The sequence below is a fragment of the Psychrobacillus lasiicapitis genome (assembly GCF_006861795.1).
GTDB lineage: Bacteria > Bacillota > Bacilli > Bacillales_A > Planococcaceae > Psychrobacillus > Psychrobacillus lasiicapitis.
Genome location: NZ_VDGH01000013.1, coordinates 57,672 through 115,342, shown reverse-complemented (window position 1 = coordinate 115,342; position 57,671 = coordinate 57,672). Strand labels below are relative to the sequence as shown.

General features: G+C 36.3%; 58 protein-coding genes and 1 pseudogene (2 of these 59 cut by a window edge). 8 read left to right on the top strand and 51 right to left on the bottom strand.

What is annotated here, in order from left to right; translation table 11 throughout:
* Positions 1–231 carry the beginning of a M20 family metallopeptidase gene (locus tag FG382_RS19605; RefSeq protein ID WP_142540564.1) on the bottom strand. Its footprint begins 1,215 nt before the window's first position, so only the first 231 of its 1,446 coding nucleotides appear in the window; the start codon lies at positions 229–231; its stop codon lies beyond the left edge, outside the window.
* 12 nt (positions 232–243) lie between these two features.
* A complete protein-coding gene (locus tag FG382_RS19600; RefSeq protein ID WP_142540563.1) occupies positions 244–1,473 on the bottom strand; it encodes an MFS transporter in 1,230 nt (409 codons plus the stop codon).
* Positions 1,474–1,607: 134 nt separating this feature from the next.
* On the opposite strand from FG382_RS19600, the gene FG382_RS19595 reads away from it, so the two are divergent.
* Positions 1,608–3,659, top strand: coding sequence for a helix-turn-helix domain-containing protein (locus FG382_RS19595; RefSeq protein WP_142540562.1), 2,052 nt, complete (start codon positions 1,608–1,610; stop codon positions 3,657–3,659).
* A 742-nt stretch (positions 3,660–4,401) separates the two neighbouring features.
* Here FG382_RS19595 and FG382_RS19590 read toward each other — a convergent pair.
* The 6 genes from FG382_RS19590 to pdxR form a co-directional block, all read right to left on the bottom strand.
* Positions 4,402–4,899 (bottom strand): DinB family protein, encoded by a 498-nt coding sequence (locus tag FG382_RS19590; protein WP_142540561.1) that lies wholly within the window; start codon positions 4,897–4,899, stop codon positions 4,402–4,404.
* Between the two features lie 133 nt (positions 4,900–5,032).
* Positions 5,033–5,488, bottom strand: coding sequence for a GNAT family N-acetyltransferase (locus tag FG382_RS19585; RefSeq protein ID WP_373287591.1), 456 nt, complete (start codon positions 5,486–5,488; stop codon positions 5,033–5,035).
* Positions 5,489–6,269: 781 nt separating this feature from the next.
* Positions 6,270–6,710 carry a YybH family protein gene (locus FG382_RS19575; RefSeq protein ID WP_142540558.1) on the bottom strand — a complete coding sequence of 147 codons (441 nt, stop codon included), beginning with the start codon at positions 6,708–6,710 and terminating at the stop codon, positions 6,270–6,272.
* A 199-nt stretch (positions 6,711–6,909) separates the two neighbouring features.
* Positions 6,910–7,347 carry a hypothetical protein gene (locus FG382_RS19570; RefSeq protein ID WP_142540557.1) on the bottom strand — a complete coding sequence of 146 codons (438 nt, stop codon included), beginning with the start codon at positions 7,345–7,347 and terminating at the stop codon, positions 6,910–6,912.
* A 725-nt stretch (positions 7,348–8,072) separates the two neighbouring features.
* Entirely contained in the window at positions 8,073–8,516 is a 444-nt protein-coding gene (locus FG382_RS19565; protein ID WP_142540556.1) for a YfmQ family protein, read from the bottom strand.
* Positions 8,517–8,866: 350 nt separating this feature from the next.
* On the bottom strand, positions 8,867–10,297 hold the full coding sequence (pdxR, locus tag FG382_RS19560) for a MocR-like pyridoxine biosynthesis transcription factor PdxR (RefSeq protein ID WP_142540555.1): 1,431 nt from the start codon (positions 10,295–10,297) through the stop codon (positions 8,867–8,869).
* Between the two features lie 379 nt (positions 10,298–10,676).
* Between pdxR and FG382_RS23065 the strand changes: the two genes are divergently transcribed.
* Together FG382_RS23065 and FG382_RS19555 are read left to right on the top strand one after the other, a co-directional pair.
* Positions 10,677–10,826 carry a hypothetical protein gene (locus FG382_RS23065; RefSeq protein WP_211356430.1) on the top strand — a complete coding sequence of 50 codons (150 nt, stop codon included), beginning with the start codon at positions 10,677–10,679 and terminating at the stop codon, positions 10,824–10,826.
* A gap of 125 nt (positions 10,827–10,951) precedes the next feature.
* Positions 10,952–11,623: an SOS response-associated peptidase gene (locus FG382_RS19555; RefSeq protein WP_142540554.1), complete on the top strand. Its 672-nt coding sequence runs from the start codon at positions 10,952–10,954 to the stop codon at positions 11,621–11,623.
* A 372-nt stretch (positions 11,624–11,995) separates the two neighbouring features.
* On the opposite strand, the gene FG382_RS19550 is transcribed toward FG382_RS19555, so the two are convergent.
* Positions 11,996–12,865, bottom strand: a complete 870-nt coding sequence (locus FG382_RS19550; protein ID WP_142540553.1) for a PhzF family phenazine biosynthesis protein — start codon at positions 12,863–12,865, stop codon at positions 11,996–11,998.
* A 276-nt stretch (positions 12,866–13,141) separates the two neighbouring features.
* Positions 13,142–13,348, bottom strand: coding sequence for a hypothetical protein (locus tag FG382_RS19540; RefSeq protein ID WP_142540552.1), 207 nt, complete (start codon positions 13,346–13,348; stop codon positions 13,142–13,144).
* Between the two features lie 150 nt (positions 13,349–13,498).
* Here FG382_RS19540 and FG382_RS22805 point away from each other — a divergent pair, with 150 nt between their 5' ends.
* On the top strand, positions 13,499–13,807 hold the full coding sequence (locus FG382_RS22805; RefSeq protein ID WP_211356429.1) for a hypothetical protein: 309 nt from the start codon (positions 13,499–13,501) through the stop codon (positions 13,805–13,807).
* Positions 13,808–14,432: 625 nt separating this feature from the next.
* Here FG382_RS22805 and FG382_RS19535 read toward each other — a convergent pair.
* The 6 genes from FG382_RS19535 to FG382_RS19515 form a co-directional block, all read right to left on the bottom strand.
* On the bottom strand, positions 14,433–15,248 hold the full coding sequence (locus tag FG382_RS19535; protein WP_142540551.1) for an undecaprenyl-diphosphate phosphatase: 816 nt from the start codon (positions 15,246–15,248) through the stop codon (positions 14,433–14,435).
* Positions 15,249–15,925: 677 nt separating this feature from the next.
* Positions 15,926–17,092: an MFS transporter gene (locus FG382_RS19530; RefSeq protein WP_142540550.1), complete on the bottom strand. Its 1,167-nt coding sequence runs from the start codon at positions 17,090–17,092 to the stop codon at positions 15,926–15,928.
* Positions 17,093–17,420: 328 nt separating this feature from the next.
* Positions 17,421–17,567, bottom strand: coding sequence for a hypothetical protein (locus FG382_RS22800; RefSeq protein WP_170206586.1), 147 nt, complete (start codon positions 17,565–17,567; stop codon positions 17,421–17,423).
* 184 nt (positions 17,568–17,751) lie between these two features.
* Positions 17,752–18,207: a GNAT family N-acetyltransferase gene (locus tag FG382_RS19525; protein WP_142540549.1), complete on the bottom strand. Its 456-nt coding sequence runs from the start codon at positions 18,205–18,207 to the stop codon at positions 17,752–17,754.
* A 144-nt stretch (positions 18,208–18,351) separates the two neighbouring features.
* Positions 18,352–19,044, bottom strand: coding sequence for an aspartate/glutamate racemase family protein (locus tag FG382_RS19520; protein ID WP_142540548.1), 693 nt, complete (start codon positions 19,042–19,044; stop codon positions 18,352–18,354).
* A gap of 206 nt (positions 19,045–19,250) precedes the next feature.
* Positions 19,251–20,120: a methyltransferase domain-containing protein gene (locus tag FG382_RS19515; protein WP_142540547.1), complete on the bottom strand. Its 870-nt coding sequence runs from the start codon at positions 20,118–20,120 to the stop codon at positions 19,251–19,253.
* A 1,073-nt stretch (positions 20,121–21,193) separates the two neighbouring features.
* Between FG382_RS19515 and rsgA the strand changes: the two genes are divergently transcribed.
* Both rsgA and FG382_RS19505 read left to right on the top strand, forming a co-directional pair.
* Complete coding sequence (rsgA, locus tag FG382_RS23310) at positions 21,194–21,733, top strand: GTPase RsgA (RefSeq protein WP_229677343.1); 540 nt, start codon at positions 21,194–21,196, stop codon at positions 21,731–21,733.
* A gap of 64 nt (positions 21,734–21,797) precedes the next feature.
* On the top strand, positions 21,798–22,811 hold the full coding sequence (locus FG382_RS19505) for an aminoglycoside phosphotransferase family protein (RefSeq protein WP_142540546.1): 1,014 nt from the start codon (positions 21,798–21,800) through the stop codon (positions 22,809–22,811).
* A gap of 386 nt (positions 22,812–23,197) precedes the next feature.
* Here FG382_RS19505 and FG382_RS19500 read toward each other — a convergent pair whose 3' ends face one another.
* From FG382_RS19500 to FG382_RS19490, 3 genes are all read right to left on the bottom strand, one after another.
* Positions 23,198–23,932 (bottom strand): polysaccharide deacetylase family protein, encoded by a 735-nt coding sequence (locus FG382_RS19500; protein WP_142540545.1) that lies wholly within the window; start codon positions 23,930–23,932, stop codon positions 23,198–23,200.
* Between the two features lie 311 nt (positions 23,933–24,243).
* Positions 24,244–24,633, bottom strand: a complete 390-nt coding sequence (locus tag FG382_RS19495; protein ID WP_142540544.1) for a cupredoxin domain-containing protein — start codon at positions 24,631–24,633, stop codon at positions 24,244–24,246.
* A gap of 256 nt (positions 24,634–24,889) precedes the next feature.
* A complete protein-coding gene (locus FG382_RS19490; RefSeq protein WP_142540543.1) occupies positions 24,890–25,717 on the bottom strand; it encodes a GNAT family N-acetyltransferase in 828 nt (275 codons plus the stop codon).
* A 128-nt stretch (positions 25,718–25,845) separates the two neighbouring features.
* Between FG382_RS19490 and FG382_RS19485 the strand changes: the two genes are divergently transcribed.
* Positions 25,846–26,358 carry a site-specific integrase gene (locus FG382_RS19485; protein ID WP_142540542.1) on the top strand — a complete coding sequence of 171 codons (513 nt, stop codon included), beginning with the start codon at positions 25,846–25,848 and terminating at the stop codon, positions 26,356–26,358.
* Here the strand turns inward: FG382_RS19485 and FG382_RS19480 are convergent.
* The 19 genes from FG382_RS19480 to FG382_RS19390 all read right to left on the bottom strand — a co-directional run bounded on the left by FG382_RS19480 (position 26,316) and on the right by FG382_RS19390 (position 45,801).
* Positions 26,316–27,068: an SDR family NAD(P)-dependent oxidoreductase gene (locus tag FG382_RS19480; RefSeq protein WP_142540541.1), complete on the bottom strand. Its 753-nt coding sequence runs from the start codon at positions 27,066–27,068 to the stop codon at positions 26,316–26,318. The genes FG382_RS19485 and FG382_RS19480 overlap by 43 nt on opposite strands.
* Before the next feature lie 387 nt (positions 27,069–27,455).
* On the bottom strand, positions 27,456–28,439 hold the full coding sequence (hpaD, locus tag FG382_RS19475; protein ID WP_142540613.1) for a 3,4-dihydroxyphenylacetate 2,3-dioxygenase: 984 nt from the start codon (positions 28,437–28,439) through the stop codon (positions 27,456–27,458).
* Between the two features lie 20 nt (positions 28,440–28,459).
* Entirely contained in the window at positions 28,460–29,944 is a 1,485-nt protein-coding gene (hpaE, locus tag FG382_RS19470) for a 5-carboxymethyl-2-hydroxymuconate semialdehyde dehydrogenase (protein ID WP_373287592.1), read from the bottom strand.
* Positions 29,945–30,011: 67 nt separating this feature from the next.
* Entirely contained in the window at positions 30,012–30,935 is a 924-nt protein-coding gene (gene hpaI, locus FG382_RS19465) for a 2,4-dihydroxyhept-2-ene-1,7-dioic acid aldolase (RefSeq protein WP_142540539.1), read from the bottom strand.
* Between the two features lie 60 nt (positions 30,936–30,995).
* Positions 30,996–31,466 (bottom strand): flavin reductase family protein, encoded by a 471-nt coding sequence (locus FG382_RS19460; protein WP_142540612.1) that lies wholly within the window; start codon positions 31,464–31,466, stop codon positions 30,996–30,998.
* A gap of 62 nt (positions 31,467–31,528) precedes the next feature.
* The gene (gene hpaB / locus FG382_RS19455) at positions 31,529–33,010 is read right to left on the bottom strand and encodes a 4-hydroxyphenylacetate 3-monooxygenase, oxygenase component (RefSeq protein WP_142540538.1); all 1,482 of its coding nucleotides are present in this window, start codon (positions 33,008–33,010) and stop codon (positions 31,529–31,531) included.
* A gap of 86 nt (positions 33,011–33,096) precedes the next feature.
* Complete coding sequence (locus FG382_RS19450) at positions 33,097–33,486, bottom strand: 5-carboxymethyl-2-hydroxymuconate Delta-isomerase (RefSeq protein WP_142540537.1); 390 nt, start codon at positions 33,484–33,486, stop codon at positions 33,097–33,099.
* A gap of 19 nt (positions 33,487–33,505) precedes the next feature.
* Positions 33,506–34,264: a fumarylacetoacetate hydrolase family protein gene (locus tag FG382_RS19445; protein ID WP_142540536.1), complete on the bottom strand. Its 759-nt coding sequence runs from the start codon at positions 34,262–34,264 to the stop codon at positions 33,506–33,508.
* Entirely contained in the window at positions 34,261–35,052 is a 792-nt protein-coding gene (locus FG382_RS19440) for a fumarylacetoacetate hydrolase family protein (protein WP_142540535.1), read from the bottom strand. The genes FG382_RS19445 and FG382_RS19440 overlap by 4 nt, the downstream gene beginning before the upstream one ends.
* Before the next feature lie 205 nt (positions 35,053–35,257).
* Positions 35,258–36,055, bottom strand: coding sequence for an ABC transporter ATP-binding protein (locus FG382_RS19435; RefSeq protein WP_142540534.1), 798 nt, complete (start codon positions 36,053–36,055; stop codon positions 35,258–35,260).
* A complete protein-coding gene (locus tag FG382_RS19430; protein ID WP_142540533.1) occupies positions 36,033–37,082 on the bottom strand; it encodes an ABC transporter permease in 1,050 nt (349 codons plus the stop codon). Before FG382_RS19430 ends, FG382_RS19435 begins: the two co-directional genes overlap by 23 nt.
* 17 nt (positions 37,083–37,099) lie before the next feature.
* On the bottom strand, positions 37,100–38,074 hold the full coding sequence (locus FG382_RS19425) for an ABC transporter substrate-binding protein (RefSeq protein ID WP_142540532.1): 975 nt from the start codon (positions 38,072–38,074) through the stop codon (positions 37,100–37,102).
* A gap of 144 nt (positions 38,075–38,218) precedes the next feature.
* The gene (locus FG382_RS19420; RefSeq protein WP_142540531.1) at positions 38,219–39,661 is read right to left on the bottom strand and encodes a dihydrolipoyl dehydrogenase family protein; all 1,443 of its coding nucleotides are present in this window, start codon (positions 39,659–39,661) and stop codon (positions 38,219–38,221) included.
* 1 nt (position 39,662) lies between these two features.
* Entirely contained in the window at positions 39,663–40,883 is a 1,221-nt protein-coding gene (locus FG382_RS19415; RefSeq protein ID WP_142540530.1) for a dihydrolipoamide acetyltransferase family protein, read from the bottom strand.
* Positions 40,884–40,895: 12 nt separating this feature from the next.
* Positions 40,896–41,912 (bottom strand): alpha-ketoacid dehydrogenase subunit beta, encoded by a 1,017-nt coding sequence (locus tag FG382_RS19410; RefSeq protein WP_142540529.1) that lies wholly within the window; start codon positions 41,910–41,912, stop codon positions 40,896–40,898.
* A gap of 3 nt (positions 41,913–41,915) precedes the next feature.
* Positions 41,916–42,971 (bottom strand): pyruvate dehydrogenase (acetyl-transferring) E1 component subunit alpha, encoded by a 1,056-nt coding sequence (pdhA, locus tag FG382_RS19405; protein WP_142540528.1) that lies wholly within the window; start codon positions 42,969–42,971, stop codon positions 41,916–41,918.
* Between the two features lie 15 nt (positions 42,972–42,986).
* Positions 42,987–44,129 (bottom strand): Leu/Phe/Val dehydrogenase, encoded by a 1,143-nt coding sequence (locus FG382_RS19400; RefSeq protein WP_142540611.1) that lies wholly within the window; start codon positions 44,127–44,129, stop codon positions 42,987–42,989.
* 32 nt (positions 44,130–44,161) lie between these two features.
* The gene (locus FG382_RS19395; RefSeq protein WP_142540527.1) at positions 44,162–44,587 is read right to left on the bottom strand and encodes a thioesterase family protein; all 426 of its coding nucleotides are present in this window, start codon (positions 44,585–44,587) and stop codon (positions 44,162–44,164) included.
* A 248-nt stretch (positions 44,588–44,835) separates the two neighbouring features.
* Entirely contained in the window at positions 44,836–45,801 is a 966-nt protein-coding gene (locus FG382_RS19390) for an NAD(P)H-dependent flavin oxidoreductase (protein WP_142540526.1), read from the bottom strand.
* An 83-nt stretch (positions 45,802–45,884) separates the two neighbouring features.
* On the opposite strand from FG382_RS19390, the gene FG382_RS19385 reads away from it, so the two are divergent.
* Positions 45,885–46,406, top strand: a complete 522-nt coding sequence (locus tag FG382_RS19385; protein WP_142540525.1) for a gamma carbonic anhydrase family protein — start codon at positions 45,885–45,887, stop codon at positions 46,404–46,406.
* A 797-nt stretch (positions 46,407–47,203) separates the two neighbouring features.
* Here the strand turns inward: FG382_RS19385 and paaX are convergent.
* The 13 genes and pseudogenes from paaX to FG382_RS23305 form a co-directional block, all read right to left on the bottom strand.
* Positions 47,204–48,082, bottom strand: a complete 879-nt coding sequence (gene paaX / locus FG382_RS19380; protein ID WP_142540524.1) for a phenylacetic acid degradation operon negative regulatory protein PaaX — start codon at positions 48,080–48,082, stop codon at positions 47,204–47,206.
* A gap of 85 nt (positions 48,083–48,167) precedes the next feature.
* Positions 48,168–48,944, bottom strand: a pseudogene (locus FG382_RS19375) (enoyl-CoA hydratase-related protein).
* A gap of 159 nt (positions 48,945–49,103) precedes the next feature.
* Positions 49,104–50,309 carry an acetyl-CoA C-acyltransferase gene (locus FG382_RS19370; protein ID WP_142540523.1) on the bottom strand — a complete coding sequence of 402 codons (1,206 nt, stop codon included), beginning with the start codon at positions 50,307–50,309 and terminating at the stop codon, positions 49,104–49,106.
* Positions 50,306–51,178 carry a 3-hydroxyacyl-CoA dehydrogenase gene (locus FG382_RS19365; RefSeq protein ID WP_142540522.1) on the bottom strand — a complete coding sequence of 291 codons (873 nt, stop codon included), beginning with the start codon at positions 51,176–51,178 and terminating at the stop codon, positions 50,306–50,308. Before FG382_RS19365 ends, FG382_RS19370 begins: the two co-directional genes overlap by 4 nt.
* Positions 51,179–51,383: 205 nt before the next feature.
* Complete coding sequence (locus tag FG382_RS19360; RefSeq protein WP_142540521.1) at positions 51,384–52,901, bottom strand: aldehyde dehydrogenase family protein; 1,518 nt, start codon at positions 52,899–52,901, stop codon at positions 51,384–51,386.
* A 14-nt stretch (positions 52,902–52,915) separates the two neighbouring features.
* The gene (locus FG382_RS19355) at positions 52,916–53,689 is read right to left on the bottom strand and encodes an enoyl-CoA hydratase-related protein (RefSeq protein ID WP_142540520.1); all 774 of its coding nucleotides are present in this window, start codon (positions 53,687–53,689) and stop codon (positions 52,916–52,918) included.
* 12 nt (positions 53,690–53,701) lie between these two features.
* Positions 53,702–54,478, bottom strand: a complete 777-nt coding sequence (locus tag FG382_RS19350) for an enoyl-CoA hydratase/isomerase family protein (RefSeq protein WP_142540519.1) — start codon at positions 54,476–54,478, stop codon at positions 53,702–53,704.
* Positions 54,478–54,780, bottom strand: coding sequence for an EthD family reductase (locus FG382_RS19345; protein ID WP_142540518.1), 303 nt, complete (start codon positions 54,778–54,780; stop codon positions 54,478–54,480). The genes FG382_RS19350 and FG382_RS19345 overlap by 1 nt, the downstream gene beginning before the upstream one ends.
* Before the next feature lie 16 nt (positions 54,781–54,796).
* Entirely contained in the window at positions 54,797–55,297 is a 501-nt protein-coding gene (gene paaD, locus FG382_RS19340; RefSeq protein ID WP_142540517.1) for a 1,2-phenylacetyl-CoA epoxidase subunit PaaD, read from the bottom strand.
* Positions 55,298–55,323: 26 nt separating this feature from the next.
* A complete protein-coding gene (gene paaC, locus FG382_RS19335) occupies positions 55,324–56,136 on the bottom strand; it encodes a 1,2-phenylacetyl-CoA epoxidase subunit PaaC (RefSeq protein ID WP_142540516.1) in 813 nt (270 codons plus the stop codon).
* A complete protein-coding gene (paaB, locus tag FG382_RS19330; RefSeq protein ID WP_142540515.1) occupies positions 56,133–56,480 on the bottom strand; it encodes a 1,2-phenylacetyl-CoA epoxidase subunit PaaB in 348 nt (115 codons plus the stop codon). Before paaB ends, paaC begins: the two co-directional genes overlap by 4 nt.
* A gap of 18 nt (positions 56,481–56,498) precedes the next feature.
* A complete protein-coding gene (paaA, locus tag FG382_RS19325; RefSeq protein ID WP_142540514.1) occupies positions 56,499–57,452 on the bottom strand; it encodes a 1,2-phenylacetyl-CoA epoxidase subunit PaaA in 954 nt (317 codons plus the stop codon).
* A 121-nt stretch (positions 57,453–57,573) separates the two neighbouring features.
* Positions 57,574–57,671: the 3' portion of a ferredoxin gene (locus FG382_RS23305; protein WP_142540513.1), read on the bottom strand. 118 nt of this gene lie beyond the right edge of the window; only the last 98 of its 216 coding nucleotides appear in the window; the start codon falls outside the window, past its right edge — the gene reads right to left on this strand; it ends in the stop codon at positions 57,574–57,576.

The window sequence follows — 57,671 nt, the reverse complement described above, 5'->3', positions numbered from 1 at the left end:
AGCAATAATTGGATGACCAGATCCATAGGAGGCGATAAAGGCTGTTTCAAGACCTGCAACTCCCCTATTCACAGTAAATCCTTCCTCTTCCAATGCTTCGCAAAGCAAATCAGCTGATCGGAATTCCTCAAATCTGGTTTCTGCAAACTCCCATATTTGATCACTAAGCTGTGTAAATAAAGTACGCTTTTTGTCTATTAAATTTGAAACTTCTTCTGATAGATTAGTCACTTACAACATCTCCTAATTTACTAGATTTTCGAAAGAAGGAACCTCTTTCTTAGGGCGAATTAAAAATAATGATCCAGCACACAATAATGCAAACATAATGAGCATAATAAAAGCTACTGTATAAGAACCATCAAAAGCTTCTACTAAAAATCCTATTAACATCGGGGTAAGAACACCAGCGAACTGCGCACCGGTATTTATGAACCCATTTGCAGTTCCAACAACCTCTTCTGATAACATTTTTAATGGTGCAGAAATAATTAAAATTATATTAAACGACATGAATACGGTAACAAGACTTTGATACACAGCAAACATGATTATGTTTGGCGCATATGCCATTAAATATAGAAAAACAGCAATTAATACTGCAAATATGGCTGCAATCACCTTGTCTTTCCCTTTAGGTAATTTATCTAAAACATAGCCGCTTGCAAGCATTGCAATAATTCCTGCAATCGCTGGAATAGCTGAAATATACCCAACAGATGTTAAGTCAAGATGGCGCACCTCAACTAAATAGGTCGGCATCCATGCCATTAGCCCCCATTGCACTGCATAAATGGCGAAATAGGCAATAAACAGATTCCATATAATTGGAGTTTTTAAAACGTCTTTCAAAGATACTTTACCTTTGGAAGGGTTTTCAATTCTTGTTACAGCTGTAATTTTCCTATCTTTTAAGAAAAAGAAGTACAACAAGGTAAATATAATACCAATGGCACCAGCAATATAAAAAATCGTTCTCCAACCGATATCTTGCATAGACTGGGTACCAATTATTGGTGTTATTACCCCCATAATAGTTCCTGAAGTAAGCATAAATGACATAGCACGACTTCGCTCGTTTTGAGGAAACCAACTAGCTATACCTTTTGAAGCTGCTGGAAAAAAGCTGCCTTCTCCTAGTCCAAAAAGAAATCGAATAAGGATTAAGGACATGAAGGACCATGCCACACCTGACAAAATTGTGAAAACGGACCAAGCAAAAATGGCCATAATAATGATTTTTCGAAAACCAAAACGATCGGCCAGCCACCCACCTGGAATTTGCATTATGGCATAGCCGGCAAAAAAACTACTTAAAACAATCCCTGTCTGGGAAGTGCTCAATTGGAGATCCTTTGAAATATCTAAAATCGCATAGTTCATAAAAAAGCGATCAAAGTTTCCAATTGACCATCCTAAAAAAAGCAAGATGATAATGACATACTTCCAGTTCTTTAATAACTTGGACTCCATTAGGTCCCTCCTTACGAACTTTATTGAATTCTATTTGAGTATAAAAAATTTGTACTATTCAAACAATGTGTGTTCCTATATAATAATTACATAAATTATGTTGATTTCTACATAGTCCGCTGGGGGTGTAAAAAGTGGAAACCTTGCTGAAAATGGAACAATTTTTAATAGATGACTGTCGCCTTTCACATTTTCAAGTGTGGCAAGGTATAAAAGGATTGGATTTTTCTCTTGTTCTATCTCATCATTTTGACAAAGAGACTCCTACACCAAGGAGATTTTCCAATGAGAAAATACTTAGCTATGAAAATTTTACGGATATTTACTATCATTATCCTAATCATACATCTATTGTCATCAGACTTAGCGAGTCTTCGGTATTAAAGAAGGAGAGCAGGCGAAAACTTAAAATGATAATAGATTTATATTACTTACAAGTAATGCTCGATAGAGAGAAATATATTAGGAATAAAGTGATGGAAAGCATCCGTGATATATCCATACTGGAAGATTTAGATGATTTATTAAAAAAAATATTAGAAAATGCTTTGTCTGTTATTACTGCAGCGGATATGGGTGTACTTTGGATGTATGAACCAAACCTAGATGCCCTATTTCCTAAAGCATGGACAGGTGGTCCAAGTGAAGAAATCAAAAAAATGCGGATGAAGGTAGGAGAAGGAATCATTGGTAAAACCTTTAAGGATAACAAGTCCTTTATACTTACAAACATAGAGGACGTCCTTTCGGAATCATCTAATATTTCACCAGATAACCTTTTTTATCTGTATAATTCTATCCAATTTAAAGATTTACAGACGATTATTTCAGTTCCTATAAAGGTGGAGAATCATACTTTGTGTGTTTTAATTGTCTATCAGAGTGGTCCTTCTCCTCTTTTAACTAAAGATGATCAACAATTGTTGGAAAGTTTTTCTGATCAGGTTTCTATTGCATTAAGAAACTCGAGGCTCTATCAAACTCTAAAAAAACATAATGATCTTTTACTTCAACGAGATATAATACACAATAGCCTAATAAAAATGTCGCTTCAAAGTAAAGGTTTAAAGAAAATCGCACATGAAATAGGAAAGATGATAAACCGCCCATTAATGATATTAGACTTAACTGATAATCAAATTTATTCAAATCCGACAACGTGGAAATTGGAAACTCCTATTGAGTCGATAAAAATAAATGCAAAATTACAACCAGAACCTTCTTTTACCAAAATAGAGTCTTTAAACGACAAATCATTATATATCTATCCTATTATTGCTATTGATGTTCCTATTGGAATAATGATTGTAGAAATGGAGCAAGACGATCTTTTTCCTTTAAATAAGATGATTATAGAACAGGCAAGTTCAGTGATTGCATTAGAGATTATTAGAAGACAATCACTAGTAGATTCATATTATCAAAAAACTAATGATTTATTTAATGATTTTATTCAGTGCCGAGAATATAATCTGATACGTAGTAAGGCTAATGAGCTTGGAATTGCGCCTCATTCCTATTACATGTCCATAATTATTCATTTACATCCTCATTCGGATTTTCACTTTTTGAATATGCAAATGCACAATCTAATTACACAAATAACAAAACATTTAGGAATATACGTTTCAATCGTTTTTGGTTATGGAAACAAAGTGACAATAGTTAGCCAATTCAATAATATTGCAGATGAAGACTATGTAAAAAACAAACTAAAACTTATTCATTCCAACTGGTTTCAAGTGCATGATGAATTGCTTAAAATAGGAGTCGGTTCTTGCTATCCAAGTATGGATAATATAGCAAAAGGTTACTCGGAAGCGGAGAAAGCACTTTCCTTTCTTATTTCAAGACAACTTAAAACCATTATAAATTATCGGGATATCGGGATTAATCGTTTATTTATTCAACAACCGATCGATGACTTGAACTCTTTTATTAATGAAGTTTTTAATCCCCTTCAAACTGATAGGGATTATACTTTGGATTTGGAACAAACCTTGGTTACCTATATAGAAAATAATCGCCAAGCTACACAAACAGCCAAACTTTTGCATATCCATGTTAATACTTTATATCAAAGGCTAAAAAGAATTGAAGAAAAGCTTCAAGTTTCCTTCTCGAATTCAGAAGACATTTTAAAACTTCAGCTTGCATGTTATTTAAGATTTTCGATATCACGTTAAGTTAATGTTCTAAAATAGAGCCTTTCTATTAGAGAACAGAAACCAACAGATTTCAACTAACGAAGCGAGTAAGTAAACAATAGTTCGTTTACTTACTCGAAGTGAAATCTTTTTTTGATTTTTCTTTGCACATAACTATTAGAACGACTTTCTTTTGGACGTAGCCATACTCTTCACCCTTCACTATCCGAAAACTACGACCAACCTGCCCCACCGATACTAACTTCATTAACTAATGGGGTAACGTCATTTTAGTAAAGGACAACTTTTATCCGAACGTTCATCCATTCTTCTGCAAGCCAAGAAAAACACTAAGAACAAATGCTATTTTACTGCTTCCATATGTCATTAACGATTCCAATCACTGGCAAGCTGCTTCAATGATTTCATCTTACCTTCAGATTTTAATGAATAAATACCCTCTATATCTTTAAAATTCACATCCCAAAACCTTATTTTTATAAGTTACTTAATTCATGTAGAAAATCAAAGTTATCTTCTTTAAAATCAAAATCCCCGAAACCGAATACACCATCGTATTTACAATTCTCTTTTTATAGTATAACCTCTTCGATATTTTATACTAAACTGCCGCTTTAGTTTGATTGTATCATTTCACAAAGGATTTCCGAGATCTACTTGATATTTCGGATATAAAAATAGACCATCGAAATGATGGCCATATTTTTCTAAAGCACCCGTCAGTTAAAGAAGTGCATCCAATTTATGAAGTCACTTCCACCTATATTATATAACTTTCCAACTCATCTTTTTGACGCAAGTGATGTCGAAAATGCATTTCAACTAAATTATACCATTCCCTAGCATTCAGCCAGCCGAAACCCCCATGTTTAATTTTATTATTTGGGTTAATATAATCTACTTTCGATTCCCATTGGCTTAATCTTTGAATTAACAGATCCATCCTGCTAATTAGGTCTTCCTTGCTGTCTGAATTATTTGGTGGAGAATTTAGTTCATCTGGTAATCGTATTTTAATAGGTGGAAACCCTCCGTTCCTAAATAATAGCTCGCCAAACTGAGTCTTCCCAAGTGGTTGTTCCACATTCAATGTAGCACATGTTTCCATATTATCAAGATACTCATGAGCAACAAGAATTAAATGGTCATACATCTGCCCAATAGACCATACCCCTTCTTCCGAGATATATCTTAGTTGCTGCAATGAATAATTGTAAAGATTACTCTTGAAAGTAATAAGCAGTTTAATATCACTCATTAAAATACTCCTTTGTTATCGTTAAATTAAATCTGAAATATTCGATTTTAACACAAACCTGTGTCTTTAGTTCAATAAGAAAAAATGCTTTACTCATTTTTAAAGTAAAGCACTCGTTATTTCAATAAGAAAATTATAATTTTTTTTCAAAAAAGGTTAAGGATAGTTGTTCATTTACAATTACCTCTTTCATATTTCGAAATCCATTCTTTTTATAAAAACTAACTGCTGGAATATTTTTAGAACCTGTCGCTACTTTTATTGTTTCAGTCTGGAACTTAGTTTCAATGAAATTTAAAAGCAACTGTGCAATTCCTTTTCTAAAATGGTTTGGATGTACGATTAACCTATGTATATCAACAACATCCTCTACTTTTATAGATATTGCTCCGCATAATTCTTCATTTTCATAATAACCAAAGAAAGTTTCTCCGCAATATTGCAAAGTATAAACTGTATCCTTTAATGGTGGTATTTCATATGAACCGATTATTTCTGCCTCTACCTTATATGATGGTATTTGAATGTTTAAAACATCTTCAGCGTTTTTACGATTACTTATATCAATTATTTTTATCAATGGACCCACCTCATTTTACTATTTCTTCTTCCAAAACTGGATCTTTTAGTTTTTTTTCCAAACATCTCATACCACAATAATCATCATCTTCGCATACCAAACTTTTTTCTTAACTTCTTTCCAACAGTCACTAATAAAACCCTTTTATACTCAATCTCTTCTTCGTTCGTTTTTCCGAATATAAAACATTCTGTCATACCATTCATGCCATTATTCTATTTGTTTAGACTTAGTGTTTAGTTAATAATACTTTATTAATCTTTTTTTAGAAAGATTGAATAATAGCATTTATCTTCTTCCACTATACTGCTGCTTTAGTTGAACAAGCACTTACACCTAAGTTAATAAAGTTATCTAAGATGATTTAACAAAGTAACATAAAATAGGGAACAAAATAAGTAATATCACTATACTTTGAATCAAAGTTAACAAAATATCTTTTTTCCAAGTGTTATTTTGTGGATAGCGGTTGTTCAATCTTTGGAAAATAAGTAGGAAACCCCACCAAATCGATAAACTTATAAAGAACTGACTAATGTAATCATAACGCAACAAAACCCCTCCAAACAATCCTGCCGATTATACTTTTATACGTTCGTAAGACAAATAAGTTCCATTTTTACGTACATTTTCCTACGTACTTCCCCAACTAATCTGCCATGTTAATCCAGTAAAAAAGAGTTACATAAGCAACCCCCATGATCTTTAATAAAGCACCCGTTAGCTTAAGAATAAAGGAATTACAGCAGCAATCAATCCCTTTATATCTCCAATCAAAATATTTTATTTTCTACTTCAAGTTAAAAATTCCCTTACCAGTTTCCATATTTATAGGCAATGACGAATGCTCATGAGCTATGACCCAAGACTCATTCACATTTTTTAAACCATATGTGAACCGATTTGTCATTTGACGAAGTTTCTCACCAGAATTTTCTTGATGAGCAGCAAATGTCACAACACAATGTACAAATGCGAGAAATGAACTTTCTTCAACTACTAGGTCATTAAAGTAAACTTTAAGTAAAACACCATCCTCGTTCAATCCATTAAACCACTCTACTACACTTTCCTTCCATGAAGAAATTCCCGTAATCTCCCACCTCCCCCAACAATCATAAATATGCAATTCAGGAGCATACACGGATAAGAATTTTTCAACATCTTTTTCGTAAACTGCAGTTTTGTAATTTTCAAATACGTCTTGAACTTTGAAAAAACCCTCCGTCATAAGTGCATCCCCTTTACTAATTTCAGAAATGTAAGAATGTTACTATAGATAAATTCTATACTCAAACTTTTTTTCCTTCTTCAATTAACCTCCTTTGTTAGTTCAATAAGAAAAATGCTATACCATTTATTGAAGTAAAGCACCCGTTAGTTTAAGTTCAGACAGACTTTCACAATCTTATTTTTTAACTTAAGAGAGATTAGTAGTTATTAATAGTTTTAATTCGAAAAGCATAAATTCCATCACCTTGATCCCAACTTGCGTGAATGACAAAAATGAATTCGCCTTCTTCCTCTGGTATTGTAAATTCATGGTTATTAGATCTTTTAAAATCCACACCATTGTTTTCCCAAATACCAATTTCGATTGAAGAAGCTTTGTAGTCAAAGTTAATTGAAATTGTTTTCCCTCTTGGAACTTCATGCACCTTCACCTTTTCTACAAGTTCAGCAGGGGATTCCGAGTCAGCATTAACTACTTCTCCATTTTCCGACCAAGAATATGCCCCCATTACATAAGAAATTTCTTGATTATTAACTGTTATAGTCGGATGGGGTGGTTTCAAATCTTTATTTTCTTTTGATTGGCATCCAGTTATAAAAAATAAAAAAATTAATATCCATAGGCATCTTTTCATTCTAATCCTCCCACTGCTTTAAAATATAGGATTGTTATTTGTTCTAATACCTTTATAAACTAACCTGCGACGTTAGTTCAATAATAAAAAAAAGTTGCCTAAGCAACCCATTATCTTTAACTAAAGCCTCGTTAGTAGTAGTCCTTTTTGTACTACATGGTTTTTATTCTTTTCCTATTTAATATCATAGGAATTTTTACAAATTGGATAATTGGTACGACCTTAAAACTCTCCTTTTCTTTTTACCATATATCCACCACAAGAAGAACATTTAATAGGATTAACTAGTATACTAATATCTTTTCACGTACTAGAACACCTCCGAAAATTTGAACAGACTAAGAAGCACTTTCTGTCGGTATTGTTTTCTCTAATAATTAACTTCCCAGACATAAAATAGATGTCTTTCCTCAGCGTATCAATATTAGTCAGCATCTATTAAGTCAAGAGATAGTATGCCCTTTTACACCGAAAATCTTTTGCATCAATTGTGTTAGAAATAACTCAATCTTATATTCTAATTAACATTTTCTTCAATTAAAAACAAGTGCCCGCTATATAGAGGACACTTGTTCCTTAATTAACAATACGGCAATAATCTTGATGAACAAATTCGTTGAATTCGTTCAATCCAGTTAAACCTAGACTCATTCCTAAACCAATATCAAAAGTTCTTTCGGCAACTTTCCTATTACATAGGAAAGCAGCTATCCTGCCTTTTTTCTCTATACATTAATACTATTTGATATAGCAAACTTTTTTAGAGACTCAGAACTAAGTGTATAATACGCAACTTTCTTCTTCCACTGCTTAATCACATCAAATTGATCTTCGTCACTATAAACAAAGAAATTCATTTCTTTGTTTTTACTTTTTACGTTGATGACAAACGGTATCACATCCGTCTCTGGATTTAGGAAGTTTTCTTCATTACCTGGAAATATCTGTTTTCTCTCGAGAAATAGAGCTTCATTAAAATAGTCAGTAAATATATTTTTTTCTATCTCTTCTAATTCCTTTCCGTTAAATGTTACAGTAACATCTTTTGAATCAAGCTTTGGATGAAGTTCAAATTTACTTACAACCCATCCTACAACCGCACTCGGCGGACTCATTAACATCTTTAAAATTGTACTAATTACTATAATTAAAATAGTCATCGATGTCATATATATCAACTCCTTGGAGAATTTCTGTTTACACTTTTTTGGAGTTTTAGTAGAAAAGAATATAGCAAAATCTTTTCTTTTAAAACTATATTGTCCTCTGTGGAATCACACAAACCCCTCATATACATTACCTATTCCAATAGTACCTATTTATAAGTATATAGAGTATATAATTCAAAAACCTTATTCATTAGCCTAAATGGTTGTTTGATTATTCACTTCTCCATCATAAAGTCTTTCAATATATTTGTGACCATCCAATCCAACTAAGTTTTGACCATCCATTTACCATAAAAAAAGAATCATGAGGATCATGATTCTTAAGAAGATTCCAAGATAATCATAGTTATTTAAAGAAAATGAAGTGCTTCTGCAAATCGTTTAATTCCTTTGTCGATTGATTCTTCATCTTCTCTAGCAAAAGTAAATCGGACAAACCCTTTTTTAGATCCCATTGTTGAACCAGGAACATAAATTACACCCCTTTTAATAGATTCCTCTAGTAATTGCACTTCATTATAGTCTTTTTTAATCTTGCACCATATATGAATGCCGCCCAGTGGAATAGAAAACTCCACCTGATCCTTTAAATAAAAATTAAGACTTGCAACAATTTGATTTCTCCGTTTTACTAATTCCTTTATCAATTTTTTAGTATGATACTGGAAATTTTCAGATTCCATAAAATCATTAGCAATCCATTGTGTAAAGCTTGAATGGCCGAAGTCTATTTGTTGTTTTGCATCAGATAATCTTTCTATGACAGATTTTGGTCCTATAATCCAGCCAATTCTTAACCCTGAAGCAACAATTTTTGACAAAGAGCTAATATATAATACATTCCCGTGAGCATCCATTGATTTCAGTGTAGGGATTTTATCTCCAGTAAAAGATGTTAAGCTATAAGGATCGTCTTCTACTACAGGAATTCCAAGTTCTGACGATATATTTAAAATAGCTTTACGTTGTTTTTCATTTAAGAAAGAACCTGTAGGATTTTGATAAGTAGGATTTAAAAATATCATTCTAATTCGATGCTTTTTATATAATGACAGTAAATTATCGGGATTGATGCCATCTTTATCGACAGGCAAATAATATACCTTTAAGCATGCTGATCGAAAAATTTGAAGATTATAATTATAAGAAGGGTCTTCTATCGCAACTGCATCTCCAGGCTTTAACAAACACTGAACGACTAAGTGTAAGGCTTGTTGTGCCCCAGATGTAATCAGGATTGTAGAAGGATTGGTTTCAATTTCTCGATACTTATTTACATGTTTTGTCAGGGTATTTCTTAAGATAGCGCTACCCTGAGGGTGATCATATCCTAAGCTTCCAATGAAGGAACGAGTCGAAGTAATTTCTCTTAAAAAATTCATGGGAAATAGGTCTTCCGACAATTCTCCGCTAGCTAAATTAATTAATTTATGATTTACCGTTTCATTTCTTATTCTTTGCGTAACAGGTAGATTAGGTAAAAAAGATCCCGCTTCGATATACCTATTCCAGCTCGGAATACGTTTCTTTGCAATACCCCATATATCTTTACTAATGGTAGTCCCACTTCCTCTAGTTCTTTCAATGAGTCCATTCGACTCCAACTCGTCATATGCAGCAACTATGGTGCTTCTGTTTAAGTCCAGTTCCTTCGCTAAATACCTTTCAGATGGTAGTTGTTTATCTGGTGGAAAAGTACCATCTGCTATTCTATTTTCAATATACTCAGCAAGTTGTTTATATATAGCCTTTTTTGCTTTTCGATCTGGTTTCCAATCCATATGTAACAGTCCTTTTAAATTTTATTAGTAGCTCATCCTAAACAATCAAATTCTAGTGTAATTACTTTTACAAGTAACCATCCAATAATTCGTTATTTTAGCCATCCACTTATAAATTTAAACTTCTTTACGTAATCTTTTCAAACTTAAAACCCCTTTTATCATCGATGCTTATTCCTAAATTAAACCTTTTCGGATTAGAAGAATTTTTGAATATATTTTGTATTTTATTGTTCTTCAAAATTGATGCAACTAATATTAAATAAATTCTGGTTTTACTCCAGAGATGAACAAATTCATGGGCTTTGAAACGGAAATTCGCAGAAGCAGGTGCCAGAGTCATCGCTAGTGAATAGGAGTAACTGATGAAAAGGATGCAATGAGAAGAGTAGAAGAACAAGGAGCATATCGGATACGCCCAATAAATGGAATTTTTAACCATTCACCAGACAAACATCAGCTAATGCAAGCAAAGAGATACAATATAGAAGTGACCAATCAAACCAAAAAAAAGAATTACGAGAAATAATAAAAGAATATGAAAGTAAATAATCTCCCATAATAGTATCCATACAGATTAACAAATCACGTATCATTACTACAATTGCGATCTATAATGTATACCATTGAGAAAGAAAAAAGCAGGTGATAGTTGTGTGTGGAAGATATACACTTTTTACAGATTTTGAATCATTGCTTGAACGATTCGATATTGAATATTCGATGGAAGAGGACTTATTCATACCCAGCTATAATATAGCACCCTCACAACAAGTAGTCTCTATCATTAATGACGGTAAAAAGAATCGGTTAGGAAAATTAAGGTGGGGGTTAATACCAGGATGGGCAAAGGATGAAAAAGTCTCGTACAAAATGATTAATGCACGTTCGGAAACAGTGGAACAAAAGCCAAGTTTCTGCAATGCTTTTACAAAAAGAAGGTGCTTAATACCAATGGATTCCTTCTTCGAATGGAAAAAACATGATTCTAGTAAGATACCCATGCGAATAAAGTTGAAGACAGATGAAGTTTTTGCGGTTGCAGGTTTATGGGAGTCATGGAAATCTCCAGAGGGAAAAACCATTCATTCCTGTACAATACTGACAACGGAAGCAAACTCCTTAGTATCCGATATACATGACCGAATGCCTGTGATACTAAGACCTGAAGATGAAAAGGTTTGGTTAAATACGGAGCTACAAGAAAAAGAAACGTTGAAAAGGTTATTAGTCCCGTATGATGCATCCGTTATGGAGGCTTATGCTGTTTCTAGCGAAGTAAATTCACCGAAAAACAATCACGAAGGATTATTAAACAGCCTATAAATTAGGCTGTTTTATAATTAATGATTGATTTGGAATAGAAAAATAAACTTGAAGAAGCATTTCCGAGTTTATTTTTTCCTTACTTTTTTATTAATTGCTCAAACCATTGCTGGTCTGATTAAGTTGCTTGTTAAATGAACAGCTCTTCAAATCCCCTGAAAAAAGTATAATTATTTTCATCGCCCCCCTTTAATAAAGTGGGTTGCCTTTGTATGTAGCCCGAATTTATGCTTAAAATATAATTGGCTATAATAATAGCCAACATTTTACCAAGGATATTTAATTAAGAAAAAAACAGCCATACTAGATGTAACATAACATCTAATCCGGCTATCTTATTATTTCAATTTATTAGATATTTATATTCTGCAATTATATTTCAACCTCTGTTTCAGACAAATTCAATGCTTTTCCACCCACCTTTACCTCAATAATTTCTTTCCCTTGAGTGGTTAAGGCTATAATTATTTCTGAAGGTTTTTTCATAGAGTAACCTTGCTCAACAGATATATTAATATCATGTTCAGGTTTGATTTTACCATATTTATATAGATAACAAGAAAGGGCACCATTGGATGTACCAGTTGCAGATTCTTCTGGAATTCCATATAAAGGTGCCAAATTTCTACAGTGAGCATTTGAACCCTTTAGTGTTTCAAGTGTAAAAATATGATAACCAATGGTATTATATTTACTGCTGATATTTGTTACTTTTTCAAAATCTGGCTTTATTGAATTTAATATATCTAAGTTTCTAATCGGTACAAATATATCCCTAAGGCCAGTAGATACAATTTGCACTGGTAGATCCTCCAACATTTCATCTATAGTAATATTTAAGGAATCTGCAATTTCTTCCTTGTCTATTATTTCATAATAGCTTGGAGCATTTTGATCCATCATAATTGATAGGTCTTCCATTACTTCCACATTTAAAATTCCAGCCTTTGTCTCTTGGGAATATTTTCCTGGTTTAATATATCCTTGGCTTGAAAGTGTATAGAACGCTGCTATCGTTGCATGGCCACAAAGATCAACCTCTTCATTAGGTGTAAAGAATCTAACCTTGAAGTCAGCAAGCTCTGACTTCATGACAAAAGCAGTCTCACTAAAACCGATGATACCTGCTATTTTTTTCATGTCCTCATCTGTTAGATAATCAGCACTAAGTACCACTCCGGCAGGGTTCCCTCCCTCAATGGATTTTGCAAATGAATTTAATGTATAAACTTTTAACTTCATAATATGATTCCTCCAAATTGTATATCGACTTTATATTTGCCCTAATGGCACTTCGTGTTTCACCGACTGTCGATGCTTGTGTAAAAACATCTACATCTACAGAGGCTACCTCAAATATTTTTTCATCTATTTCCTTTTCAGCTATGTCTGCCCCCACATTAGCTGTAAAAGAAACTCAGAACTGGCGGTAAGAATAACTGACTTATTGAAGTGAAAATAAGTATTTGAGAAACTAATTTCGGTAGTATTTCTATACCTTTTCCTTTATGCCGTCCGCTAAATTGCAATAATAGCGATATAAGTCATCCAACTATATCTGTCTATATCAGTGCTAATTTTTACATATACTTCTCCAACAAAATAACCCAAAATGCCAACCACAATAGCCATTATGATTAAAACTCGTATTAACTCTAAGATTATTACAACAGAAGTCATCAACACAGTACGAATAAAGTTTTCACCATCAAGATCATTTTTCACTAATTCTACCACCTTTAATTGTTACTTCTTTATAATTGTTAGAAGGTCCTTCTTTCACGAACCTGCTCCGTTAGCCTAAGAAGTGATTGCTCTAATTGACCAATCACCTCTTAGGCTTACGTGTATGTATTGAAGAAATTATACGCCATAATGAATCAACCCATATGTTCGTATGTCGATTATTATTACTTTGTTCTAAACCCAAGTTTTAGAAGAAATCGGATGAAAGTCGATCACCATTTAGGTCTCGTTCGTTTGGATGCACATTACTGGCGTTTAAAAGAGGATGCTAAAGGGTTGAATGCAAACGTTTGTCTCCTTAGAATCATTGATGGTACCAATATCAACTTGCCTAATAACACCGCAAATTGGACGGCAATCTCAAAAGATTCCTGTCGATCAAGCTACATGTCCGAATTGTCGTCGCTTCGCCCGATAGTGTCTTTCCGGAAAAGATGATTCTATCTACGTGAAACGTATCTGCTTCCGATGCAGTCAATCACATTATCGACGCAGACGGCGCACTGTATGTAATGGACCGAGAATATGCCCATAAAACAAAATCTGCGGTTGGTTGGAGAGGAATATACAGTTTCTCGTTCGAGTAAGAATGAATCACTCTCGACTAGTATACTTTTTCAAGACAATTGATTAATATCCCTTATTAAACTAAACCCCTTCTTTTGTATATTCAGTAAAGGTGATGAAATCTCCACAATCCAAAATACTGTCATTGTATGTTTATTAACCTATTGCAAATGCCCCGATAAACATTAACCATAGACTTACACAGACTAATGACATCATTACTAATAGGTTGGATGTTTGAAAAAAGCTATTATTATAAACGTAAAAAGAAGAGCTATTATAAAACTACTCTTAATAAATCCCTTTTTACTTATCTCCGCTTGAATCATTATGAACAGTATTGCGATTATAATAGGAACTAGAAACAAAAAATCACCTCTTGGTTCAACTTTTTTTCAAATACGAAATTCCTATCTCCGCTTCTCTTATTCAACTAAACTGCCCCTTTAGTTGAATAAGGAAAGAGGATTTACTCCTTCTTGTAGTAAGTACTACGTTAGAAGAAAATTAGAAGTAATGCTCCTACTATGAAACAATAATATGTAAAATAAACCAGCTTCCCATTTTTCATAATTCCCATAAACCACTTCATTGCAAAATAGGTCATTAATAGTGTTGCAATAAATGCAGCTAAATATGGAATTGCCAAGTCTGCTTTATTCGGTTCATTTAGAAAATCAGAAAGACCTAGTATAACTCCTCCGAGGCTCACGGGAATATACAACATAAATGAAAATCGAAGTGCCGTATCTTGTTTCATTCCAACAGCAACTGCTGAAATAATTGTTGCACCTGACCGACTAATCCCTGGTGTTAATGCGACAGCCTGCCCTAATCCCACGAGGAAAGCATCCTTAATTGTAATATCACTCTCGTCTTTATTACCTTTAAGATTGCGAATTAACCACAAGGCAATCCCTGTTACAAAGAGCATCACCGCAATCGTTTTCATGCTAACGCTTTCCGCTATATAATCACTCAATAATATCCCAAGAACACCTGCTGGAATAGTACCAATGATGATAAAGAAAACAAAACGAAAGTCACTCTTATAACGAAGATTTTTCGTTTTCAAATAAAGAATTGAATTCACTGCAAGTCTTGCGATATCTTTTCTATATATAAAAAGTATCGCAAATAGTGAAGCTGTATTTGTTAGTATAGCAAAAGTAAATCCTTGTTCACCTAACCCCAAGATTTCACTTGCAATCATTACGTGCCCACTAGATGACACAGGAATTGGTTCTGTAAATCCTTGGACTAGCCCAATTGTTATCATTTTTACTATTAAAGCAATATCTATTTCTCCCATTTTTACCTCCCTATAAATCCTTATTCTTAGATCAACACCTACCGGATGTAATATTTCTAATACTTTAAATATATTAAACTGAAACCAGAAAAACCATCGATTAATCTAACAATATGATGGACTTATGTTACATTTTAGTCACTTAAGTCTTTAGGAGGAATGAAAACCATTCTATTTCTTCTTCAACTAAACTTTCGCGTTAGTATAAGTGTGTGGCATTTCACAATGGATTTCTGAGATCTAAGTAATGTTATAGAAAAAAATAGACCATCGAGATGATGGCCTTGTTTACTTAAAGCACCCGTTAGGTGAAGAAAAAGAGTTACGCTTCCAAAGTAATAAGATGCTTTACATATTTCGGAAAATAATTGATATCACTAGTTATTACAAATAATTTCCATCAACTTCTATAGGATTACTTTCAAATTAAGCCTTTATATCTGGGGTGTAGTGAAAAACTACTTTTTTTTGCTTACTGATAATATCATATTTGAATATAACCCCATTAATTATCATCGTCATTTTATGTGACACCCCTACTTCCAAATCCATAAAAGAAAATTATAACTTTTTCTATATGGGTACCATAAATATTCATAAAATTCTGTAATTTAAGTAAAGTATAAACAACAAATCCACCTCTATTAACTAGAAGTGGATTTGTTGGTAAATCGATTTTATATGTTTACAGACCTTTTCTTTTCATTTGAAAAATCCTTATAGACTAAAACTGCAACAAAAATAAAACTTAGACTAATAACCCTGAAGATCATCTCTAAACTAATCCATTCAGCTAAGATCCCTAAAATAAATGCGCTAACTCCAACACCAACGTCAAAACTAGAAAGAAAGGTTGCGTTGGCAGCACCACTTTTTTCTTCACTTACCTTTTGAACCGTCCATGTTTGTAAACATGGCATAACAGTTCCATAACCTGCGCCAAATAAAATCGCTGCAATAATAAGATAAAGATTGTTTGTCGTATAAGACAGCAACACAAGTGACAAAAAACCTAGAATTGCTGACACAATGATGATAGACCAAGGTCCTTTTTTGTCATACCATTTTCCTGTAAACGGACGTAGTAAAGTAGAGACAGTCGCATTGATAAGGAAAAACAGAAAAATATGATCCAATCCCTTTTGCTTTCCAAAAAGAACTAAAAAGGTAATAATCGCTCCAAAACCTAGTGTTGTAATAACCGTCAGTAACGCTGGGAACCATGCGTCTTTTTCAAAAATCGCTCCAATATATTTAAATGGTTGCCTCTCCTGTTTATCAGGAGTAGGTGAATATACAAAACTAAGTGCAATTACTGCTAATAGACTAAGCACTACTGATGACCAAATTAAAATATTGAAAGAAAAAGAGTCATAGATAAGGATACCTATACTCGGGGCAATGATTGCCCCGACCGTTGTTGAAATAGAAAAATACCCTATACCTTCTCCTAGCCGTGACTTAGGAATTAAATCGACTACAATTGTACTATTAGCTGTAGTTGAGACTCCCCATGCTACCCCATGGAAAAGTCGTAACAATAGCAAAAGCCAAATAATATTAAGAATCGGATAGAGCAATGTAATAATCATTAAAGCTATACTTGCAATAATGGCAAGACTTTTCCGTTGGTTATCAATTAAATAGTATCCTACAAAAGGTCTGATTAGAACAGCACCTAGTGTAAATAATGTTGTCATTAGACCAACTTGAACGGGAGATGCATCGATACTTAACAAATAGGCTGGTAAAATAGGCAGCAACATTTCAAACCCTATAAATACTAAAAAGTTACTGATAAATAAAAATAGAAAAGATTCATTAAAGTTTTTTTGTTTTCTCATATTATTATTCCTCGCTTCTAATTATTTTTCTAAATTAGAAGCGTATTGAACACTGAAACCTTTCTATATTGTCTAAGTTTTTTAACCAATTGTCTCACCCTCTCTAAACTTCTGGTACCACTCAAATTATGGCAACAGTTTTTTCGTTATTTGGTAGTTCCTTATCTGTTCTTTTTCCACTTTTTCATGAATTCATCCAGCAACAGGCTGAATACACACATACAACACAATTCTTCTCTTTTATACGCAAAAAAGACACCATCTAAAAACCGGCGTCTAGTTACTGCTTAGTATTTAATCAAAATGCACAAACAAGGTTTCTACAGTTCTAAAATAAATAGACAAAAAGCTTCCGGTAGCTGGTTTCTATATGAAGTTTGCTTAAAAAAGGACAGACTGGTCCCGTTAAAAGTATATCTTCTATATGTAAATATGACTTTACTTCTGTTGCAATTCTTCTGAAAACAGTTTCCATGACTTTTTGCCCCCTTTCTTAATATTAGAAAATAGTTTTATAAATTTTAATATATATTGATAAAAAAAGCAAATCCATTAATTACAACTAATCCTTCTTCAACTAATCTGCCCCTTTAGTTCAATAAGAAAAAAGCTTTACTCCTTCTTGAAGTAAAGCATCCGTTAGCTCAATAAGGAAAGTATTAAATTTCTTTTTCCATCAATACATTTGTTGTCTGGTAACCTAATTTTTCATATAATCCTCTTGCTACTTTGTTATGACCAAAAACATGCAGACCTATTTTATTCATTCCAAGTTCTTTCCCGACTATTTCAATTTGCGTCATTGTTTCCTTTGCATATCCAAATCCTTGATATTGTTCTAATATACTTATATCGTATATAAATCCTTCTTTTTCAGACTTTCTTGCAAGCCATAAAACACCAATTGCCTTGTCATCGTTTAAAATAGTGTATAAGTAATTACTCTCCGTCTTTTCACCTATTGGTAAAAGTCTTGTATATTCCTCTTCTGCTTTCCTTATTGATTCTTCCTGATTCCAATTTCCAGATAAAACTTTTTCTATTGCATATGATTTAATCGCTGAAGTAATATACTTTTGATACTCTTCTGAATTCATTAAAACTAATTTGACCATTTTCATTCACCCCATTAAAGCTTATAACTTCTATAAAATAACACTTACTTCCCTCTTTCCACTATCCTGCTCCTTTAGTTTAAGAAGAAAAAATGCTTTACTCCTTCTCGAAGTAAAGCACCTGTTAGATTAAAGAAGATACTACTATTTTTCAATTGCCTTATTAACTGATTCAAAAGCATGAATTACTGTTGTATCAAATATTGGAACTTCGGAATCCTCTTGTTTTATTAATAATCCAATCTCTGTACATCCTAATATAATCCCTTCGGCACCCTTATCAATTAAATTCTTGATAACTGTTTTAAAATATTCTTTTGACGCATGATTGATTTTCCCTAAACATAATTCTTCATAGATCACTTCATTTATAAGTTCTATGTCCTCAGTACCAGGAATTAATACCTTTATATCATTAGCTTCAATTCTTGATTTGTAAAAGTCTTGTACCATCGTATATTTAGTCCCAAGTAACCCAACTGAAGTTACTTTTGTTTTCTTTATTTCATTTGCTGTTGCATCAGCAATATGTAGAATTGGAATATTTATTTTTTCTTCAATATAATTTATTACCTTATGCATTGTGTTTGTACAAATAACAATAAAATCTGCTCCTGCCTTTTCTAAAGAGAGAGCCACATCCCCCAGAGTGTGTCCAGCACTTTTCCAATCACCATTAGCTTGATAACGTTCAATTTCGTCAAAGTCAACGCTATATAAAATGCATTTGGCTGAATGTAATCCCCCCAATTTCTTCTTAATTTCTTCATTTATTAAACGGTAATATTCATTTGATGATTCCCAACTCATCCCACCAATTAAGCCTATTGTTTTCAATGCATTAATTCCTCCTTATAGATTGTATGTGTAGGATAGGATATTATACTATCCACTATAAGATCCTAAATTCTTTAATTTCGACAATTTAAGAATATTTTCCTCCTTCAACTAACCTGCCCTTTTAGTTCAGTAAGAAAAAGGCTTTACCCTTCTTGAATTAAAGCACCTGTTATTTGAATAAGAACTAACGGCTAAGAGATTAATTAACACTTTTTTATATCTCCAAAAGTAATTTTCATGCTTGGTGCGTATATTAAAGAGGAATCCATGTTAAATACTTGTGAAAACAGTAGTTCAGCTTCAAATTGTTCCTGTGCTTCCTTAAGTGTAACCCCTCGGTTTGTCAAACTTTCAATAAACTGATCTTTATTTATAAGTTCTCCACCTACTCCATCTTCTTTAAGCGAATAAAACAATTTTTTCTTATCTTGTTGATTCTTATCTGAATAGAGGAAGTTAACTTTATCACTTACTCTGCACTCAATGTTCTTCACGCCCAATTCAGATAGATATTTAGGTACTTTTGCTCCAATATTTCCATCAGTTTTACTCTCTTCGAATAATTTCTGCAGAATACCAAGTGGAACAATTTGTGATTGTTCATACCCACCAAGTTCGTAAGATGACATACCTGAAATCCAATGTGGTTCAAAACAAATTATTTTTCCATCGTTAACAATAGAATTCACCATTATTTGAAGCATTTTTTGGGGTTCGGAAATGTGTAATAAAAAAGCATGGCAAACAGCAATGTCGTACTTATCCTCTATTTCAATCTCTTCGATATCTGCTACAAAGAATTTGGATTCATACGGAAGACTATGAAAATATTCTATCGCCTTATTAATCAGTTGTTGTCCTTTATCTATCCCTGTATATTTGGAACCCTTCGGTAATAGAGGTAATAATTTGAGTCCTAAATACCCATATCCACAACCAAAATCAATAATATGTACAGGTTTAGAAATCTTCCAAACACTATTTACTAAAAACTCTAAATAGTCATCGTTATAATATAAATCTCTCGTTCTTTTGAGGTACTCCAGTTGAGTATCCCAATAATACTTCTCCATTTAAGCCCCCCTATCTTTCTATTAAAGAAAATATTCTATATAAATCCTACAATTCCTTCTTCAACTAACCTGCTTCGTTAGTTTAAACAATTGATTGCAATCTACTTGTTATTTTGGATGTGAAAATAGACCATCGAAGATGGCTTTTCTCAAGTTATATGCGACTGTTGAGAAGATTGAGTTGGAGAGGTAAGTGGCAGATTAAACTTTATTATAATCAAAATTTTCAGTTGATTCTAACAAATGGTTGTGTCACACTATAGAAGTGAAATTATATTTCAACTTTTTCCTGCGAAAGGGGATGTTTTTAATGACTACTTATATGGTATTGGTGGTTTTAACTTAACCAAAGTTTAGGTATAGTAAATTCCAATCTTTTATAATAGCTTGGAATGGGAGCAACCGGGAATACCACCCGTATTTTTTGCTATGCCGTAAACAGTAACCTTTCATGAATACTGCTGTTAGCGGGATACGATGAAGTTCGTATTCCTTTTGATTTTAAGCCCACTTTTGGTTTATCACCGCGGAACAGCAGCTTCTTAGGAGGCTGCTTGTTCGCGGTATTTTTATGCCCAAATACAACTTGAATTTTTGAGGAAAGGTACGATTCAATGATTGATTTGAAACAATACGGCTATATCGAAACCGAAACGCCGCCGGCGGGTTTAATACCGGGCAGGGTTACGGAACTACAGAGAGAGCAATGTACGGTCATCACTGAACAAGGAGAAGTCTCGGCTGTACTGAAGGGCACTTTCTACCACACTGCAGTGACTCGGAATGACTTTCCGTACGTTGGCGATTTTGTATTTCTTCAATATAACGAAAACGGTGCTTCGCACATTGCCAAATTGCTACCACGATGTACGAAATTTTCCCGCGCTGACTATTCAGGACACGCCGCAAGGTATGTCAAAACCATACTGGAGCAAGTCGTAGCAACAAATTTTGATTACGTATTTATCGTGTCGTCCCTAAACTGGGATTTCAAGGTCAGCCGCATCATACGCTACTTGACACAGACACGGTAGAGCGGGGGCCAGCATGTAGTAATCTTATCAAAAACTGACTTGATCCCGGATTTCAACGCACCATTAGCTGAGGTTTTACGAGCAGCACCAGATGTGCCAGTACACGCAGTCTCCAGTCACACCTGGAGTGGTTTAGACGGGTTGAATGAATATCTGCAGCCAGGTAAAACCATGGTATTCCTTGGCATGTCAGGTGTGGGTAAATCCTCATTGCTAAACGCCTTAATGAATCAGGAAGTGATGACTGTCAAGGCGATCCGCGAGACCGACAGTCGGGGCCTTCACACAACAACGCATCGCCAACTTTTCATGCTCCCTTCCGGTGCGATGGTTATTGATACGCCTGGTATGCGTGAACTCGGGCTGTTCGGTGCGGACGACGGGATCAGTGTGGGATTTAACGATCTAGAGAAATTATTCACCCATTGTCGCTTCAATGATGTCGCCATCTGTCTGAGCCTGGCTGCGCTGTTCTTGCAGCCCTTGCCGATGGGTCATTGGTATCGGAGCGTTGGGAGCGTTACCTTGTACAGAAGTGGGAAAACAAGTTTGTGGATGATAGATCTGGGTATCTCTTGAACAAACAGGAGAAGCGAAAGTCGATTACCATGCGGCATAAGGGTAAAAAGGGAGGAAAGAAGAAATGAACAACCACGATGAAAAGTATGTAAAGGAAATGCTGTCGCTTGTTTTGAATAAAATGCTAGACAAGACGATAATTCACTTAGATTATCAACTAAAAGAGTTGCAAGGTGGGACAGTGGGAGTTGTTCGACTTGTAACAGGCACACTTGAAACTTCTGATGGTGAAAATCTGCCGTATAAAGTGGTTTGGAAAACACAGAAAAAATTTGAGCGTTATGGTGATCCGAATTCATGGCGTAGAGAATACGACCTCTATGCATCCGATTTCAAAAAGGTTTTCTTAGATTCGTTCCGTTGGCCGGAGTGTTATCACGCCGAAATAAATGGCGATGAGATTCAACTGTGGATGGAATATATTGATGGTGTGTCAGGCTTAAATCTAACCAAGCAAATGTATGAACACATAGCCCAGGAATTGGGACGATTTCAAGGGAAATTGTACACTGAACGACCAAGTGTATTGCAGAATTTGCCCAATTTAAGCAAGGTTGAGTTTACGAAAAACAACTATCTGCGTTATCGGTCATGGAATGTTTTGTATAATTACATTCGCTCCGATGACTGCGAAATTCCTAAGCACCTATGTAAAATGCTCATAGACATAGATAATAATGTGGACGAAATATTCAGTCGAATTGAAAAGCTACCAATAGTACTTTGTCACAGAGATTTTTGGGTGGCAAACATATTCTATTCGGACAGTAAAATAGTACTTATCGATTGGGATACCGCCGGATGGGGGCACATGGGCGAGGATATTGCGAGTTTAATAACGGATGAAGCGGACGTCTGTCAAATGATTGAATACTACCAAAAATGCATTCCGGCGTATTACAGGGGTTTTTCGGAATATGCGGATGTGTTCCATATTTCCGATCATTGTATATACGAACTAATCCTTGCCATGTTCGGATACAGGCTTGTGGAGTGGTATAAATTCGCTAAGTCGCCCGAAGATAAATCAATGCACCTTAATACCTTGCAAAAAATCCATGAGATGAAAGAGATGTAGATAAATATAAGTAGGGTCATTAGACGTAAACAACTGGATGAAAGTCTATGAATTGTCTACTTTAGATTTGATTTAATTTACGTGCGCGTTAATTGAACATTACAAGATAATGTATTCAAAAAAGTTAAACTGATACTTACATTAAATAAATGTAAATGATGTGAGAATCCTTGGTATCCCAATTGTTCTCACATCGAAGTTCTCGCACCTAATAACATCATTAACTCAGTCTGATTTAACCTGAACGAACTCATTTTAGGTAGTCTGAAAACTCTAAATTGCTTGTTCCAACTGATATTTGAAAACAACTTGGGCTTAACCATTTTACTTTACAACTTTCCCTTGGTTCCAAAAGAAAAAACGATTACCTAGTATAGTAATCACCTTCATTCTCCTTCAACGATCTTTGCAAAGTCATCAAGAGTAGTTGAATACTTAATATAGATCCTTGGTAAAAGATAGAATTCGTCCTTGATGCCCTTCTCAGAAAATAGTTCAGGAGTTGTCGTAATTCCAAACAAATAGTATTTCTTCGTTTCTGCTACGACATTGTTACTGAAAATTCCGTATGGATACGCTAGAGCATTAACTGGTTTGCCTGTTATTTTTTGAATTTTATCTTTGGACCCTTTCAGTTCATATTCGAAATTTTCTATTTTCGTCAAATCAGGATGTGTAGCAGTATGAGACTGAATGGAGATAATCCCCGAATCAGCCATCATTTTTAGATCCGATGTCGATAATCGGTTGGAGCGACCGATAAAGTCAGAAATAACAAAAATGGTACCAGTTGGTTTAAAATGTTCGTTTTTCAGTTTTTGAAAGATATCAAATGCATTCAGATTGTTTTTGTACCCATCATCAAAGGTAATGAAAATGGGTTTGTTTACTTTATTAATGTCTTGCCATCGATCAAAAGTTAATAATGTGTAGCCATGGTCCCTTAGATAAATCATTTGTTTCTCGAAATTCTTCGGTGTTACATATAACTCCTTAGAACCATGCCCTTCAAATTCGTCAATCGAATGATATATTAAAATAGGTACTTTACGTTGAGCAAAAACTTGTGATGGAAGAATTAATATAAGAAGACATAGGAAAATCATTGCAACCTTTTTCATAAAACTCCTCGCTTTATTACATTTTTTTATTACTTCTCAATTTATTGTTCCTCAAAAGAATATTACTATTATGATTTTTCCAATATTGATTCCAGCTACCTGTTTTCTTCAAACTTTTATTACTATTAACACTAGTGAATATGGGAATAAACTTTTTCTCACCTACCTCTTTTCTTTACAAAAACTGAGCATTTCCCTTTTTAAAGGAACATTTGTTCGCGAAGGGAAGTTAGTTGTTATGATGATGTCTAGGTAATAATAAATAAGATTTCATTGCCTACAAAAAAGCAAGGCCCGATTGGCCCTGCTTGTTATTTAACTGTTACTTTTCCAATCATACCTTCCTGGAAATGGTACCTACATATCAGATCATATGTACCACTATTTAACGGGTTCACGGTAATGGTTTTTTCTGTTCCCGGCTGGACTTCGGTGTCAATTCCGAGCTTTTCCACAGTGAAGGTGTGCTTTTTCGTACCATTGTTTTTCAATATCAGCATTGTCGTTCTTCCATTAGGAATAGTGATAACTTTCGGATTAAAGTAATTGTCATTCAACTCGACCTCAATCGCTTTCTCTGACTCAATTGGCTGTGTTACGACGCCGGACTCGGCAAATACACTGAGTGGGCCCGGAATTGTTACAACTACTATCATCGCAAGCAAAACGACCAAGCCAGTTAACCAATTTTTCATAGACATACGCAGTTCCTCCTTTCTTAAGACTAGCTTTTCCAATTCATAAAATATTATCACTTTAAATTAGGTTCAAACGTGCTTCAAATAGTAACTATTTTATTGAAAATTGTGACAAAGAAAAAAGATCGACTCTTATGACGATCTTCTGGAATCCATTCTTATTCAATTAACCTGCCCTGTTAGCTCAGTAAGTAAAAAAGAACTGCCTAAGCAACCACTAATTTTTACTAAAGCACCCGTTAGTTGAAGTGAAAATTACCTAAAAGGAAAAATCATACCCTATATAGTTAAATACATTTTTGAATCCTATATTTTCTGCAACTGCAATAGACGGCTTGTTTGATTCCATACAATCCCAATATGGAACAATATTATTATTTAGACAATCGGTTACGAAAGATTTAGCTATTTTTTGTGCTAACTTTTTACCTCGATGTCCTTCTATAGTTTCAATGGATACAGCGTGTATATTTCCAACGACAAAACCGGAAAAACAAATACTTACAATCTCATCTTTATAAATCATACAATATCCTATACCTACACAAAAGAACGTTTCAAAAGAAGACCAAAACTCTAAAATTTGGGAGTGTAAAAATTCAATGTTTTTTATTGAGAAATCATTATTTTCAAAGAGGGTTTCACAAATTTTCACTACCTTATATCCTTGATCAATGGCAAGTTCAGAGTTGCATTTATAATCATCCTTTTGTAACGTATATACCCTCTGATTCCAACTTCCTAATTTACGGCTTTTAAGCACTTCTTCAATTGTTGTATTCCATTTTCTATGATTACCAATACCTTCAAACCAAGTTAATCCAACTTTTATTGCTTCCGGTATGATTATATTATCAATAAAATTGTTTAATTCATTATTGAACCCTTCATTTTTTTCATCCCCAATAAAGATAAAGCCATCATTATTACCTAACCAAATAAGTCCAGAAATAGGGTGATTAATATCATCTACAAATACACGACCTGGATTTACTCCTTCAATTACTGCTTTTGCTTCCAATTGACCTTGCTCATATAACAAATCTTTACACTTAAAGAATTCAAACTTTTTTAACTCTGAAATCATACGCTTCACTCCCCAACCAACACTTATTTGATACCAACTGCCCCATTAGTAAAAACACAACTTATGTCTATAATTCTATTAAGTTGGCAATAATCCTTTTAGTATTAATATTTTAAGGGATAATGAAATTGCTACTGTCAAAAGCATGGGCTTCGTTTGTAGCGGATAAGCGAATAGAGGGCTTTTCGCCACAAACCTTGAAAGCCTACCAGTTACAGTCTTCGTTACTAATTGATTATTTTAATGATGTAGAGATGACATTGATGGATACATATCAACTAAAGGAATATCTTGCTATAACCTGTAAGCATTTAAAACCAGCCAGTCTTGCACTTCGTATTATGAAATCATTTTTTCGTTGGTCTCATGAGAAGGCTCTCTTAGTAAGAATACAACTTCCAAAATTAAGGAACCGGATACCCAAGTATTTAACCGAACGAGAAATTGAACATCTTCGTGAATCCTGTCAATCCCCAATTGAAAAAGCGATTTTTGAATTCATGTTTTCTACCGGTTGTCGAATTGGAGAAATAGTAGCTTTGGATAAGAACCATATTAATTGGTCCAATCAATCTGCTACCGTCAATAGCACTTTTAGTTATCTTCCACCACTAACATTTATAATTTCTCCAAGTATGTAATTTGAAGCATCTGAGGAAAGGAAAGCAATTACCTCTGCTATTTCCATTGGTGTTGCTGCCCGTTTAATTGGTACAGATGAAGCCATACGCTCTAGACGATTATCGTTTGGAGCAAATTTCTCGTGAAAAGGCGTTTCTACCATTCCTGGTGCCACTCCATTCACGACAATTCCATGTTCAATTAGCTCTCTAGACATTCCAATGGTCATTGTATTTACTGCTCCTTTAGTAGATGCATAGTGAATACTTTCTCCTGCCCCTCCAATTCGAGCTGCCGCTGAAGATACATTGATGATTTTGCCATTCCTCTTCGGAATCATATGTTTTAATACGGCTTGAGAACATAAAAGAACACTATTTACATTTAATCTAAACGTTTCTTCCCACAATTCTTCACTCATATCCATAAAGCTGCTTTGACGGATCCCACCACCAGCATTATTAACCAAAACATCAATTGTCCCAAATGTAGCAAGAGCTTGTTCAACCATTGAGTTCACTTCTACTTTTTTCATAACATCAGCTTGAATAGCAATAGCGTCTCCGTCTTTTTCTCGAATAAGTTGGACAGCCTTCATAGCCCCTCTCTCATTTGAATGAAAATTAATAATAACCTTTGCCCCTCTAGATGCCACTAAAAGGGCTGTAGCAAGCCCAATCCCTGAACTTCCTCCAGTAATAAGAATCACTTTACCTAATAAACTCCGCACAGCTTTCCTCCTAATAAATTTGGTTGAAATAGTAATTCGACAATTTAAGTCTTACTCCTATTGATGAAGAAACTTTAATATTAGAATGACTTTCTAATTAGGTTATTAACTAGCTTAACCATTATTCCTTGTTGAACTAAACTGTCCCTTTAGCTGAACAAGTTAATTCTTTAATTGTAAGCATTGTTAAAAAGATATACTATAGATTTATAAAAATTTTCTAAATTTAATCTAATAAATGAATCGGTTAGTGCCAGAAAGTTTAGATACACATGGCTGAATTCGTGTCTGATATTGAACATACGGAGAAAACCACCTACGAAAATGATAAGGTACCATTTTCATAGGTGGTTTATATAGTCTTTATTATTTAATGGAGCTATGTCCTTAAGCCATTATTTTTGGTTTTCTTTGTTCTAAAAACGGTTCTTTGCTTTCTATTTCTTCGCCCGTTTCAATATCAATAAATGTACTTGTTTCATTAAACCATTGGTCTGGTGCTTTATGTCCCCAGAACGTTTGACGAAGTGGATCATTTAAATCCCAACGTTTCGGCTTTAAATCTGGGTCACTAGTTAAATAATCACCTGTATAAAGCTCTATACGATGACCATCTGGATCTCTCAAATACAAGAAGAAAGCATTGGATAAACCATGTCGACCAGGTCCTCGTTCAATCGAATTAGCATACCCCATACTCGCTAATACATCACAGCAATCAAGCACGCTTAATCGATCTGTTAGAGTGTATGCGAAGTGGTGTAATTTTGGTCCGGGACCATTCATAAATGCTTGGTCATGAACAGTAGGTTTTCGATAGAGCCATGCAGCCCACAAATTCCCGTCTTCTGTATCCGTATACTCAGAGCATAAAAAACCTAATTCCTTCACATAGAAATCATAGGCAGTTTGAACATGAGGTACTGCACAATTTACATGATCTATTCGCTGAATTTTTGCCCCATGATAAAGGTCATAACGTTGCAGCATTCGGTCAACAGTAGTCATTTCGGCAAAAAATTCTAGGGGGATGCCTGATATATCGTGGACTCGAAGGGTTCTACCCATTGCATGTTGTTTCCCCTTCTCCATCCATTTTGTTTTCAAGCCCTTAGAAATAAAAAGCTTTTCAATTTCATCCAGATCCTTTTCTTTTTCAACCTTATAACTGAGTACTTCTACTACGGCTTTAGCAGCTTTTTTCAACAGTAAACTATGATGTGAGTGCTCTTCTAAACCTCTTAAGTATATATGATTTTCATCGCTTTCTGTTTCAATCATGCCTAATCCATCCACATAGAACTTTCTTGATACTTCCAAGTCCACTACATGAAGAACTGTTCTCGCGATACGAATGATTGAAAAATCCATCGTTTTCACCATTCCTTCCTCTATTTTTTCCCGAATTGCTGTATATGATGATCAGCAATGGAAATATGAATAATTTTCTGTTCCGTATAAAAACCGAAACCGTAATGTCCACCTTCACGTCCTATTCCAGAGGATTTGGAACCTCCAAAAGGTGTTCTTAAATCACGAACGTTCTGTGCATTCACCCAAAGCATTCCAGCTTCGACCCTATGCGCAACACGATGTCCTCGCTTAATATCATTCGTCCATACATAGCCCGCAAGTCCATATTCGACTTCGTTTGCTAACTTAATAGCTTCTTCCTCATCTTTAAATGTCAATACAGTTAGTACCGGTCCAAAAATTTCTTCTTGAGAAACACGCATGTTGTTTTTAGCATTTAGTATAATCGTCGGTGCCACAAAGTTCCCTCTAGCAAACTCCATTGGGATGTCACCGGTTACAACTTCTGTGCCTTCTTCTTTTGCAATTTCCAAGTAGCTTTTCACTTTACTAAAATGCCCTCTATCAATCAGTGGCCCTACTTCCGTATTTTCATCTAACGGGTCACCAACTCTAATATTAGAAACACGTTTTTTTAAAGCATCAATGAATTTATCTTTAATATCTTCTTGTAAAAATAATCGTGAGTTCGCAGTACATCTTTCACCGTTAAAAGAATAGATTCCCCACACACAAGCATCTAAAGCACGATCGAAATCTGCATCCTCAAATACGATAATTGGCGATTTACCACCAAGTTCCATTGAGCAACTTTTAAGTGTATCTGCACTATTTTTAATGATAGTAGAACCAGTTTTTGTTTCTCCAGTGAATGAAATAAGCTGAACATCAGGATGTTTAACAAGCGCATCACCTGCTATTTCGCCAAATCCATGTACAACATTGAAAACACCTTTTGGAAGATCAGCCTTGTGAATCACTTCAGCTAATAGATTTGCTGAAAGTGGAGAAAGTTCTGCTGGCTTTAACACAACAGTATTACCAGTTGCTAATGCCGGCGCCACTTTCCATGTTTCTAACATGAAAGGAGCGTTCCAAGGTGTGATCAATCCTGCAACTCCTACAGGTACATTAATTGTGTAGTTGATAAATTCATCATCTACTTGATAGGCATCTCCAACTAAGCGATTTTCCACCATACGCGCATAAAATCTAAAGTTTTCTGATGCGCGGCTCACCATTTTTTTAGTTTGACTAATGGGAAGACCCGTATCAAGTGCTTCTAAATAAGCAATTCTTTCTATTTCTTCATCAATCAAATCTGCAATACGGTAAATGTACGATAGTCTTTTACTTAATTTCATTGTTTTCCAAGGCCCGTGATCAAAGGCTTCGCGCGCAGCTGCAACTGCTTTATTGATGTCATCCGTTTGACCTTCAGCAACTTCATTAATTTGTTCATTAGTAAATGGATTCATATTTTTAAATGTACTTCCTCTTAATGCGGAAGTGAATTCTCCATTAATATATAGAGATATATCCTTTTGTGTTTCGTGTTTCATAGAAATTAACTCATGGGAGGATACCATACTATCATCACCTATTTTCTTAAGATAATTTTGTAGTAATTTATTTTACAGCTGCTTCCTTCGGCAAAATATCAAGTTCTATAAGTGTTTTACGTACTTCCTCTTGTATTTCAGTTGAAGGTAATCCCAAAGGTAATCGAAGTTTCGGCGTTATTTTCCCCATCATACCTAATGCCACTTTAGCTGGAGCTGGATTAGTGTCTTTGAAAAGTACGTCATTTAATGGCATTAATTCGAAATGAAGATCTTGTGCTTTTTTAACGTCTCCTGTTTTCCATGCGTTGTATAGTTCTGCTACTTTTACTGGCTCTACATTTGCTGTGGCACTAATAAATCCAGCACCGCCAATTGCTAGCATAGGGTAGCAAAGTAGTTCAATTCCAGAGAACAGAAGGAAGTCTCTACCACAGTTTAGGAGTACCCGGTTTACGTGTTCGAAGTCTTTATTTGCTTCTTTTACTCCAATAATATTTGGACAATCTTCTACTAAACGTTTCATCGTTCTAACTTCCATATTTACCGCTGATCGACCTGGTATATTATAGATAATAATAGGGATTTTAACGGAATCAGCTACTGTTTTAAAATGCTGATAAAGTGCTTCTTGGTTAGGCCTATTGTAGTAAGGGACGATAACCATAGCAGCATCAGAACCTAATTCTTCTGCATACTTTGTTAACTCCATTGTTTCATCATGATTAGTAGAGCCAGTGCCAGGTGCAAAAAATACCCTACCACCAATCGTTTCTTTCGCTAGAGCCATTACTCTTTTTCTTTCTTCGATTGTTAATGAACTTGGTTCACCACTTGTTCCCGTTACAGAAATTCCATGACTTCCACTTTCTATTTGCCAATCAATTAGATCAATGAATGCTTTTTCATCAATCTCGCCATTATCTGTAAACGGTGTAACGACAGGACAAATGGACCCTCTTAACTTCTTTTTAGCTTCTTCGTATGCCAATAGAATCTTCTCCTTTTAAGTAAACTTCTTTCATCTATTTAGTCTAGGTACCAACCATTGTTATATCTGTAATTCTTTTAGTTCCCTATACTTCCCTTGACTAAATAATAGTGGATCTTTTTGTTCAATCTTAACGCCAGTAACCTGACCTATAAAAATCGTATGGTCTCCTACTACATATTCGCTATGCAGTTCGCATGTAATAACAGCTAATGTATCTTCTAAAATCGGCAATCCATTATAGGTAACGAATGTTATTTCAGTTTCTGATTGAAGCTGACCCGAAAATTGCTTCGATTCTTTTAGTTGATTTGACGATAAAATGTTAATAGCAAATTTCTTCGAATATTTTATATGCTGGTGCATCTTTGCATTTGCTCCAATACTGACAGCGATAAGCTTAGGATTTAAGGAAACAGACATAAATGCATTTGCAGTCATGCCATGCACAACATCAGCAACTTTTGTAGTAATAACTGTTACACCTGTTGCGAAACTGCCCATCACATTCCGGTACAGACGATCATCTATTTCGTTGTTTATTTGGTGCATAATTCCATCTCCTTTCAACTAATATATAGTGCATGAAAAGCTTAAATTATGCCGGCTTCTTTTTTCGTTTTATTTAAAAAGTTAGTTACCATGTCTTTATAAGGTTGCTTATCAAAACCATCATAATAAGCATTTGACATTCTCACTGGATCTCCAAAGAAATAGTATTCGTAGAGTGCTTGACGATTACCGAACGCACTTATGGAAATATCCCAAGCTAAGCGGAATAGTTGTACTCTTTCTTCACCATTTATATTTGCACCTTGAGTGTAACGATGTACTAATGGACCAACATCTGTATTGCTGAAATCGGATTCAGTTGGAAGCGCCATTAATCCTGATGCACCTAGAATTTTTATGATTTCATGCATACGCTGATACATTTTTGGGAACCAGTTGCGCGCTGCATTTAATGGTTCAAAGTCTGGCGTCATATTGCCATATTGATCAATTTTTGCATTGTGTTCAGATTTATATAGGTGAGAGCGTAACACTTCTAAAATAACCATAATTTCACTTGCTTTTTCTTTTACATGCATGAATTTATCTATACCAATTGCCTCCATCATACTGATGACTACACCTAAAATGAACTCTGTTTTTACTACATTTTTAGAAATAACTTGATGCGTCATATGGATAACTGCATTCGTCTCGGCATACGTACGATTACAAATATCAGTACTCTCACACACAAAAATTCTTTCCCACGGGACAAGTACATCTTCAAATGAAATGATTGCATCACTCTCATCAAACCGAGAGCCTAGTGGATGGTCCCATTTGCTTTTACCATAGTCAAAGGATTCACGAGAAAGAAATTTTAAACCAGGAGTATTATTTGGGATTGCAAATGCAAATGCAAATGGATCGTCTATAGTTCCAGGTGTTCTATTTATAGTAGAAGGGAATACAACGATCTCATCCGTAATCCCGCCTAATGTTGCCAAAAGTCGACAGCCATTTACGATTATTCCGTCGGGAGTCTTTTTCGTAATACGCGCGGAAAGATAAGGATCTTTTTGTTCAGACTGCGTTAACATAGATCGATTCACTTGTGGATGAATTAATGTATGAGTTAAACTAATGTCGTTTTCACGAGCATATTCATAGTAGTCTGATGAATTTTTAGCAAATTGGTCACTTCCTCCACCTTCTTGTGCAAAAAATTGGTTAGCAGTACCGAATGCCATAATACTTGTATTTAAATAATCTGGAGAACGTCCCATCATACCACCAGAAAAAGTTGCCCATTCGGTATGCATTTCACGTCTTTTGAACAGATCTTCTTTCGTTTTAGGAGTTATGAATGAAAGCCCAACTTTTTTTCCGGATGTAGGTGAGGTATATAGCATTTTTTCTTGTTTCTCATGTTGCAAATCGTAAAGATCGGCTACGCTTTCTACAACATTTTTAAAAGCTGGGTGTGTTGTTACATCGTCTACTTTCTCTCCGTGAATCCATACTTCCGTTTTCCGATTTTTTATGCCTTCTATATATTCTTTTCCAGTTCGTGCACCCATCCTATTCCCTCCTATTTTTGGATAAATACTTCCAGTTTATCTTAGTTTTTATACTAGTTACTTCACTCTATTGAACTAGATGATTACTACTTATTTATAAATCTAGCGTGAATATTATTATGTTTATAAGTACCGGCTTCACTAAATTCGATCAGTTCCATGGACAAGGCTAGATATCTATTTTCCATTAATGGGGAGAAATGTGCCTTCATTATTTCAAATATTGTAGAACATACTTCTTTTTTTACTTCCTCTGAACGTCCGGCACCAATTTTTAAGACTGCATGAACAAAAGCATCGTCTTCCGTACCATCAGCCACTCTGTACTCATTTAATTCAATTGCTCTTGAACGGATTCCACCAATTGGAAAAACATTATTTTGTGTAATGAGCACTTTATGAATTTCCTCAAACAACTTTCCAAGATTCGCCTCACCTTTAATATTATCCGTATACTCGACAATAAAATGTGGCATCAAGACCCTCCTTTTCGCACTATCGATTTGTAAAGGCCTCATCCCCGATAATCGTATTTACCAAGCGACCAATTCCTTCTATTTCAGTGACAACAACATCTCCTACTACTGTATTAACCGATCCTTTAGGAGTACCTGTTAGAATGACATCATTTTCACTCAACGTCATAAAGCTACTTAAATACTCAATAATCGATGGAATATCAAAAATCATATCTGCTGTTGTTCCTTCTTGGACTAATTCGCTATTAACGTGTGTTGTTAATCTTAGATACATCGGATCGGCAATATCCTTTACGTCGACTAACCATGGTCCTAATGGTGTACATGTATCTCGATTTTTCACCCGCAAGTTGGGACGGTAGTAGTTTTCTAAATAATCTCTTATCGCATAATCATTGGCGACACTGTATCCTTTTACATATTTATAGGCATCTTCTTTTTGGACATTTCTAGCTGTTTCACCGATGATTACAGCTAGTTCACACTCATAATGCATGTAAGTGACATTTGCTGGGCGACGTGTATATGCTTGGTGACCTATCAAGGTATTTGGTCCTTTCAAAAAGACAAGGGGGTCTGATGGTGCATCAAATGAAAGCTCTGCTGCATGATCCGCATAGTTAAGCCCTAATGCAAATACTGTTCGAGGCTCTATCGGCGTAAGCCACATTATTTCCTCTTCTTTGACTACTCGACCATCCGCTAATTTGAGTTGATTTCCCCATTCAATCGCTTCATGTATGGCACCCCCATATGCTACTCGTGCTCTTCTCAAATCGGTTTCCTCCATTTTGACTCGCTTTCATCAACAATTACGTTTTCTAAGCTACCAATACCGTCAATTTCAATTCGAATTTTATCTCCTACCTTTGCTTGCGGTGCGTCTTCAGGGACACCTACGAGTAACAAATCTCCTGGATTTAATGTCATAAACTCGGTCACATCCGCAAGTAACCGTGAGACTGAACGAACTAAATTGGATGTTGAATTTTCTTGTTGGAGTTTATCATTAATGTATATGCGGATTGATATGTTATCTGGGTTATCTACTACATGACGGTCGATAATCCATGGCCCAATTGGACAGAAACCGTCTCTTGCTTGAAAATGAATCGCTGGCCGAAATAAATTATCATGCGGTATTCGAACATCGTTTACGATCGTGTACCCTGCCACATAAGATAATGCAGTAGATTCATCCACATATACCGCTTGCTTTCCTATAACTATTCCGAGAGACGCTCCCATTTCTAATTTCGATATACCTACTGGCATCGGTATTGAACCACCATAACAATTGAACGTATTCATAGGTTTTATATAAAGGACAGGTGCGATAGGAGGCGAAAAATATGGTTCGTTATTTACATCATCACCTAATCTTTCAAGTTCACCTTTAAAATTCAGCATTGTCCCATAAACAGTTCCAGTAATCGGGTTGTCAAACTGAATTTCATGAGGTATTAACTCGTTGTCCTCCATCACAACAGTATTCATATGTGTATTCACTTCAGCTTTTATTAATCCGGGTTCCCCCAACACTTTAAAACTAGCTCGGCTCATATACTTCACTCCTTTTTCCATCTTGCTAACAATTTATTTCCTAAGAAATACTTTATGAAAGACGTAAGCTTCTACGTCTATTAAAGCTTCTCCTTGGAGTCTTGACAGATAGAAATTAAAAAAGGCGCTTTTCTTGTAAGATGAAGTCCTGAAACCGCAAAGTAGTAGTAAAGCGCCTTAAGCTTCGAAACACAACAACAGATTGTTAAACAGATAACAATGCTTTATCACTAGTTAATTTCTCGCCACGAATGCGTTGAAATTCGTCCATTAGCTTAGCAATGGTTAGTTTTTTCTTTTCCTCTGCTTCAATTTCTAGAATGATTTGTCCTTTATCCATCATAATAAGCCTGTTCCCGAGGTCTAACGCTTGTTGCATATTATGTGTGATCATTAGTGTAGTTAGCCGATCCTTTTCAACGAGCTGCTTTGTTAAATTAGTAATAAGTTCCGCTCGTGATGGGTCTAGTGCAGCAGTATGTTCGTCCAGAAGTAAAATAGATGGTTGCGTAAATGTAGCCATCAAAAGAGAAAGCGCTTGCCTCTCCCCTCCAGAAAGCATTCCTACTTTTGCATTCAACCGATTTTCCAGGTTTAAATGAAGTGTTTCAAGTGATGTCCGGAACAACTCTCGTCGCTTATTGTCAACTCCATTTTTTAATCTACGTTTTTTGTTTCGCGAATAAGCCATTGCCAAGTTTTCCTCGATGGTCATCGTAGGGGCAGTTCCAGCCATTGGGTCTTGAAATACCCTTCCTATCATTTGTGAACGTTTATATTCCGGCATTTTTGTAACGTTTTTATTTGCTATTTCAATTTCACCAAAATCAGGAGTAAGAGCGCCTGAAATCATGTTCAGCATCGTCGATTTTCCAGCACCATTGCTACCAATCACAGTCATGAAATCTCCAGGGTTTAACGTTAGATTAATTTGATCTAAAGCAATTTTTTCATCTGGTGTTGCCTCATTAAATAACTTATTAATCTGACTGAGCTTTAGCAATGGCATTTCCCTCCCTTAAGAGCAAGTGTTCATGTTCCATTTGCCGTTCCGCATGGCGTTTAGCTTTTCTATTTTTTTCCCGCCTCTTTTCAATGTATTGTGGTAAAATCAACGCGCAAATTACAATAACAGCAGTAATTAGTTTCATATCTCCTGTATCAAGTAAATCCACTCTAAGTGCAAGACCTAGTACAATTCTATAAATAATAGCTCCCGCAATTACTGCAAAGGTTGTTCGCAATATTGTTTTTGTACCAAATACAGCCTCACCAATAATGACTGAAGCAAGTCCGATAATAATCATTCCGATTCCCATTCCGATGTCAGCAAACTTTGCATATTGAGCAATAAGAGCGCCTGAAAAAGCAACTAGTGCATTTGAAAATCCAAGACCAACAATTACAAGTGTGTCAGTATTAGCAGATAAACTTCGAATCATTTTCTTGTTATCACCAGTAGCTCTAATTGCAAGACCCACTTCGGTTTTTAAAAACCAGTCAACGATAAACTTAATGAGTAAAACGATAATGATCATGATGAACAATGTACCCCAAGTAGAAGGCAAGTATTGAACTCCCATCATGCTGAAAAAATGATTAATGTTACTATCGATACCTAAAGAACTCCAAAAAGTTTGGAATTGAATAAATATCGTTTCGGCATTTAACAATGGTATATTCGGACGACCAATGGAATTTTCAGAAGTCAGTCCCATAATGCGTAGATTAATAGAATACAAAGCTATCATCATCAATATTCCAGATAATAGTGCATTTATTTTTCCTTTTGTATGTAGGAAGCCGGTTACACATCCAGCAAGAAATCCGATAACTATAGCAACTGCCGTAGCAGCTGCCGGATGATATCCTAGGACAATCATCGTGGCAGCAACTCCGGCTCCTGTTACAAAACTCCCGTCAACTGTTAAATCTGGAAAATCTAAAACTCGGAATGATAAATACACACCAAGTGCCATTATTGCATAGATGATTCCTTGCTCCACTGAGCCAAACATTGCTGAAAACATTTAGAATCAACTCCTATTTATTCACTAAACTCGGCTTTCCATTCGTCTTTTACGTCAATTCCTATGGTAGATGCTGTGTCTTTATTCATTATCAATTTAAGCTTTTGCGGAATTTGAACAGGTAAGTCAGCTGGTTTACTTTCCTCTTTTAAGATTTTGACAGCCATTTGTCCTGCTTCGTATCCAATGTCAAAATATTCAAACCCGTATGCTGCTAGACCTCCTCGTTTAACGGAGTCAAATTCGCCTACCATCATTGGAATTTTATTTTCATTTGCTACTGAAATTACAGATTCAAGTGCGGAAACTACTGTGTTATCTGTAATGATATACATCGAGTCTACTTTACCGATTAATGATTCTGTTGCTTGTTTCACGTCTGCAGATGTAGCAACAGAAGCTTCCACTACAGACATATTCATTTCTTTCAACATTTCTTTTACTGCATCTACTTGAGCGCGAGAATTTTGCTCTCCAGAGTTAAACACCATTCCAACATTTTTTGCTCCCAATTCATCTTTAAGAAACTTCATAGTATTAGTAATTGCATCAGGATGAGCATCAATCGTGCCAGTTACATTTCCTCCTGGTTTTTCCATTGAGTCTACAAGCTCAGCTCCAACAGCATCTGTTACTGAAGTGAAAACGATAGGGATTTCTGATGTAGCACTAGCTACTGCTTGAGCACTCGGTGTTGAATTTGCAAAAATTAGATCTACATTTGCACTAACAAGATTCGTTGCAATTGTCGTATTAGAACTATTATCACCTTGAGCGTTTTGAACCTCATATTCCGCATTGATTCCTGCATCTTCTATGGCCTTTTTAAAGCCATCGAAAGCCGCATTTAGGGAAGGGTGTTCAACAATCTGAGTAACGCCTATTTTATATTTCTCCGAAGATGCCTCTTTTTCCCCTCCATCACTACATGCCGCAAGTATTAGTGTAGAACTGAAAAAAACAGCCAACATTTTTTTCAAACCGTTCTTCATTACAATTCCCCCTCTTCTACTCCATTTTATTTAGTATTTATTTGAATCTAATGTAAAGAAACGTGAGCATTTTATAACTAACTCAATATCATATGAAAAATTACAATATTCAGTCTTTTATTTTCGTAAAACGGTTATTAGCTTTTATGAAATCTTCGTTAAGTCTTTCTTTTTCATTGGTGAAGTATGAATTGCTTGTCCTACTAACCCCTCTACTACTTCAAGTAGTCCTTCATTGTATCCTGGATGCGCATAGTGTGGAAAAATAATATCTTCTTCTTTCGCTGCCATTTCAAGCAACTGGACAAAGGAGCCAGACATTTCAACCGCCCCTTCTCCTATCATATGAATGCCTTGTATTATTTCAGTTGTTGAATCTGAAATAACTTTAATAAATCCATCCTTTTTCCCAGTAATTGTTGCATAACCATTACCACCAAGAGTAAATTGGCTAACACGAATATCTATCCCTATATCACGTGCACTTTTTTCCGTTAGCCCCACTGAAACGACTGGAGGAATGGTATGCGCAACAACTGGCATAAATGTCAGATCAACTTCTGTTTGTATTCCAGCAATGGATGCAGCTGCTGCTTTTCCTTGTTTAATTGCTTTTCCAGCGAGCATTGGGCCACCGGTTATGTCACCAATTGCATATATAGAAGGGATGGATGATCGCATATCATTGTCAATCTTTATAAATCCTTCTGCAGTCAATTCGATTCCGAAGCGGATTATTCCAAGCTCTTCCAAATTAGGCTTCCTTGTTTCAGAAACAAATAGATGAGATCCACTGATTGTCTCTACTACATTTCTATCGGATAAAAAGGTTATTGTAATATCTTCTTCCGTCTCATTTTTTGAAATGAAATCCACTTCTTTTAACATTTTTATTTTCCGCTTTTTAAACAAACGAGTTAATTCTTTATTTATACAGTCATCGAATGGAAGACCTAGTTTGGCATCAATTACAACACTGACATGAGCACCTAATGCCGCAAAGCTAGAAGCAATTTCAAGTGCAATGTAATCTTGCCCTCGTACAATGAGGTGTTCTGGAATTTCATCCATCTTATATATTTCATGCGTCGATAATACTCTTGAATCTTTTACTTTCTTAACCTCTGGTGTGATAGGGTTACTACCAGTTGCTATAATGAGTTGCTCAAATGTATAAATATCGAATTGATGTCCATTTTCTACGCCGATTTTATCTACAGATAGGAATGTAGCTTTTCCACGTATTATTTCAATTTTATTTTCCTTACATAAACTTTCTACACCTGACCTAAGCTGATTAATAATATTCGTTTTATAAGAGCTTAGCTTTTGAAAATCGAAGATCATAGCTGAACTTCCAATTCCAAGGCTGTTTAGATGGGCGGTTTCTGATAGTTTTGCGGCTGCATGTGTAAAAACTTTAGAGGGGATACAACCATTATTCAAACAGACACCCCCCATATCAGCCTGTTCAATTAACGTGACTGTAAGACCAAGCTGTGCAGCCCGTATGGCAGCACTGTAGCCCCCTGGCCCTCCCCCAATAATTATAAGATTCCGCTCTTGACTAATTTCCCCAACAACCATTTTATATCAACTCCAACATCAGTTTATGTGGCTGTTCAATCAAACCCGCAAAGCGGTTCGTAAATTCAACTGCCGTAGCGCCGTCCGCTACACGGTGGTCAAACGCCATAGAAAAGGTCATAATATGACCTATTACGATTTCATCATGAGAATTAACAATTGGTTGTTTTTTCGTTTTGTGAAAAGCAATCAGAGCGGTTTCAGGATAGTTGATAATCGGCGTCGCTCCTGTACTTCCTAAAGGTCCAACATTACTTACCGTAAAAGTACTATTTTGCATTTCAAATGGTTGTAGTTTACCTGCAATCGCTCTTTCTGTTAACCCTTTGACCTCTTTGTTAATCTGTTTAATAGATTTCTTATCGACATGATGAATAACCGGGACCATTAAACCACTTTCTGTGTTTGTCGCGATACCGATATGATAGTTTTTCTTTAGTAGTATCCTGCTATTTTCTTCATCGAGTTCTGCATTGAATATAGGGAATTCCTTTAATGAAATAACAAGTGCTTTAATAAGAAATGCTGGGATTCTGATTGGTTCTCCAGATGCTTTCATTTGCTCTTTCAATTCAAGTAAGTTTGTCATATTGACTTCGTCAAAATGAGTGACATGGGGAATTGTAAAGAGTGATTTCGTCATCTTTTCTGCAATCTTTTTCCGAATCCCTTTAAAAGGAATTTCATCTGGTATTTCTTGAGAAAATACTGATTGCTTTTCATCTTTTATTGATTCCTCAGTTGATTGTATTCCTTTCAAGAATCGAAAAACATCTTCCTCAGTTACTCTTCCAGATGGATCTGTAGCACGGACGTCTTCAATATTAATGTTATTGTCGCGTGCAATTTTGCGTGTGTATGGAGTAGCAAGCACTCGTTTATAAGTAATCGGAAGAGCTTTTTCTTCATTGTTATTCGTAGACTTCCCTATCGTTTCTGAAACTGGATTCATTTCTACATGTAATTTTTGTTCCATCCGTACAGATTCATTGGATTCAATGTAGAGTAAACTTGTTCCGACCTGTACAACTTCACCTTCATCAATACGAATTTCTTTAACGATGCCTGAGCAAGGAGAAGTAAGTTCAGCAACCATTTTGTCTGTTTGTACTTCTACAAGTGGTTGATCAGTCATAACCGAATCTCCGACCTTCACTAAGTAATGAAGTACTTCTCCTTCGGTCATTCCTTCCCCGACATCATGCAGCTTTACTTCGAGCATTCCATATCCTCCTTAAAAATGAACCACTTTTTCAATTCCCTCAACGACTCTTGCCGCTGTTGGTAGATAATGTTCTTCTAATGCAAAGAATGGAACCGGTACGTCAAATCCCGTAATTCGTTCAATTGGAGCTCGTAAATAAAGGAAGGCTGTATCGTTAATAATCGACACGATATCATTACCTAATCCTCCAGTATTTTGAGCTTCATGAATAATAACTGCTCTTGTTGTCTTTTTCACAGAGTTAGCTATTATGTCACGATCAATTGGATACAATGTTCGTAGATCAATAATTTCACAACTAATTCCCTTTTGGGCAGCCAATTTAGCTGCTTTCTCTGCTATCGATATCATCGCTCCCCAAGCAATTAGTGTTACATCCGTACCTTCACGTACTATTTTTCCTTTACCAATTTCCACCGTATATTTCCCAACAGGTACTTCGTCTCTCTTCGAACGATAGTTTTTCATAGGCTCCAAAACCAATACTGGATCTGGATCTTCCATGGCAGCAATTAACAATCCTTTTGCATCGTAAGGATTTGAAGGGCAAACGACCTTAATGCCAGGCATATGTGTGAATAAGGTTTCAGTACTATCAGAATGTATCTCGGGTGCGCGTATTCCTGCCCCGTATGGTGCTCGGATAACCATTGGCACTGTAAAACGGGACATCGAACGCATTCTAATTCGCGAGACATGTGTCATGATCTGCTCGTAAGCAGGATAAATAAAACCGAGGAATTGGATTTCTGCAATCGGTCTAAAACCGTTAACCGCAAGACCAATTGACGTTCCGATAATCCCTGCTTCGGAAAGTGGAGTGTCTACTACTCTATCACCACCAAATGTTTCTTGTAGTCCTTCAGTCGCTCGGAATACCCCGCCATTCTTTCCGATATCTTCACCAAGAATAATGGTTCGATCATCCTCTTCTAAAAGGAGTCGCATACCATCATTAATAGCTTGAATTAAGGTCAACTGCTTTGTCGTTTCATTATTTGTAATTGATTCTTTTATTTGTGCCATTCATTACCGCCTCCCTAGATGTGCAAGGTACGATTCTCTTTGTTCAACAAGTTGAGCTGGCATTTCAGCATATACATGATTAAAAACGTCTTCTAAGTTCGGCGGAGGAAACTTTTCCATTTCATCAACAGCCGCTTCAACTTCACTACTCGTTTTATCTTTTGTTGCTTGGATCCATTCATCATTCCAATGGCCGTAATTTTTCATAAAAAGTTCTAATCTTGTTAATGGATCAACAAAATCCTCCCCTTGTTTTTCAGGACGGTATTTTGACGGATCATCAGCAGTTGTGTGTGCACCTTTTCGCCACGTAACTGCTTCTATCAATGTTGGTCCATTTCCAGCTCGTGCATTGTCAAAGGCTTTTTTCGTTTCAAAATATACTGCGAAACAATCATTTCCATCGATTCTTACCCCTGGAATACCATAGGCAACTGATTTTTGAGCTATCGTCTCAGAATTCATTTGTTTTTCAATCGGGACTGAAATCGCATATCCATTATTTTGGTTAAAAAAGACAACTGGTACTTTGAATACACTCGCAAAATTTAAACCTTCATGAAAATCACCTTCCGAAGTTGCACCGTCCCCGAAATAAGCAATTGCTGCATTTTGTGTTCCTCTTCTCTTCTCAGCCCAAGCAGCTCCTGCCGCATGAGGTAGTTGAGTTGCAATAGGAACAGCGGGTGGGAATATATTTCTATCTTGCGGTGCCACACAGCCCTCTACTCTCCCATTCCAATACAAAAACGTTCTAGCCATACTTTTTCCGAATGTAATTGTCGCACCATGATCTCGATAAGTTGGGAAAACCCAGTCTCCAGCTTTTAATGCGAGTGCGCTACCAACTTGAGCAGCTTCCTGTCCTTCAAAAGGGGCATAAGTACCCAAACGTCCTTGTCGTTGCAAGTTAATCGCTTTTCTATCAAAAGTACGAATTCGTAACATGTGATAGTAAAGGTCTTGAACCAATTGCTCATCTATTTGATTTTCAAATCCCGTATCAACAAGAGATCCTTGATCGTCTATGATTCTTTTTATAGGGTAGTTATCTTCCACTTAACTCGCCTCCCATTAGGATAGTTTGCTAAACGACCATTTTGGTTTCGCTGGTGCTGAGTAAAAGGTATTCCGTTTGCTTCGATCTGCTATTCTTTTTTCACACATTGCATTCGCTGATTCCTCTGTTGTTTTTCCGCTGCTCTCAGCATCTTTATACACTTCCAATATTACATCGTAAATATGTTTTGTTTTTGCAAGTACACGTTCATGATTTATGCCATACAATTCATCTGCCACTTGTATAAGACCACCAGAATTGACAATGTAATCCGGAGCATACAAGATCCCTTTATCTCTCAATAAACTTCCATGTCTATCTTCTAATAATTGATTGTTAGCTGAACCTACAATTGCTTTTACTTTAAAATGAGGAATTGTAGTGTCGTTAATAATCCCTCCAAATGCACATGGAACGAATATATCTGCTTCTTGGGAATAAATATCATCATTTTCAACAATCTGAACTTTACCAGTTGTTTTTGCAGCTACTTCTTCGATTGATCGAAGGCTATCTTTATTAATATCTGTTACGAAAATGCGAGCACCAGCTTCCAGAAGTCCTTTTGCAACTTTAAACCCGACCTTACCTAATCCCTGAATCGCATAACTATGTTGACCCAAGTCATCATTTCCATACAACAATTGATTGGTTGCTTTGATGCCGTACAAAACACCAGCTGCAGTTGGTATAGAAGAATCACCACCTCCACCATATTCTTCTGGAAGTCCGTTAATGAAATTCGTTTCTTTCATCGCATGAATGAAGTCATCCATTGTCGTCCCCATATCGGTACCCGTAAAAAAACGTCCACCTAGAGAGTTTACAAATTGGCCGAATGCGCGGAATAATTCCGGTGATTTATCTGTTTTAGGATCACCAATAATTACTGCTTTCCCGCCTCCGAAATCGACATCAGCAGCTGCGCATTTATAAGTCATTCCTTTGGAAAGACGAAGAGCATCTTCTAGCGCTTCATCCACACTACTGTATGGTTGCATACGACATCCACCAAGTGCTGGTCCAAGCGTTGTATTATGGATTGCAATAATTGCACGCAATCCAGTAGATGGATCGTTACAAAAAACCACTTGTTCATGCTTCGCCATCTTCTCGAAAAGATCAAATTCTTTTGTTATTGCCATTTTTTCAGCCATTATCACCCTTTATACCCCCTAAGGATTTCTTTCTAGTCTAAAATAGATTCTTCTTTCTCTGGAAATATGGAAGCAATTTTTAGTTTTTCAGCTATTATTTTTTTAGGTAAAATAACTTGTTTCACTTCACCTTTACCAATAATACCTAATTGGTTGGATGCCACAATTTTTGTCAGTACTACATTGTCCTGTACTTCAACTAAAGTTGCAGTTAGCGTAACTACCGTACCGAGTGGGGAAGGCGCTATATGACTTAGCTTTACGGATGCTCCCATTCCTTCTTCGTGGTCTTCTAAAAATGGAAGAATAATTTTTCTGGAAACCCATTCCATATGATATGTCATTGTTACCGTTGAATAGACAGGATGAACTATTTTCCCTTCAAAAGATGCAAACATATCCTCTGTTACTGATATTTGTATATTCTCTTCTCTGCCTATTTCCATTCCGCTTCTCATTACAACACCTCTACTTACTATATGCTCGAATCTTCTTAATACTAAATGGTGTTTGGGTATTTCTATTCACCATTACAAAAATGATGTAAACGCTTTCATATACCATTATATTTCTCCTGACATAACACTATTACAACGTAATAGTAACAATTTGTAATACTATAGTCAATATAGTAATTAGAAAAATCTATAAATTCAAAATTAACTGATTCACACAAAAAAGTAGTGAGTAAGGTCCCCACTACTTTTTACAACTCTAGTATTCTCTTAAATTCTTTTGCAGATTTAATCATACGATTTTCTGCTTCTTCCATCATTTCGTCAATTAGTTCTTTTACTGTTGGAATATCTTCAATAAGCCCTGCAATTTGTCCACTATTCATAAAACCATTTTCAATATCGCCTTCTAATGCACCTTTAAGATGTTGCTTTTCCGAGGTCAGTTCACTATATTGATCCAGTGTCATCCCTGTTTTATCCAATTCGTAGAGCTTCATAGCATAAGGTGTCTTTAAGATTCTTCTCAGTCTTCCTACACTTCGACCGACGATCAATGTTTCCGTGTCACTGGCCTTCAATAAATTTTCCTTATAAACATCGTGAAAAGGTGCTTCCTTTGTTACGATTAAACGCGTACCGATTTGGACACCGCTTGCACCAAGCATAAGAGCAGCCGCCAATCCTTTGCCATCTCCTATTCCTCCAGCTGCAAGTACGGGAATTTTTACGTGTTTCACAATTTGCGGAATGAGTGTGAAAGTAGTTAGTTCTAAGTTTGAGTTTATACCAGCAGCTTCAAACCCTTCTGCCACGAGTATGTCTGCCCCAGCAGCTTCCGCTTTCTGTGCATGTTTTACAGAAGCTACTAGGGCTATTACTATTACTCCTTGTTCATGTAGTAGAGGAATATATGGCGCTGGGTTTCCCGCTGATAACGAAACAATTGGTACTTTATGTTTGATAACAAGATCAATTAGTTCATCTGTAAATGGTGTGACACTAATTGCAATGTTTATAGCGAAGCTCTTATTTGTTAACGCTTTTGTTTCTAATATTATATTCTCTACTTCCTTAGGTGACATTGTACCGCACCCGATTGTGCCAAGGCCCCCCGCTTCTGAGACAGCTGCAGCGAGCTGTGCGTTACTAATATTCCCCATTCCACCTTGAATAATTGGATAAGTTATTTGCAACTTTTCACAAATATATATCATTTTTTATCCACCCCTATAAAAATATGTTATAGTAAAATTAATAGAATGACAATTGAAATTATTTAAAAAATGGGGGTAAATTTATGATTATCACTTTTAAAGGGAAAAAACCTGATTTAGATCCTACTGTTTTTGTTGCTCCAGGTGCAAAAGTTATCGGAGAGGTTCAAATTGGAGAAGAATCTACTATTTGGTTCAATACAGTACTGCGTGGAGATGAAGGATTAATTTCAATTGGAAAAAGATGCAGTATTCAAGATAATTCGACCATTCATTTATATGAAGATGCGCCAGTTGTAATAGAAGACGAAGTTACTGTTGGACATAATGTTATCCTTCATGGATGTAAGGTTGGAAAACGCTCTATTATTGGAATGGGATCAACAATTCTAGATCATGCTGAAATTGGAGAAGAGTGCATTATCGGTGCTAATACGTTAATTCCGCCTGGAAAGAAAATTCCTCCTCGCTCACTAGTCGTCGGTTCACCTGGAAAGGTAGTGCGAGAATTAAACGAAAAAGATTTTGATATTATTCAACTTTCCATTGATACGTATGTTCAAAAAGGATACGATTATCGAGAAATTTTCGAAGAAGAAGAATAGTATGGAATGAAAGAAAAAGAAAAAATGACGTCGATCATTCTACTACTTCAGATAAAAAAGTAACTACTCTAAAAATTTAATGAAACTAAATAAAATGGTCGTCTATTCGCAAGTGAATTCATGACCATTTTTTCTATGAGTTAGAGACCTTTAACATCTAACAATAGAGTTACCATTAAAAGCTATAAGGCGCTCCCTTTACTTTTTTGAATATTCACGTGTTTATCAAATAAATGCAACTTTCATTAGGACGAAGAATAATTTATGTAGCAAAAACATACTAAAAGAATTGCAGTCATACTCTTATATATAGATTAAGACAAGTTGAGTACAGCAAAGCCACTCGCTTTCCGCGCACGAATCACCTACTCTGAGGGCACTGAAAAGCTTTCGAATATATAAATATAAACACTTCATTTATAACAAATCGTTAAAAAGGCGACACTCCTGCGGGAATAGCGTTAGTCGAAGACCCCACAGCTAAGCGAGGAGGTTGAGGCAACGCCCGCGGAAAGGGAGTCGTTTCAACGATTTTCTTTTGTATTGGAATATTGGACAACCCTATGTGGTAAATCCGAATTATAGGGACTTTTTCAGTGCCCTCTTTACGCTCGTGGAGGGTTTTGAAAGCTCTGTTTTCCGTAGAAGTGTGACGGCTTTTTCCAATACCTATTGATGTTTACTAACATATAAAAAATCACAAGGTTTAGGAAATGTCCAACATTCCCAAAACCTTGTGATTTACTATATTCCGATATGTGTTTACAAACAAAGTATTTTTCTGATCACCAAAAACGTTAATCCATAAGAAGTGGATGATCATCTGCATCATATGCTTTGTCCTTACGACGCATATCATTATCTTCTTGGAATACTTCTTCGAAAAAATGATTTGCTGGCTGTGCAAGCAATTTATAATATTGCTCAAATAAAAGAGCTGCATGGTTACCACTCCATATTTCTGGTAACAGTTCTTTTGGAAGACCAGGATCAGAAAATAGAAACTTACGATATTCATGTACAAGATTTGTTCGTTCAACAAAACATTCTGCATCCGACATTCTTCCGTCATTCATCATGCTCTGATGTATTATATATTGTTTGCTGTAGGTAGAGATAAAATCTTGATATTTTCCTTCAATTTCTTGAAGCGGCCAACTTTTTTCAACAAGAGCTCTGTTTGCTTGAGGCCCTTTGTAGTCTGCTACGAAGAAATCTACATAATTTTGTATACCATATTTTTCTATAAGAAATTCTACTTCTTTTTCAAGATTGTTCGGTGATATCCAGCATCCACTAGAAAAACTGCCGAATCCACTCCATAAAAGCTCTTTTCGTAGTTCATCTCGAACTTGTCTTTTTTCTTCTGGAATCGTATACATTAGCATACGCCATTTTCCATCCCAGTCGTTTGGCATTAATTTAAAAATCCGTATGGCAGCTTCTTCCATCCGAGTTTCACCACGTGTCGTCAAAAAGTAATAACTTTTATTCCCTTCCTTCTCGGACTCGAGCCAACCTTGTTTCATCATTCTTGAAACCGCTACTCGTACCGACTGTTCATTATGTCCAAACTCTTTAAGCAGTCGGATTAAGCTTCCGATCCATATTTTATTTCCGTAATGACGGATATAATCACCGTAAATTGTAAATATCATTGATTGTGTATTCGACATGTAAACTCACTCTTTCTTTTTCCCTGATTTCCAATATAACACGTTTCTCCCCTTCTTTCATTATTTTGTTATTAGAGTTTACTATTTATTTCCCTAAAAAGACAGGATTCCTTTTCTCACTGAATGCAAGTAACGCTTCCATGCGATCCTCAGTTGGAATCGTTAATTCGTATGCCTTAGACTCGATTGCAAGCCCCGTTTGTAAGTCCGTATTCATCCCTTGTGTAATTGCATACTTCGCTTGTTTAATAGCAACAGGACCATTTTTCATTATTTCATTTGCTAGTTGTTCACAAGAGTTCAGAAGGTTTTCTATTTGGACTACTTTTAATACCACTCCAAGCTGTACCCCTTCTTCTGCCGTGAATTTTCTTGCAGTGAAAATCAGCTCTTTCGCTCTCATTTCTCCTACTAGTCTTGGTAGTCTTTGCGTCCCACCTGCTCCTGGTATGATTGCCCAGCTTGTTTCAGTTAGACCCATTTTCACTCCTTCAGCTGCAATGGAAAAATCACACGCAATCATGAGTTCGAAGCCGCCGCCAAATGCATACCCATTTACTGCAGCTATAGTTGGCTGTGGTAGATTTGCAATACTGTTGAACACATCTCGTATCGCTTTCACATTTCTCCTAACATCTGATTCTTATAATGTTTTCCGCTCTTTCAAATCGGCACCAGCACTAAAAGATCTATCCCCTGCTCCTGTAATTATAATCACTTTCACTTCCGGATCAATTGAGATAGCATCTACTACTTGTTGAAGCTGATGCAATGTATCGTAATTAAAACAGTTCAGAGCTTCTTCGCGATTAATAGTGATATATGCAATGTTGTTTTCTTTTCTTAATAAAATATTCGTCATGATGACATCTCCTATTCGAACAACTATATTGAATTACTCCTGTCGCTTTGTTTTCGTTGCAAGAACAATCTATGGTATTGGTTATAAAAATGCCCTTCTCTCGTCGTTACTCTTCTTTTAAAGAGCTTTGACGCTTGAAGGACAGCAAAATGGTAGTACCTACTCTGATACATTCTCAAATATAGTTGCAATCCCTTGACCGACGCCGATACACATTGTCGCCATTCCGAATTGAACATTTCTTTTCTTCATTTCATATAAAAGTGTCGTTACTATTCGAGCACCACTCGCACCTAGAGGGTGTCCAAAAGCTATTGCTCCTCCATTGACATTCACTTTCTCACTATCTATTTCTAGTTGGCGAATGCACTCCAGAGATTGTGAAGCAAAAGCTTCATTCAATTCTACAAGACCAAGGTCAGTTGTTTTCAACCCTGCACGTTGTAGTGCTTTTTTTGAAGCGAAAATAGGACCAAGTCCCATAACAGCTGGTTCAAGTCCCGCTGTTGCACCTGTAACATATCTTGCTAATGGCTTCACATTCAATTCTTTTGCTTTTTCCGCACTCATAAGAAGTAAGGCAGATGCACCGTCATTGACTCCCGAAGCATTACCTGGTGTAACCGTACCACCTTCAAATAATGGTTTTAATTTCCCAAGCTGATGTAACGTTGTATTTGGTCTTGGATGCTCATCTTGGTCGACAATAATTTCATTCCCTTTCCGGTCCATATACATAACCGGAACGATTTCTTCCGCAAATCGATTTTCTGCCAAAGCTTTTTTAGCACGTTGCTGGCTCTGGAATGCAAATAAATCCTGATCCTCACGCGTTATATGAAATCGCTTTGCAACATTTTCGGCAGTTTCTGGCATCGTATCTACACCGTACATCTCTTTCAGTTTTTTGTTTGTAAAACGCCACCCGATTGTTGTATCTTGCAGTTCCATATTTCCACGTGGGAACTCTCTATCTGGCTTTGCCATGACAAACGGTGCTCGCGTCATGCTTTCAGTGCCACCAGCGATGTAAATATCGCCATCGCCAACTGATATTGCTCTTGCAGCGTACATAATAGCGTCAAGTCCAGAACCACACAGACGGTTTATAGTTGTACCTGCTACTTCGACAGGTAGGCCTGCTAACAATGTCGACATTCTTGCAACGTTGCGGTTATCTTCACCTGCTTGGTTTGCATTTCCGAAAACAACTTCTTCAATTTCCTTTACGGGGAGGTTCGGACTACGTTCAACAAGAGCTTTAATAACAATAGCTCCTAAATCATCTGGTCGAACTTCTCTAAGTGATCCGTTATATCTTCCGATTGGCGTACGGACAGCATCTACTATGACTACTTCTCTCATTTCGAAACCAACTCTTCGTCAATAGAATAGTCGTATACACCTTTACCACTCTTTCGTCCTAGACGCCCTGCTTTGACATATTGTTCTAAAAGTGGTGCAGGACGATACTTTTCCCCAAGCTTTTCATGTAAATATTTCAAATTATTTAATCTTGTATCAAGTCCTACTAAATCTACTAATTCGAATGGTCCCATTGGGTAATTTAATCCTAGCTTAATCGCTTTATCAATTTCTTCTGGTGTACCTAACCCTTCTTGAAGCATGTAAAACGCTTCGTTACCAACAAGTGCACTAATTCGGCTCGTTACGAACCCTGGAAATTCATTAATGACAACAGTTTCTTTTCCCATTTTTATAGCTACTTCTTTAATTCTTTCGGCCGTTTCATCAGTTGTTTCCAACCCTCGTACAATTTCGACTAAAGGCATTTTATGTACAGGATTAAAAAAATGCATCGCAATTGTTTTTTCTGGGCGTTTTCCATAAGAAGCGATTTCTGTTGGGCTCATCGTCGAAGTATTTGTAGCAAAATAGCAATGAGAAGGAGCATGTTCTTCTATCGTTTCAAACACTTCTTTTTTAATAGTTATTATTTCAGGTACAGCTTCAATAATTAAATCAGCAGTACTTACTGCTTTTGAAAGATCGCTTTCATAGCTTAAATTAAGTCTTGCTTGTTCAACCTGTACCGATGTAATCTTTCCGTGCACAAGTCCTTTTTCAAACATGCTATCTATATCTTTCTTCGCGTTTAGTAATGCAGAATTATGATTGTCGACAACTGTCACTGCATAGCCACCAACTGCTCCTACATAAGCAATCCCTCTTCCCATAATACCTGCACCTATGATAACAATACGGTTGATCATTATTCTACTCTCCTTATGTTAATGAAAGAATACGGACAGGGTTTGAATTTTTCCCTGTCCGTATTTTCAGTTTATATTACAGTCCAGACTCCAGCGCCTTGCCCCTCGGGGTCAAATGGGAAAAAGCTGTGGTGGCTTAGGAGCTGCCTCCTCGCTTTTCCCCATTTGCCTGTCAGGGCAGACATAGTAGCTTCCGCTTTTCTAATTACAATCCGAATGGATTCAGTGGTCGACTGCCGTAATAAGATAAAATGCTTTTCGTTTCCGTATAGAGGTCTAGTGTTTCAATACATAGCTCACGTCCGAACCCTGATTGCTTATATCCGCCAAATGGTGTCCCAGGAAATGCTGAGAATGGACAGTTTACCATTACAATGCCGGCTTGGATCTGATTTGCAACACGCGTCGCACGTGCACCATCTTTTGACCAAATGGCTGAGCCTAACCCGAACTCTGTATCGTTTGCAAGCCGGATTGCTTCTTTTTCATCTTTAAATTTCATTAATACAACAACTGGACCAAAAATTTCTTCTTTTACAACTGTCATATCGTGATTTACATTTGCAATAATCGTTGGCTCATACCAGAATCCGTTTTCGTATCCATTTGGTTTGGAAACATTTCCACCAACAAGAATTTCTGCTCCTTCTTTCCGAGCTGATCGTACATAACTATCGATTGTATCAAGTTGAACTTGATCAATAATTGCACCAACATGTGTTCCTTTATCAAACGGGTTGCCTAGCTGTAATTTTTTTGTTTTTTCAACAAACTTATCCAAAAATTCATCGTAAATATCCTCATGTACATACAAACGAGATCGAGCTTCACATGATTGACCTGAATTATAGAAAATACCAAACAGTGAACCATCTACTGCAGCGTCAATATCTGCATCTTCAAATACAAGATTAGGAGATTTTCCACCAAGCTCCAGAGTTACACGTTTTAGCGATTGAGATGCTTTCCCCATAATGTCTTTACCGATAGGCGTTGAACCAGTGAAAGCTACTTTATCCACTTGAGGATGCTCCACTAAAAAGTTACCAATATCAGATCCAGAACCTGGAAGGATGTTCACCACACCCGCAGGAACACCTGCTTCAAGACAAATTTCTCCCAAGATTATTGCTGTTAATGGTGTGAGGGAAGCTGGCTTTACAATTACCGAGCAACCTACTGCAATAGCCGGTGCCACTTTCCAAGCAGCCATCATAAGTGGATAGTTCCACGGAATGATTTGTGCACAAACTCCTACTGGCTCTTTCTCTGTATAGTTATGGAATTGGCCAGGAACATTGTTAACGACTCCTCGGTGACCAACGATTGCTCCTGCATAAAACTCAAAATCTTCAATCGCTTGAGAAACTTGACCTTGGGCTGCATGAACCGTTTTACCTGTATCGAGAATTTCCAATTCAACTAGCTCATTAAAACGAGAACGCATTATTGCAGCGATTTTGTTCAATACTTGCGCTCGGCGACCAACAGGATACATTTTCCATTTACCATTATCAAATGCATCTCGTGCACTAGCAATGGCTTTTTCAACATCTTCTTTGGACGCTTTTGCAACTTCAGCAACTAACTCTCCCGTTGCTGGATTGTAAGTTTTAATCGTTTCACCTGTACTACTTTTTATTTTTTCTCCATTTACAATCAAATGATAAAACGATCGTTTCATTGCCTCTTGTTCGATATCATTATCCCGAATTGTTGTCATGTGCTCAGCTCTCCCTATTGTCCTGAAAAAACAGGTTTTCTTTTTTCCATAAATGCATGAATACCTTCGCGGTGATCAATTGTTAAACCAGCAATACGTTGCCCTTGTGCTTCTTGTTCAAGATAGTCTTCAAAAGTAAGCTCTGTAGCGAATTTCAATGATCGTTTAATCAAACCAATTGCCTTTGTTGGTAAAGTAGAAAGATTTGCTGCAAATGCCGACACCTCTTCATCCCATAAATCTAACGGAATGAGTTTATTCGCAAGTCCTAATGCGACTGCATCAGTAGCCGACACTTTTTCTCCAAGAATGGATAATTCCAATGCCTTAGCATGACCGACTAACTTGGTTAAATAATACAGATTACCCGAGTCAGGAATGAGGCCAACATGAATGAAAGCATTCAAAAAACTGGCGCGTTCCGATACAATTCTAAAGTCACAAGCAAGTGCTAAGCTGAACCCTGCACCAGCCGCAACTCCATTTACAGCTGCGACAATCGGTTTTTCACATTGTCTAATTTGCTTTATCATCGGTCCATAGTAATCTCTTAAAACTTGGCCATGATCCATATTCTCATCAACTTCTGCCAAATCTTGTCCAGAACAAAAAGCCCTTCCTTCACCTGAAATGACTAAGCAGCGAACTTGTTCATCAAATGTAGCAGCTTTTATCGCTTCTTTCACTTCTCTGTTCATTTGTGCGATAAATGCATTTAATTTGTCTGGCCTATTTAAATAGAGCCATGCAATTCCATCTTTGACATCATAGCGTATCGTTTCGAACATGCAACGGCCTCCTTACTTCCCTTGGTAATCCGGTTTTCTTTTTTCAACAAATGCAGTCATACCTTCTTTTTGATCTTGTGAAGCGAAAAGTAGATAGAAGTTTTTTCTCTCATATTGCATTCCTTCGTATAAAGGATAATCTACAGCTTTATTAACGGAATCTTTTATAAGCCGTAATGATAGAAGAGGCTGATTAGCAAGACGGTCTGCCAATTTCATTGTTTCTTCCATGAGTAGTTCAGGTGCAACGATTTTGTTAATAACTCCATGTTTGAGAGCAGTTTCCGCAGAAATACGCTCCCCCGTCCAAAGCCATTCGAGGGCTTTCGTACGACCCACTAGTTTTGTTAACCTTTGTGTTCCTCCTGCACCTGGCATCACGCCTAGTCCTACTTCTGGAAATGAAAATTCAGTACCGATACTAGCGATTAATAAATCACAGCAAAGCGCAAGCTCAAATCCACCACCGAAGACAAACCCTTTTACCGCACCGAGTATAGGCTTTTTAATGAGCGCAAAACGATCCCAATCAGCAAATTGATTTAGTTGTTCTAGGCTTACTGGATTATCATCCATCATTTCGTCAATGTCGGCACCTGCTGAAAAAGACCGTCCTTTACCTGTAAGGACTATTACACGAACGTTTTCATCTCGGTCAAATTCCTCCATCACTCCGACAATTTCATTTACCATTTTTCGATTCAATGAGTTTAACTGTCGAGGTCGATTCAGCTCAATAACTGCTATGTTTCTTTTTAAAGATGTTTCAATGAATTCAAAACGATTCATTATGCTTCCTCACCAATCATTAGTGTGACAAGATCACCTGCAAATCCCATTAAGTCTTTGCCAGAAGCTCTTCCTTCAGGTGAACGTAGGCCCTCCTTCAATGCATCTAAACTATCATAATGCATTTCACATGTGAGATAGTATTTTCCATCTCCCCCCATTGGAGATCCTGTTACTTTGGTTACTTTCATCTCACGAAGCCCTGGAATTTTCGCTGTAAGTGGTGCATGGACGTTAAAATAATGTGCATCAAAAGCCTCTTTGTTTTCAGGGTGTTTATACAATGCGATTAACTTTGCCATTTTTCTTCTCCTCACTTTACATTAATGTAGATACAGGTTTCATAGCCTCAAAGACGTTTTTACAGCTCTTACAGTACAAAATACTTCTGCATGCAGTAGGACCAAAAATATTATCCATCGTCACATACGCAGATCCGCAGTAAGCACAATCTATATGCCACGTGCCGTCCGCTTCCATACGTTTTGGTGGTGGTGCAATTCCGAACTTCCTAAGATTCACATGTCCTTGTTCCGTAATTCGATCTGATGTCCACGGGGGATGTAAGACAAACTCCACTTGAACATCTTTCACTTCCGGTAATTCTTTTACAGCATTGATTGTATTCATTTTAATAATATCGAGTGCTGGACATCCTAAAAAAGTAGGGAGCAAAACAATCTTTACGTTATTCTCTTCTGTAGTGACTTCGCTCACCATGCCTAGATCTATAATGCTAATGGAGTCAATTTCCGGATCTTGTACTCCTTCAAGTACTTCATATACGTGCCGAGGGGAAATTTCTAAGAATGCTTCCATTTAAGTCACCTCTTTCGATTTTCGAATTACCAAGTTGCTATTGGATCGAATTTGTAAACCTCCGAAAGTGTGCGTATTGCTTCTTCCAAATCTTGTGTATGTTCACCGTTTCGTCCGTTTTTAGTAGGCTTATCTGATAACTTTGGCACTTCCATTTGAAGCGCTGTAAATACTGGTTCAATACTTGCTTTCCACTTATCTCTCAAAATCTCTTCACTACTTATTAATCTACTTTTTTCAATTAATAATTTTTCGTTTCCATAAGAGAATACATCATTAAAATCATCCATTACCTTTTTAATTGCTTCGTCCATTTTCTTTTTCGCAACATCTGTAGAACTAAGTAATTGCTTAAACCACGTTTCCCAGTGAAGTCTATGATAATAAAGCTCCATTTTCACTTTTACAGCAGTATCTGCAAGGGGACTATACGAGCTTTCACATAGCGAATCGATTTTTATCTTTTTCGCCTGTGTGTAAAAATAACTTCTGACAACTTGATAAGCCCAATCATATAAAGGGGTTTCCATATAATAGCCTTCTCCGTTAACTCTCTCCATCAAGACGCTGTTTTTTCTGTCTAGTGCAGGGCGTGAATGGGCAAGTTCATCTGCATTTCCTATTCCTAAATCTTCGAGTAATTTATAGAACATCGCTGCATGCCCCATGCTGTCTTGACTAATGGAAGAAGAAGCGACGTCTTCTTCTATATGGGGAGCGAGCCCAAGCCATTCAGATCCACGATAAGCGTACAAGAAATCATCATCGGCAAGTTGGAATAATAGGCTTGTTATTGCATCTTTATACTCCTGGCTCATGACTGTTTCATTTTCATTCATTTACGCTCTCCTCCCCATGATAGAATCTCTTTTTCATCCAATATTTGCTGCTCGTACTGGCGCCACTTTTTCTTTAAGTAACCATATCCCTTTGTTGTCCGGTAATCTTTATTGTCAAGTCTACCCAGCGTCATCTTCTCTTCAACATCCATCTTTCGGATACTCTTTCGATTCACAATCCAAATGTCAGCAACCGGTTCACGTCTCATGAAGTTTTCCTGTGCCAAAATAAATGCCATATCTTCATTTGGTGCTAATAAGCTAAACTGATGTTGGAAAGCAGAGCTTGGCGTTCGCTTACTAAAGACTTCATACTCTTGATAAAATGTTTTCTCTTCGGTCATTTATTCTGCCTCCTTTCGCTAGGTGACTTTCACACTTAGTGCATCACGCACCCATGCATTATTTTCGTAAGATGACCTTCGTAAGTTCAGTCGTGCATGTGAACGTGGTCCTCCGTTTTTTATAATTTTCTTAAATTCATTCCAATCCGGTTGTTTATATGACCACAGCTTACTTTCTTCATCAAAACGGATTGTCGGATCCGGAATTCTCAGACCAAGTGATAAAATACGCGGAATGTATTTATCAAAAAATAGCTGTCTAAATTCTTCGTTTGTTTTGGTACGAATTTTATATTTAATCGTCAAGTCTTGTTTAGAAGATCCTGTCGTCTCTTTGCTCGCCGGTCCGAAGAACATGAGCAGAGCTTCCCACCAGCGATCGAGAGATTCCTGAATCATTGCCTTTTGTTCTTCTGTACCTTCAGCGAGCGCCATAATGATCGATTCTCCATGTTGAGCATGGAATACCTCTTCTGCACAAATTCGCTGCAGTGCTCTTGCATAAGGACCGTACGAAGCATTTAGCATATTTGTTTGTGTAATAATAGCCGCTCCATCAACGAGCCAACCTATAATTCCGGCATCCGCCCATGTTTTCGTTTCCATATGGAAAACATTATGGAATTTTAAATTTCCATTAAATAAGTCTTGCATTATATCTCCTCTGTTTTTTCCATAAGGTAAAAGTAAGTCTTCAGTTACTCGCAAAAGCAACTGGCCGTGACCCATTTCATCTTGCACTTTTGCCATAATGCCTAGCTTTCTATTTAACGAAGGAGCTTTAGGCACCCATTCTTTCTCAGGAAGTGCCCCCATTATTTCACTAATGCCATGCATAGAAATCAATCTAATTAATGTCAGTCTGTATTCTTCTGGCATCCAATCATCTGCTTCAATCTTGTCGCCACGTTCAATACGCTGCATGAAATGAGCCAATTGTTCTTCTTCTGCCGCATTATGCAAATTGGTCATATCTAACCCCCCTTAATAAAGTTATGCCTTTATATGATTGTATATAACAATTTAATGACGTTATAAATATATAATGTTATATCATTTATAAATTATGCTAGTTTATAAAATTTAGCTCACTTTAAACCATCTCTATTATTATTGGAAGGACTTGCGTAGGGACAGCTGAAGTACCTCTATAGGTGGAAGAATATTCATAAGATTCGTTTGATTGTTGCC

Bases quoted from the DNA above. Each gene is read 5' to 3' on its own strand.
- FG382_RS19600 (WP_142540563.1), bottom strand. From the start codon at position 1,473: ATGGAGTCCAAGTTATTAAAGAACTGGAAGTATGTCATTATCATCTTG.
- FG382_RS19590 (WP_142540561.1), bottom strand. From the start codon at position 4,899: ATGAGTGATATTAAACTGCTTATTACTTTCAAGAGTAATCTTTACAAT.
- FG382_RS19575 (WP_142540558.1), bottom strand. From the start codon at position 6,710: ATGACGGAGGGTTTTTTCAAAGTTCAAGACGTATTTGAAAATTACAAA.
- FG382_RS19570 (WP_142540557.1), bottom strand. From the start codon at position 7,347: ATGAAAAGATGCCTATGGATATTAATTTTTTTATTTTTTATAACTGGA.
- FG382_RS19565 (WP_142540556.1), bottom strand. From the start codon at position 8,516: ATGACATCGATGACTATTTTAATTATAGTAATTAGTACAATTTTAAAG.
- pdxR (WP_142540555.1), bottom strand. From the start codon at position 10,297: ATGGATTGGAAACCAGATCGAAAAGCAAAAAAGGCTATATATAAACAA.
- FG382_RS23065 (WP_211356430.1), top strand. From the start codon at position 10,677: ATGAGAAGAGTAGAAGAACAAGGAGCATATCGGATACGCCCAATAAAT.
- FG382_RS19550 (WP_142540553.1), bottom strand. From the start codon at position 12,865: ATGAAGTTAAAAGTTTATACATTAAATTCATTTGCAAAATCCATTGAG.
- FG382_RS22805 (WP_211356429.1), top strand. From the start codon at position 13,499: ATGAATCAACCCATATGTTCGTATGTCGATTATTATTACTTTGTTCTA.
- FG382_RS19535 (WP_142540551.1), bottom strand. From the start codon at position 15,248: ATGGGAGAAATAGATATTGCTTTAATAGTAAAAATGATAACAATTGGG.
- FG382_RS19530 (WP_142540550.1), bottom strand. From the start codon at position 17,092: ATGAGAAAACAAAAAAACTTTAATGAATCTTTTCTATTTTTATTTATC.
- FG382_RS22800 (WP_170206586.1), bottom strand. From the start codon at position 17,567: ATGGAAACTGTTTTCAGAAGAATTGCAACAGAAGTAAAGTCATATTTA.
- FG382_RS19525 (WP_142540549.1), bottom strand. From the start codon at position 18,207: ATGGTCAAATTAGTTTTAATGAATTCAGAAGAGTATCAAAAGTATATT.
- FG382_RS19515 (WP_142540547.1), bottom strand. From the start codon at position 20,120: ATGGAGAAGTATTATTGGGATACTCAACTGGAGTACCTCAAAAGAACG.
- FG382_RS19505 (WP_142540546.1), top strand. From the start codon at position 21,798: ATGAACAACCACGATGAAAAGTATGTAAAGGAAATGCTGTCGCTTGTT.
- FG382_RS19500 (WP_142540545.1), bottom strand. From the start codon at position 23,932: ATGAAAAAGGTTGCAATGATTTTCCTATGTCTTCTTATATTAATTCTT.
- FG382_RS19495 (WP_142540544.1), bottom strand. From the start codon at position 24,633: ATGTCTATGAAAAATTGGTTAACTGGCTTGGTCGTTTTGCTTGCGATG.
- FG382_RS19490 (WP_142540543.1), bottom strand. From the start codon at position 25,717: ATGATTTCAGAGTTAAAAAAGTTTGAATTCTTTAAGTGTAAAGATTTG.
- hpaD (WP_142540613.1), bottom strand. From the start codon at position 28,439: ATGGATTTTTCAATCATTCGTATCGCGAGAACAGTTCTTCATGTAGTG.
- hpaE (WP_373287592.1), bottom strand. From the start codon at position 29,944: ATGAAACACGAAACACAAAAGGATATATCTCTATATATTAATGGAGAA.
- hpaB (WP_142540538.1), bottom strand. From the start codon at position 33,010: ATGGGTGCACGAACTGGAAAAGAATATATAGAAGGCATAAAAAATCGG.
- FG382_RS19450 (WP_142540537.1), bottom strand. From the start codon at position 33,486: ATGCCACATTTTATTGTCGAGTATACGGATAATATTAAAGGTGAGGCG.
- FG382_RS19440 (WP_142540535.1), bottom strand. From the start codon at position 35,052: ATGAGCCGAGCTAGTTTTAAAGTGTTGGGGGAACCCGGATTAATAAAA.
- FG382_RS19430 (WP_142540533.1), bottom strand. From the start codon at position 37,082: ATGTTTTCAGCAATGTTTGGCTCAGTGGAGCAAGGAATCATCTATGCA.
- FG382_RS19425 (WP_142540532.1), bottom strand. From the start codon at position 38,074: ATGAAGAACGGTTTGAAAAAAATGTTGGCTGTTTTTTTCAGTTCTACA.
- FG382_RS19420 (WP_142540531.1), bottom strand. From the start codon at position 39,661: ATGGTTGTTGGGGAAATTAGTCAAGAGCGGAATCTTATAATTATTGGG.
- FG382_RS19415 (WP_142540530.1), bottom strand. From the start codon at position 40,883: ATGCTCGAAGTAAAGCTGCATGATGTCGGGGAAGGAATGACCGAAGGA.
- FG382_RS19410 (WP_142540529.1), bottom strand. From the start codon at position 41,912: ATGGCACAAATAAAAGAATCAATTACAAATAATGAAACGACAAAGCAG.
- FG382_RS19400 (WP_142540611.1), bottom strand. From the start codon at position 44,129: ATGGCTGAAAAAATGGCAATAACAAAAGAATTTGATCTTTTCGAGAAG.
- FG382_RS19395 (WP_142540527.1), bottom strand. From the start codon at position 44,587: ATGAGAAGCGGAATGGAAATAGGCAGAGAAGAGAATATACAAATATCA.
- FG382_RS19390 (WP_142540526.1), bottom strand. From the start codon at position 45,801: ATGATATATATTTGTGAAAAGTTGCAAATAACTTATCCAATTATTCAA.
- FG382_RS19385 (WP_142540525.1), top strand. From the start codon at position 45,885: ATGATTATCACTTTTAAAGGGAAAAAACCTGATTTAGATCCTACTGTT.
- paaX (WP_142540524.1), bottom strand. From the start codon at position 48,082: ATGTCGAATACACAATCAATGATATTTACAATTTACGGTGATTATATC.
- FG382_RS19370 (WP_142540523.1), bottom strand. From the start codon at position 50,309: ATGAGAGAAGTAGTCATAGTAGATGCTGTCCGTACGCCAATCGGAAGA.
- FG382_RS19365 (WP_142540522.1), bottom strand. From the start codon at position 51,178: ATGATCAACCGTATTGTTATCATAGGTGCAGGTATTATGGGAAGAGGG.
- FG382_RS19360 (WP_142540521.1), bottom strand. From the start codon at position 52,901: ATGACAACAATTCGGGATAATGATATCGAACAAGAGGCAATGAAACGA.
- FG382_RS19355 (WP_142540520.1), bottom strand. From the start codon at position 53,689: ATGTTCGAAACGATACGCTATGATGTCAAAGATGGAATTGCATGGCTC.
- FG382_RS19350 (WP_142540519.1), bottom strand. From the start codon at position 54,478: ATGAATCGTTTTGAATTCATTGAAACATCTTTAAAAAGAAACATAGCA.
- FG382_RS19345 (WP_142540518.1), bottom strand. From the start codon at position 54,780: ATGGCAAAGTTAATCGCATTGTATAAACACCCTGAAAACAAAGAGGCT.
- paaD (WP_142540517.1), bottom strand. From the start codon at position 55,297: ATGGAAGCATTCTTAGAAATTTCCCCTCGGCACGTATATGAAGTACTT.
- paaC (WP_142540516.1), bottom strand. From the start codon at position 56,136: ATGAATGAAAATGAAACAGTCATGAGCCAGGAGTATAAAGATGCAATA.
- paaB (WP_142540515.1), bottom strand. From the start codon at position 56,480: ATGACCGAAGAGAAAACATTTTATCAAGAGTATGAAGTCTTTAGTAAG.
- paaA (WP_142540514.1), bottom strand. From the start codon at position 57,452: ATGACCAATTTGCATAATGCGGCAGAAGAAGAACAATTGGCTCATTTC.